Raw genomic sequence first — 57,671 nt, forward strand, 5'->3', positions numbered from 1 at the left:
TATGCAAGTAATAGTGCATCTTTGTGATCGAGTTCTCATAAATGAGACTTGCGCACTAGTGATGTAGTACAGACTAGTTTATCAATATCAGAGAAGTGTTAGACTTTATAACTTATTAATCAATGGTTTGTTTTTTATAATATTCTCAATGAAACGTATAATGTTCATGAGTTTAGCTAATAATTCGCCTCAGATGCCGTAAACTGAGTTTTAACAAATCGATACGTTAATGAATAGAAAACTATACCGAGTACTGCTTTAATTATGGTATAGCATACAGTGAACGCACATAACGATAAGAGAAGAGCTTTAAAATGCCAAAGCGTAGTAAAGAAGATACTGAGATTACGATCCAGAAAATTATGGAAGCGGTCGTTGATCAGATCATCCGACTAGGATACGACAAGATGTCGTACACCACTTTGAGCCAACAGACAGGTATTTCGCGAACCGGTATTAGTCACCATTTTCCAAAGAAAACGGACTTTACGGCAGCGCTTGATGGTCGAATTTTCAAGATGTTCGTGGAACATTTAGAATTTGAAAAAGGAATCAACGGTTTTACAGGCAGTTGGATTGAGTCGTTGAAGAATCCAGAATTCTTGGCGATCTTGAAGCTACTTTTCCATCACATTGTTACTTCTGAAAACTCGCATGAGTTTGCGTCGAAAGGTATAGATAGGCTGTACAAACTAGTAGAGTCTCAATACGGCGAAGGCAGTGATAAAGAACTAGAATGGTTGATTGGTCGTTCATTGATTCAGTTGTCAAAGTAACCAACGCTCGCATAAAAAAACCGCTTGTTCACAAGCGGTTTTTTTATTGCTGATGAAAACCAATAGTTGTCAGTCTAATCAACTTGCTAATACGACCGGAAAGCCAAGTTGCGGATGTCGAGTAATAATGGTTTTGTAGCCATATACTCGCTCAATCATCTCACTATTGATGGCATCTTTTGGAGCACCATCGGCTACCAATTTGCCGTTGTGTAAAATAACGATTCTATCGGAGTACTGAGAGGCGAGATTCAAGTCGTGCAAAACAACTACTACCGCAGTGTTGTGGTTGTCAGCTAGCTCACGAGCGATAGCTAAAGTGTTGTGTTGATGCGCAAGGTCAAGTGCAGATGTTGGTTCATCAAGCATTAGGATCTTCTTGTCGCCAGAAAGGTGCAATTGAGTTAGAACACGAGCTAGGTGAACTCGCTGCTTTTCGCCACCTGACAGCGAAGGGTAGAGGCGATTCGCCAAATGTGCTACGTCGGCCTGTTGCATGTACTGTAAAGCAAGCTTTTTGGTGTCCTTATTAGCCATATCAAGCGGAATGGCTCCAAGTTCGACTACTTCTGAAGCAAGAAAAGGAAAAGATAACGTACTGTGTTGAGGCAATAAACCCAAATGCTTTGATAATGTTTTGGGGTTCCATTGTTTTCTTGACTGGCCAAAGTAAGCGACATCGGCCTCAGATTCTGTTTCACCACAAAGCAGCTTTAACAAGGTGCTTTTTCCGGCACCATTCGGGCCTAGCAAAGTGGTAACTTCTCCCGAGTTCAACTCAATACTTACGTTGTCCAAAATCACCCGCTCACCAAATCTAACACTGACATCATTAGCAGATATGGCAGGGGATTTTTCTTTGGTTAACATTGAAGGCTGTGATATTGCTATCGTATCTACCGTAGTAACACTCATAAGATTTTCCCTTTCTGCTGGAATAGTAAGTAGAGAAAGAAGGGGGCGCCGATAATGGCGGTCACGATCCCTACGGGTAGTTCTGCTGGAGCAACCGCAACCCGAGCAAACATGTCAGCAGCGGTCATCAGTAACGCTCCCAACAAAGCAGACAGTGGTAGTAAAGTGCGATGATCTGGGCCACACAACATGCGTCCTAGATGTGGAATGACTAGCCCGATAAACCCAATCATGCCCGAGACACTCACGGTGACGCCCACCCCAACAGCAGTAAGCAAAATCAATTGACGTTTGAGCTTTTGAACTGGGATACCAAGGTGTTTTGCTTCTGATTCCCCAAGAAGTAGAGCATTTAACGACATTGCTTTTTTATAGAAAAAGTAAAATAACCCGATAAGTGTAACGGCTGATAAAGCAATTTTGCCCCAAGTTGCTCCTGCTAATGAGCCCATTGACCATAAGGAAAGATCGCGCAACATTTGATCGTCGGCAACGAAGTTAAGAAAACCGATACCAGCGCCAGAAAGTGCGCTAATAGCCACCCCAGCAAGCAACATAATAGTTACCGACGTTCCAAATTTGCTAGTGCCAAGTTTGTATACGAGTAGAGTTGTCAGTGCGCCACCAAAAAACGCGAAAACAGGCACGACAGCTAAAGCCATAAACTGAGGAAACTCAACACCGATTATTGAAAAACCTACAATCGCAATCGCTCCACCAAGAGAAGCTCCAGCGGAAACGCCTATAATACCTGGCTCCGCAAGTGGGTTGCGAAACAAACCCTGCATGACCGTCCCACATACCGCTAAAATAGCTCCAACAAACATACAAAGCATGGTTCGAGGTAATCGGATATCGTGAATAATCAAATTGATATGCGGGGCTAGGGTATTGCTTCGACTAGTGAGCGCAATAACGCTGTCCATAATAGTAATATTCATTGGACCAACTGTTATCGAGTAAACAGCAGAAAAGAAGAGTAAAACTGCGAAGCCGCCGAAAACGTAGGTATTAGAGAACCGTCTTAACATAAAAGTTGAATATCTCTTTCAAAGGTCACAGCGTGGCGGCAAACACCACGCTGTTATGGTGATTATGGATAAAGTAGTTCATTAATGCGCTTGGCTTCCGCCAAGCTCTTGAGACCTAATCCACCAACAAGGGCATGGCCATCAATCGTCACGATGTCACCATTTTTCCCAGCTGGAGTTGCGGCTAGCAGAGGGAGCGCTTTTAATACCGCATCACTTCCGCCCATTTTCTCGTAGCTTCTACCGCTTACAAGAATCACATCAGGTTGCATTTCTACCATGGCTTCATTAGATAGCGGTTTGTACGAATCAATTTGGCTAGCCGCTGGATTGATACCTCCTGCAAGCTTAATGATGGCGTCTGGAGTAGTACCATTACCTGCAACGTTAGCCGGGCGTCCTTCGTGAATCAGAAGGAATAGCACTTTTTTCATGTTGGATTGACTAGGCTGGTTACTGTTGAGTGCCTCTACTTGCTGAGCTACTTTTTCTTTTAGTTCACCAACCTTTGCTTCGCTGTTAGTTAGCTTGGCTATCTGGTCGATACGATGATTCAGCCCTTCGATGGTTGAAGACGTATCGACCACCTCAACGTCAACACCTACACGACTTAGCTGGTCGAGGGCTGGTTTTGGTCCCATCTCATCGGAACCAATAACCAGAGTCGGTTCTAGTGCCAATAGTCCTTCCGCAGAAAGGGCACGATGGTAGCCGACCTTAGGAATAGTGGTTCCCTCTGGCGTAACACTTGTTACATCAACCCCCACGAGTTTAGATTGAGCATCTAGCGCGTAAATCAGCTCAGTTACGGATGCGCCAGCGCTGACGATTTTTTCTGCTGCAGTTGCGCTAGAGAAAACCGCAGGAATAGTGGAAAGTGCGCCAACCAACATCAGGTTTTTAAGCGTTTTGTTCATTGAATAGTCCTTGTTAATTGGTGTGATTCTTAACTTGAGTCATTATTAGTCTGTTGGTTCGTCGGTGAGCAGTTGGGTCGCTGGTATACCGTTCTCTTGCATAAAAGCGAGTAGTTGCACGAGATGTTGAACGTCTGCCGTTTTCTCTGCTCCAATAATGATTGGGCTTTTGCTTGAACTGGATTGTTCGAGTAAAGCCAATTTGAAGTTTTCCCAGTCGATATAGTGTTTACCATCTATAGCCCAATAGGGCTCTTGAGCCAGAATGTTGACCGTAATGGACTGCGTATCTACCTCAGAAACGGCAGAGGACTCGGTAGTGGGTAAGTCGACTTGCAGTGACTCTAAACGAACAGATGCCGTCAACATCAGAAACACCATAACGATGAAGATGATGTCGAGAAGTGGGGTCAAATCTGGATAGAGCGAACTCTGCTGGTGGTTTTGGCTGACTTTAATCATGTGCCGCTCTCGCTGGCAGTTTATCGATATTGTCTACAACGAGTGGATCTTTATCAGAGTGCTGCATTTCCACGCCTTCTAACCATAAGTTAACGTAGTTAAGAGTGTGCTCAAGTTTGGCAACAATTCTGTCAGCCCACAGGCTAATGAGTTGTGAACCTGCGATAGCAGGTAGTGCAATGATGAGACCTGCCGCAGTGGTTCTCATGGCCAGCCCAAGACCGTCAGCCAGATCATTCGGGGTGACGTTGCCTGAGGCAGCCGCAATACCTTTGAACATCTCAATCAGACCTAGCACAGTACCAAGAAGGCCAATAAGCGGGCTGATAACACCGATCAATCCTAAAATGCGTAGTCCTGAGTGGAGTTGGTGACGTTTATCTTGCAACCAAATGGAAGCCGCGTCTTCTCGAAGTGATTTGGCAAATGAGTGGTGTGCGAGGAGCATTGCCACCCCTTTGTAAAGAAGCGGGCGTTTCTGAACTAAATCTTTCGCCAGTGCTTCGATCTCTTTTTCGTTTACCGGAGATGCTTGATTGAGCTCTTGTCGAATAGCACTCTTTCCTACACCGCTACTAATTGCGATTTGAAATAGACGCTCGATGATGATCATTGCGGTTAAGGCAGAGCAGATGATAAGTGGCCATGTCATCAAGCCAAGTTGCTCTTCGAGATAATGCAGTTGTTCCATGATTAATCCAATTTAAAACGAACGGGTATTTGAATTCGATGTGCCATCGCCACACCGTTGACAGTATGTGTAGAGAATTGCCATTGTTTGATAGCGTCGAGCGCAGATTTATCTAAGATAGTCGCGCCAGAAGAGGAGATAAGCACCTGTTTTACTTGTCGACCCTTTTCATCTAGCCAAATTTCGTACGTTGCAACACCTTCAATGCCACGTTTACGGGCAATACGCGGGTAGCGCGGTTGCACTGGTTTTGATAAGAACGCTGGTTCAGTCACCAAAATGGGTTCGCTGCTGACACCACTGTTTACGACCGCTTTAGGCGCACTGTCAGAGCTAGATGGTGTTTTATCTACTTTCTTCTCTTCGGTTTTCTCTGGCTTCAGTGGTTTGGTTTCTTCTTGCTTCACCACCTTTTCGACAGGCTTTGTCTTAGGAGCTGGTTTAGGTTGAGGCTTCTTAACCACTTTCTTCGGTTCAGGTTTCTTAACGGGTTGCGGCTTCTTTTTCACCACCTCTTTCTTAACCACTTCGGGAGCTGTTTCCTTCACTAGCGGTTTTTCTTGCGGCGTAGGGTCTGTTTTTTGCTGTTCGGATGGCTTCTCTGTTGGAGATGCTTTTGGAGCGACAAAGTTAAGAGAGACAGATTGAGAAGTGCTTCCAGAAGGCATTGCGAAGACTTGTTGTTCTTTATGAGCCAGCATTAAGCTCATGTGTAAGGCAACAGAAACAACGCCAGCAACAACATAGCGGGTAATATTCACAACAACTCCAGCCTATCCCTCAAATCAATTCACAAGTGAGATTATGTATTACAATGAAAATAAGATCAATTATCAATTGCATTATCATTTAAGTCTATTTATGATCATTTGAGTTTTGGATTAGCCCTTTGTTTAACGGGCTTTGAACTCTTTTGAGACTAGCTATGAAAATTGACTTGAATCAATTAAATGATTCTCATTTTGGTATATCGACGCCGGATCCACTCCGTTTTGCATTCAATAAAAAGTCATCTCCTCATGCAGGAGGAATGTCGATGCCAATTGCTGCTGAGCAGCAATCTCAGATTTTTGAGAACATCACGTCTACTTCTGTGTCTAAAGCAAATAAGCGGTGTCTCTATATCCATATCCCGTTTTGTCGGGTTAGGTGTACATTCTGTAATTTTTTTCAAAACGCAGCGAGTCGCCAGCTTGTTGATGACTATTTCGAGGCTCTATTAAAGGAGATTGAAATAAAGTCCCGTTTGGCGTGGACGCAATCAGGATTATTTCACGCTGTGTATATCGGCGGTGGAACGCCAACGGATTTGTCGCCAGATCAGGTAGAGATACTTGGCAAAACTATTCGTTCTTCATTTCCATTGTCTACTGATTGCGAAATAACGCTTGAAGGTCGAACCAACCGCTTCACCGATGAGATGTTTGATAAAGCACTTGAAGGAGGCTTCAACCGTTTTTCGTTCGGAATTCAGAGCTTTGACACTAAAGTTCGCCGAAGCGCCAAGCGATTGGATGACCGTGAAGTCGTGCTGGAGCGAGTTGCCGCGTTAAGTGCAAGGGACGAGGCTCCGATAATCATTGACTTGCTTTACGGACTTCCATACCAAACGTTGGATGTGTTTGAGCAAGACTTACAAGACTTTTTGGATACGGGAGCTCATGGTGCGGATCTTTATCAGTTGGTGGTTGGTGGTAGTGCACCGATGCTAAACATGGTCGAGAAAGGAAGAATACCCGCGCCGGCAACAACCCCGGACAAAGCCAGTATGTACGAACGTGGTGTTGCCTTTATGGATAAGCATCATATTAAACAACTGAGTGTTAACCATTGGGCTCGCGACAATCGTGAACGTAGTCAATATAACAGCTTGGCGAAAACTTATGCTGAGGTATTACCTATTGGTTGCGGTGCGGGTGGCAACATTGGTGGCTATGGGTTGATGCATCATCGCTCACTTGATGCGTATATGGACGCAATGAAGAGTGGTCGTTCTACGATTGCGATGATGGTGAAGCAAGGGCCGACTGAACCCATTAATGCGGCACTCAAAGCGGGCTTTGATAGTGGTGTTGTACGTCGCAGTGCACTACCAAGTTTCAAAGGGCAGGATACGTTCGAGCTGCTTAAACCATTATTCGCTATTTGGGGTAAAAATGGATTGGTGGAGCTAGAAAAAGATTATCTGGTGCTGACTCTAGCTGGCAGTTTCTGGGCTGTAACGCTCGCACAGGGCGCCATTGAAGCGATTGATACGTTGAGTCCTCGTAAAGGTATGAACACACATCCGCATGGTCACGGCCATGGTCAAAGTGGCAAAGGACATCCATCGAAGATGGCCTCCTAGCTTGTAAATATTGGAAACCTATCACGGAAAATAAAATGTCAAAAAGTTTAAAACAGCAAGTTGCTGAGATACTGGAACAAGAACCGTCACTATTGCCAGCTGCTATTGCTGAGAAGCTACAAGTGACCGAATGTGATGTTGTTTGTGCACTGCCAGACGAGATGGTTGCCATTGCAGACGGCAGCGTTGCACAGGAGTTACTCGAATCATTAACAACTTGGGGTCCTGTGACGACAATAGTTCATTCGTTTGGCTCAATCTTTGAAGTAAAAGCACCGTTCCCTAAAGGTAAAGTTGCTCGAGGTTATTACAACCTGATGGGCAAGGAAGGGGAACTTCATGGACATTTGAAGCTCGACCTAATTACTAAAGTGGCTTTGGTAAGCAAACCTTTTATGGGCAGCGAAAGCCACTATTTTGGTTTCTTCGATGAAACAGGTCATAACGTGTTTAAGATTTACCTAGGGCGTGACAAGAAGCGAGTCCTATTCCCTGAGCAGGTAGAGCAATTTAACGCTCTTAAGCAAAGGTTATCTAGCCAGTAAACGCGCAACCAAAATTCAAATTTAGAATTATAATTATTAGAGAAAGTGAGGAATTCATAATGGATCAACAAGTTAAGCAAGAACGCTTACAAGGTCGACTTGGCCCAGAAATCAAAGAGTTTCGTCAAGAACGTAAAACCATTCAATTGGCAACGGTAGATGAAGAGGGACGACCAAACGTTAGTTATGCGCCTTACGTCCAAAATCAGGATGGATACTTTGTTCTGATCTCTCAGATTGCTCGTCATGCTCGCAACCTTGAGAAAAATCCTAATGTATCTTTAATGATGATTGAAGATGAAAGCGACAGTAAACAGCTTTTTGCACGCAAGCGACTGACGTTTGACGCTGTAGCGTCCATTGTTGAGCGCGATACTGAGCAATGGCAAGCTGTTATTGCTCAAATGCAAGATCGCTTTGGTGAAATCATTGATGGTCTAAGTCAACTACAAGACTTCATTCTATTTAACTTGAAAGCAGAACAAGGTCTTTTCGTTAAAGGCTTTGGGCAAGCATATCAAGTATCTGGCGATGACCTTGTTGATTTTGTACATCTTCAAGAAGGTCATCGTAAAGTCGAAAAATCTGAAGCTTAAGCGACGATACAGTCACTAAGAGTAATATCAGATACACCAAGTGCTCTAAATGAACGTTTGGTGTGAAACAACAGGATGATAGAGGGGCTGAATGACATGCCCCTCGGGATCTTTACAATGAAAGCTCCGCGCGCCATCGCTATGGTCGTGGGGCTCGTCTAATAGCGTGACGCCCCGCGCCTGCATAAATTCGTACCATTCTTGAAGCTCTTCCTTGCTGTTGACGATAAATCCAAAATGGTCGACGCTAGTGGGTGAGCAGACTCGCTGAGCTTTTGCTCTTCCTAATGATAGGTTATCGTTGCCACACGTTAAGTACACCAAGTTTTCATTGGCTCTTCTTAACACTTCCATACCCATGATATCGGTATAAAACGCTTCACACTCTTCAAACTTTTCCACTACTAACGCGATGTGTCTCATACCATTAAATGGAGAAGGTCTTTTCATTCTTTACATCCTTTGTATTCTATTTTTAATCAAATTGTATACAATAAATACATGTGATTTCAAATTCATACCAAGGAGAGGGTAAGATGTATTGCATTATTGTTCGAAATCGGGTGAAACCAGGTAGCGAAGAGCACTACAAATCAGTAATGATGGAAAATGCTAAAGCCTCAGTGACAAACGAGCCTGAGTGTTACCGTTTTGACGTTATTCAAGATAAGGAAGCACCCCAAGATTTCTACCTATACGAAATCTACCAAGACCTGCACGCACTGCAGGTACATAAACAGACATCGCACTATTTAGACAGTCGTAAATTGCTTGCAGATTTGGTGCTCGACACCATGGTGATAAGAGCTGATGTGATTGCGACAAACCCATAAAACAAGGAAATAAAATGAGTTGGAAAGTGTATTTGAGCGGAGAGATTCATACAGATTGGCGTGAGCAAATCATCGCAGGTGCTGCAGAGCTTAAGTTAGATATCGAGTTTTATTCCGCGAATACGGATCATGAATCTAGCGATGCAGCGGGCGATCACCTTAGATCTAACGACGTCCAGTTTTGGCGCGATCATCAATCATCGAAAGTGAATGCGATTCGCACTAAAAACCTAATTAAACAATGCGATATTGGTGTAGTTAGGTTTGGAGACAAGTACCGTCAATGGAATGCTGCGTTTGATGCTGGTATGTTGGCCGCGTTAGATAAACCATTTATCACTTTGCACGACGAAGGGATTATTCATCCTCTTAAAGAGGTAGATGCCGCGGCAATGGCATGGGCTGAGACACCACAACAGATCGTGGAGATTCTGCAGTACGTGACTAACAACTAATGTCAGACAACAAAAAACGCACATTTTTTATTTATATAGTGAAAAAATATGTGCGTTTTTATTGGTCAATCTAGAAGACTGCTGGCTTGTCAGCTGTAATGGCGCGGGCTAGGCTTTTTTAACGAACTTTGCCGTCACCATCATTTCACCAACACCATCCACCTTGCAATCAAGCTGATGGTCTTTACCATCATTGATATTGCGAACAACAGCTTTCGTGCCAATCTTGATGACTAGAGAGCTGCCTTTAACTTTAAGGTCTTTGATCATCGTCACCTTGTCACCAGCTTCCAATACTGCACCATTCGAGTCTTTAACAATGATGGCATCTTCCGGCACTTCATTAGGATTCCATTCGTGAGCACACTCAGGGCAGATGAGTTGGCTTTGGTCCTGATACACATACTCAGATTGACAGTTTGGGCAAGGAGGAAGAGACATAGTTAAATCCTGATTTCAGTATAGTTTGTGAGTATGGTAATAACTCTGCCAGTATGATGCGAGCAGTTTATTAGCCAACGCCAACCACGTTGTCTCTTAGCGTCTTTGAAGGACGCAGTTCGACAATAAGTTGCGCCAGTAACAATAACCCAGTTACCGCTAAACCCACCAATATACCGCCCCAGATACCAGCAAGCTCATAGCGTTCCATTAACCACCATGCGGCTGGTAGACCAAATGCCCAGTATCCTATGGCGGTCATTAGAGTTGGAAGCTTGACGATCTTCATGCCACGAAGCAGGTTAATGGCTAACAACTGCCAAGCATCTACTACGAAGCACAGTGCGACAACCCAAATCAATGAAGATAACATGTCCGTTAATGCATGTTCACCTTCTCCATCCAGTTGGAACAAACTGGCAATCGCGTCCGGCCAAGCAATGAAGACTACCGCTAGTACAGCACTTAGTATCGTCACTAGTGCGAAGCTTCGCTTCGCAACGGCTTTGACTCCAATGAGGTTATCATTGCCGAACTCTTTGCCCACAAGAATGGCCGCAGCCTGAGAAAAACCAAAATTAATATTCCAAGTGAAACTTAAGCATTGCAATAAGATTTGATGCAGGGCAAGAGCAGTTACGCCAATAAACCCTGCCATCAAGGTGCCACCGTATATCAGCCCCATTTCTAGAGCTCCTGCAATAGCAATAGGGATACCCATCGACAATAACGGTAGCATCAAACGCCAGTTGTATTCCTCAAGATGGAGCCAAGGTGCAAACCGATAGTACACTGGACGTTTGAATACCCAAGTCGCATAACCAATTAAGACCAGTGTTGCGGCAAGAGCTGTACCTATACCGAGCCCGGCAATTCCCCAATCCAAAGTAAATGCTAACCAATAGCTGAAAGGGACGTTCAAAATGACGGTAACCAGAGACATAATCATCACAGATTTGGCATCGCCATAGTTACTCGTCAGGCCACGTAAGATAAGCAGCAATAGCGTCGGCAACATGGCCCACTTTAAAGTATCAAGGTAGACCATGGCGACCGTAATCACTTCTTCAGGCTGTTGAGCAACTCTCAGAAAATCTGGGGCGAAAACAAACGCTGTCGTTAGGATGATAGTCAGAAGCACGGCTAACATCAGAGCGCCTTTTACTGCCAATCGGACTTGTTTTAACCCATACTCAGGGCGAGCTACACTTTGTCCATAAGCAATGGCGATGAGGTTAGCGACACATCCTACGGTTGAACCTGCGATGAGGAAAACGAACGTATAGACTGAGGCTCCAAGACCACCACCCGCAAGATCACTCACACTCAATTGTGCCATCATCCAAACATCAGTAAGGACCAGCGCCATTGAAATTAGCTGAGAAACAATAAGTGGTGCAGCAAGGGATAGAATTTTCTTCATGATAGCCTCAGGTTATGATGAGGTCATTTTATATGCATAACTATGGTGTTCAATTAACATTTGTGTCACTCTGGCATGACTTCAGATCATGTGAGCAATTATGAATCTATATTCGAATATTCCCTATTCACACAATGCACTAAAAGTCTTTGAAACCGTAGCAAGGCATATGAGCTTTACCTCTGCAGCGCAAGAGCTTCACGTTACTCAAAGTGCAGTGAGCCGCCAAGTTAAGCAACTTGAAGATGATCTCAATGCATCATTGGTTATTCGTGGTCATCGCTCAATTCAGCTGACGTTGAAAGGGCAAGCACTGTTTGAAGTTTTGGGACGTAATTATCAGGCCCTTCAGTCGTTGCTTGAGTCTTGGAAAGAAGTCCAGAGTAACAAGATAGTGATTCGCGCAGCGTTAAGTTATGCCACTCGAGCGCTATTACCGAAAATACAGAAGCTAAACGAGCGTTTCCCTGATTATGAAATTGCCGTTATTCCGGTAATTGATGAAGAGGAAAGTTTAAGGAAAGGCGATTATGACCTATTCGTTTTTACCACTCGTGAAAGTGAAGCTTATCAAAACGATCCGGAAATATCCTTTATGCGAGAAGAGTACATGGCACCTGTTTGTACTCAGCAGTTACTCGGTGAAAACCGCGATATTGAACACCTTCTGACGCTACCAAGACTGCATCCAACACTTGATCATATTGATTGGCGAGTGTGGTTGGATAAAATCCAATACAAGAGTAATCAACCGGTGCGAAATTCAACATTCTTTACCTTGGATTTAACCTTGAGTGCTTGCTTGTCAGGCCATGGTGTTGCCGTTACCGATTTACTGCTTGCTTTACCGGAACTGGAACGAGAGTATCTTGTGTGCCCCAAAAATGCGCAGATCCATTTTAGTAGTTGGCGCTATTTCTGCCATAAGAGGACGGGCTCACCGATTGTTGAGGAGTTAGCGCAATGGCTAATGACCGAAACGAAAGAAGAGCTCAGAAAGCTCAATCAGCTTTCTGAGCATTATGGTTGGGGGCCAATTAGCTAGCGTTTTCAGCCATGTTCTTTTTGATGACCTGTTCCAGTTTGTCGTAAGGGACATAGCCTGGAATCAGCTCATCGCCAATGAACATAGCGGGTGTCCCACGTAAGCCCAAGGCAACAAATGTTTTGTAGTTTTTCACTAAAGACTCGTTAATTTTCGTATCACCTGTTAGATACTGTGTTGTATCTGTCTTTTTCGCGATGGCTTCGATAGAGTCTTTGGTATGTATACCAGGTTTCGCGACAAGTAGACGATTCACTTCTACAAACTTTTCAGGTGCTTGCTGCCAAACCTTAATGGCAAATGCTGCGGAGTTAGTATCGAGCCCTTCAATGACTTGCTGCTTGAGCGGGACATAGATATTGATGACTTTTAAATCCTTATAGTTAGCAACTAACTTCGTCAGTTCGCCATCCAAGCGCTTGCAATATGGGCAGTTATAGTCGGTAAAATTGACGATGACTGTCGATCCATCTGTATTTCCCAGAACAGTGTGAATTGTCGTATCGTTTAGCCATGATTCACTCTGCTTTTTTGCATTCTCAAGCTGTTTTTGACCTTCGACATACTGTTGAAGACTTAGCTGTAGATCGCCGATGATCTCTGGGTTTTCGGTCAATAGCTGATGAATACTGTCTAACTGTTGTTGTTGCTCAGCGGTTAAAGCAGCATGAGACAGAGTTGGAAGTAGCGCAGCGATACTGATCGCCATTGAAATAAGTGTTTTTTTCATTGTTTTTCCTTATGCCCAGTGAACACTAGGCAAATAAAATCCGTAACCACAGCCCAATCGGCGTGATGATGCCAGTCGAGATACTCTCAATCTGCCCCTTGTTTATGATGACAACGGTCGGTGTGACACTGATGTTCCATTGTCGACTAATTAGTCCGGTTGTATCGTTAATCACCGGAAAATCGTATTCCTTAGCTGTCATATACTGTTGGACGCGTTCATTTGTACCCGACGATAGGGCAATAGATAGCACCTGATGGTCGCTTGCAAACCAATTGATCGTTGGGCTGACAAATTTACAAGCACCACACCACGTCGCCCAAAAATACAGTACAACCGGTTTTTCCTGGCTTTGTTGAATGATATCGACAGGCAAGCCTCGGGTGGTCATCGCTTTTAACGAAGGCGCTTCACCACTGGGCATTGATGTACTGCGATACCAATCCAGAGCCATTGAAACCAATGTCATCAAAATAACAATGCTGATGAGCTCTTTTGACCATTTTTTAAGACGGCTGGACCAAGGTTTTTCTTCGGTCGATTTAGCCTTCATGTGTTTCTCCGCTGGCCATATCGATAGACTGCATAACCACCTCTGACGTCAGAATAACGGGCATTGGGATGCCTTGCGGATATTCTGGACCGTAGACAATATTAAATGGCACTCCAAAGCGTCCATAGCTCTGTAGGTATTGAGTCACGCTGTCGCTTGGCGTTGTCCAGTCTCCACGCATCAGTACGATGTCTGATTGCTGAAGTTTTTCATAAACTGGGTTTTGTAGAATGACGCCAATTTTGTTGGCTTTACAGGTAATGCACCAGTCAGCAGTAACGTCAACAAATACGGTTTTTCCTTGAGCCACGAGCTCTGGTATTTGATCACGATCCAGTTTCTGCCAGTGAAGATCATCAACGATAGGCGTGGACCATTTATCTGCGGTCACACTGCCGATGATCAGTCCACCACCAACGACAAAAATCGATAGCGCAGAGAGAACAGCTACTGCCTTGCGCCCGTATTGTTTGCCAATGAGTATCAGGGTAGCAATGATAATAATGGCTACCAACGCTGCGGTTAAAGCAAAACCAATAAAGGTTGACAGTAGTGTTACTAACCAAAGACTGGTCAATAACATCATTGCACCAAATGCTAGCTTCACTTTGTTCATCCAAGGACCCGGTTTAGGGAAGACATTAACCAAGGATGGGAACAGCGTAAACAACAGCCACGGTAAGCTCATTCCGATGCCGAGTGCCACAAAAATCAACCAAAGCTCGGTATAGCTTGCTCCCAGTGCATACGCAACGGCAGTACCAAGGAAGGGAGCACTACATGGTGTCGCTAGTAACGTTGCAAACATCCCTTGAACGAAATGCCCCCCATAGCTATGGTCACCTTTAGATGCCATCCAGGTGTTGAGGCTGCTTGGGAGTTGTATGTTGAATAAACCAAGCAAATTCGCTGAAAACAATAGGGTAACTATCGCCATAAAGGCAATAAACCAATAATTCTGGAATTGAATACCCCAACCAACCATATGCCCTGCCATCTTCAGAGATGTTAAGGCACCAGCAAGTAATAGGAATGAGCTGATGATACCAGCCGATGAAGCAAGAAATGACAATCGAACTTGCTTTGGCGATTGATTCACGCCCGAGATGATACTGTTAAGCTTCATGCCAAGCACTGGAAGTACACAAGGCATGATATTGAGAATCAGACCGCCTATAAGAGCAAATCCTATCATCCAAATGAGGCTTCCACTCTCAGGATAGGCCATTGGTATTGTGGATACTTGTGTTGACGTTTCCGTTAATATCAGTTCATCTGACACGGTAATTTGAATGTTTTTGTCACTGATATCTGCTTCGCCAAGCCAATTGCTAACATCAAATTTGGCATACAGAGTATTGCCTTCGATGGTTATTTTGGGCTGTGCGAAGAACTCATCACTGACTTCGTCTCCATCGACTAAAATCTGTGGTTTTTTCCAAGCCGTTTTGCTGGTTAGCTTAAGTTGAAGCTCTTGTGCTTGCTGATTCCAGTAGCTTGCTTCTACGGATATTTGGTTGTCCTTTTTGGGCGTCAAGCTCATGCCTTGACCAAACAGATACGCTGCATCGGAATCTAGTGAGAGAACATTGGGATCAATCTCTAAATCAATTGGGTAATCCGCTATCACACAGATATTGGTGCAGCTTGGCAATCGCAAGTTGGCTTTGAGCAAGATTGGTTTGGACGTATCTGTCACGGTGACAATAATCGGGAAGCTGACTTCGTGTTTGTACCCTAAAGTCATCACCCCTAGCTGCTCATAATAAGCAGGTACGGGCCATTGCCAATCTACCGCTTCGACATTCGTCGAAGCACTCCAATCAAATTCTGGTGCGACACCGCCTTCACCGGGACTACGCCAATAGGTTTTCCACTCTCCATCGAGTTCGACATTAAGAACCATCTCCATCTGTTTAGTTTGTGGATCGAGGTGGCCGGTAGATAGCAGCCGAACCTTCACCGGTGGATGCATTGGATCTTGAATCCATCCTGTAGATTGCGCATTTGACATTGCACTGTAAAGTGCAACGAAGACGATCGCGAACGTTAGCACTAGAGTGCTAAATGTTTGTCGACAAAGCGACATTAAAAGACGGCTACGCGTAGTGCGAGTCGTTAACATTGTGTTTGTATAAGACACAGTAATCTCCAATAAGTAATAAATAGACCTAAGTTGGAGGCGTTTTATTCCCGGAAAGTACAGTGAGTTACGTGAAGCCTGAGCTTAGGAGGATAGGTATCGCTTCGGCGAGTATGGGCTGGCTTAACTTTGCGCTCAGAAAGCAGTGCTAACAAAGCGACCAAAAACAGAAGCGGAGTAAAGGTTTCTAAATGAGCAAAAGATTGTCCAAGCAACTTTTGTGTCAATCGACATGGTTCATCAACTGGGGTGATGTTATGGACGATTTTCTCGATGGAATTGGAGTTGAACAGGGCCGCCTCGCTCATATAAGGTGCGGGTATTGGTGCGACTTCTACCAGTTGGCTGTGGTATGCAACGTTCGTTTTTAGCGCACAAAACATCACTACCAAAATGGCAGTGAGTAGGAAGAGTGTGCGAAAAATAGATTGCCTAAATGTATGCAAACCAAAGCCGTCGTGTTCAAAATGAGTGCTTACGTTATCTTGTTAGTCATAAACGTCAAGTGAAATCATGTCCAAAAATGTAAAGTAATCTAGATTAATTTTAACGGGAGTGAAAATTAACGGGTATGAATCACTGATTTTGTTTATCTTCGCTGATAGTCTTGTCAGATTACTCGCTCTCACCCACGTCCAATAAGTGGCTAAGGTAAGAGAGTCAATGAATGGAGCACGTGTAGTAAATGAGAAATTTGGTATTCATGGGTGTCTGTCTGGCGGTGACCGTCTGGATGATTTTTGATTCGGGTAAGTCGGAACAGGTATTCACATTTTGGGAGCACGTGAATCTACCGAACAAAGATGAAATTGGTATGTATGTTAGCCAGTTTTTTTACTACATCGCATTATTAGTCGGTGTGGTTTATCTTGGCCGCAAATTCAAACGTCGCAATGACAAGTAACCGTTGTGATTAAGCACTTGTTGAACTGTATTGCAACAAATCGATAAGTGCTTCTAACTGTTCTTCTATCGCATTGTCCGCTGAAATGGCAGGAAATTCGAGTGTGATACAAGGCAGTCCTTTCTCGTCACACCAACTCCCAAACGAACCAGGCGTGTCATACCCGACATCGTCAATCAAAGGCAGTGAGAAACGCTTTGCAAGCCACTTACCTAATTCAGAATGTTCCGGATCATCGATACAGGCTAATGGTTCATGAAGTGATACGACAAACTGTGGTCTTCGAGCCTCGATCAGGTCAACAAGGGCACTAATCTCTGGTTCAAGAGTAGTCACATTACCAGTTTTTACTTTGACGTCACGTTCACTTGCTGAGGTACTCCAGCGATATACTGTTCCTTTGTCCGTCCATGTCTTCGTCGGGAAAGCTCTATTTAGATCGACTTGATTGGCATTGGCGCGAGTCCCCAGCTGATTGCCATCAGGGTTCATTGATAAGATAACATCGTGTTTCAGGTATTCAGCAGGCAGGGTACGAAGGGCACACGACAACGCGGTAATGGATGCGGTCTCATCTCCGTGGGTACCTGCCAGTATGAGTCCTCGCTCCGGTGAGTTGATTTGGGCCGGAAAGTACAATAATGGTGCGCCTAAAACAGAGTGACCATACGTTTCTGGTTTGTTTTGAAATTCTGCCCTTAGTGCCCTTGGGCGTAATTGCGGCTTTGTTTGATTTGCATTATCCATTTTCTACATCCCAACTTCTTGCCTTTCCTCACGGCATTCTGTGGTTATATATGCCATAAATAGTGATGTAATGCTATTGAAAGCCTTTTTGTTGTAAAGAAACCAATGTGTTATCGATGACCAAAGGGCAAATTTATAATAACGACACCAATCAGGCGGTTTAGGATGAAACACACTACTTCATGGAAAGTATCGATTCTCTCAGCGCTCATTGCAGCGACGTTTTCAGTACAGAGTGCGACGGTGCCCGATGGCACACAACTGGCTGAGACTCAAAAAATCGTACGTGGCAACGATGCGGAAGTAGCAACGCTGGACCCGGCTAATGCTGAGGGGTTACCAGAAATGCATGTTCTAAGGGACTTATTTGAAGGTCTAGTGATTCAAGACAAAGAAGGAAATGTCATTCCCGGTGTTGCCGAGTCTTGGGAAACTAGTGACAACAAAACCTTTGTCTTTCACTTAAGAAAAGATGCGAAGTGGTCAAATGGCGATCCGGTTACCGCGCAAGATTTCGTTTATAGCCTTAAAAGAGCCGCCGATCCTAACTTTGCCTCGGCTAATGGTTGGTATTTAAAGCTGACCAAAATTAAGAATATTCAAGCCATCATTAATGGAGAAGCGCCGCTAGATTCGTTAGGGGTAAAAGCTGTGGATGATTACACCTTAAAGTATGAGCTGGACAGTCAGGTGCCGTATTTTGTCGCTATGACTGCACATTCATCAATGATGCCGGTCCATAAGTCAAACCTAGAGCAATTTGGAGATAAGTGGACTAGGCCAGGGAATATGGTTTCTAACGGCGCGTTTGTGCTAAAGAACTGGGTCATTAACGAACGTATTGAACTGGCGAGAAACAATCAGTACTGGGATAACGATCATACGGTACTCAATCAAGTCACTTATATTCCGTTTGAAAGTCAAACAGCAGCGATGAACCGCTACGCCTCTGGAGAAGTGGACATTACCTCGGATGTACCAACTGCAATGGCACCAAAGCTCAAGAAAGAACAGCCGGATGCCTATACGGTTGTTCCTTTGCTGTGTACCTACTATTACGCTTTCAATACGACCAAAGCGCCATTTAATGATCCAAAAGTGCGTCAAGCGGTTTCCTACACCATTATGCGTGATGTGATTACAGATGGTGTAACACAAGTTGGAAATCTTCCTGCTTATACGTTTGCTCACAAATATGTAGCGGGCTTTGACGCGACGCAACCTGATTACAGCAAGTGGACACAAAAACAACGTGATGAGAAGGCTAAGAAGTTACTCGCTGAAGCAGGGTACAACGATGCCAACCCACTGGACATTAAACTTCTATACAATACAAGCGAAAGCAATAAATCAATTGCTGTAGCGATTGCGTCAATGCTGAATAAAAACTTGGGGGCAAAAGTAGAGTTAGAGAATCAAGAGTGGAAATCATACTTGGTGGCTCGTCGTGAAGGTAACTTTGACGTACTTCGTACTTCTTGGTGCGGAGACTACAATGAAGCATCTACGTTCTTAAGTCTGATGACGTCTGATAATGCGGGCAACCGAGCGTTTTACAAGAGCAAGGCTTACGACAAGATTATTGATGGAGCACTCGCTGCAACTACAGACGAAGAGCGAGCGCGTTTTTACGATCAGGCAGAATCCTTGTTAGCCCAGGATATGCCGATTGCGCCAATCTATTATTACATGCAAGCTCGCTTAGTAAGGCCGACGGTCGGCGGGTTTCCAATGAATAATGTTGAAGGGCGAATCTACTCTAAGGACTTATATGTAAAAGCGAAATAAAAGTCCACTTAAGACCACCACAATGATTGCCAAGCCAGCTAATTTAAGCTGGCTTTTTTGTGTCGAGTTGAAAAAGCCAGATTGAGCTTTTGGAGCTAAATTCTCTTGATAGCTGCGTCGTTGTAGTTCAGGGACAAAATCGAAAATAGTGTTCATCATAAGGCGACCTAATATAGTGTGGTTGAGTTTTTATGGTCGCATATTGATTCGTTTCCTCAATTGGAAACAAAATTAGGTCTTAATGTGATACTTTAGGTGGCACGATAAGAAACTTGGGACATTTGTACAATGGATGCCATCGCTAAACAGATTTGCGAAGAGTTAAAAAGAGCGCTGAAAAACTCAAAAATGTCTTACTTGGATGTTGCTAAAGCACTTCAGGTGTCGGAAGTCAGTGTAAAACGGATGCTCAACTTACATCAGCCGCTTTCCATTAGTCGGATGAATGACATTGCAGCTCTGATCCAAACACCGTTATCGACCATTGTTTTGAATGCAGAAAACGCTGTCAGTGAAGTGCCAACCTACACAGAACAACAAGATAGCGCGTTTTGTCAATCGCCGGAGCTTTATACACTAATAGCTGGCATTATTGATGAGTACCTTAGTGCAGACGACCTCATGCAGCGTTATGACTTAGATAAACAATCTATGTACCTTTATTTACGTGATTTGGAAAATGTTGGGTTGATTGCACTCTCTGAGGGATTGGAGTTTAAGCTATCGGTACCACGGCACATTGCATTTGGAAAGCATAGCCAGTTCTCAAATTTCTTTAAAAACCAAGTGATTGATGCTCTAAAGGCCGAAGTCCAGGAGATAGATCCTGACGATAATAATGTTTACTTGATTAGCGCAAAGCTGACATTAACCGAAGAAGAGTTTCATCAATATAATCTTGAGTTAGAAGAGCTGATGATTAACGCTCATAAACTAAGCCAGAGTCGCTATGACTGCACCGAGCGTTACAACGAATACACCATTGTGGACATGGGAGCGAAAGGTGAATTTCAACCTAAATTGAAATTACCAGGTCCGCATTCATCAATTAAACGCTAATTAAAAAGGGACAGGTCAACTACCCGTCCCAAAGCACCAGCTAAGCCTTACTAATGAGGCGCAGAATCGCTTTATTGATTCCGATTAAGTCATTAACAGTTGATGCGCTATGAATGGCCTCAATTAGTGACTCTTTGCTGCATCGTGGGATGACATCGATATTCTTCACCTTGCCTTCAAGAGTGTTCTTCATTAACTGAAATGTCTTTTGTTCGAACATGTTTATGTGCCTGTGACGTTGTTTTTATTTATTTGGTTTTGAGTCTATCTGACTTTTATGACAGTTAGCCAGACTGCCAAGAGGTAGACTTTAAAATATGTCGTGTGGTATATCAACCGTATTTGAAAAATGATAAAGGCTTCAATAACTCCAATCAAATGCAAAGACTATATAGAACCAAAGAGGTCATTAGGAAGGAATATTGTTGCCTTAGCTCACTAAGATAATAACTTTATTTTCAGTTAGATGCGTGAGGGTGGTTTGCAACTAAATATTAACGACTGCGTAGAATCAGCGATGTAGGTTGACGTTATTGTGATCTGTGCAACAAGTCTTAGATAGAAAAAGCCCTCTATTTCTAGAGGGCTGAAATGTTTTATGACAATTTAGTTTCGGTTATTGTCCAGAAAGCCAAAAAACCGCATCCTTTTCTTTGTCACTTCGAGGCGTTCCTTTTGCGAGGATCTTGTATTGTGTATCCTCACGGAATGGCGTGAACTTGATTATGTCAGTTGTTGAGTTACTTCTATCGAGTAACAGGTAATCGTAGTCAGGGTCCACTCCATCTAAAATGGCCTGTGCACGCTCAACACTGACTTGTGGAACTGCCCAGTCATGGTAGAGGAAGAATATCGACGTCATAGTTTCTGAGAAACGCACGCTTGCAATACGGTCTCTTTTTTCTACTGGCACTTGCTCAACAAAAGCTTTTAAGTCCGGCTTCATGTCTTTTGCAATATCAATCGCTGGGAACAAGTAGTTAAAGGCACTTGAGAAGAATAGGGCAGTGATGATTGCCATCTTGCTCCATTGCGGCCATGGCTTACGTTCTACGAGCACCATCAAAACGATAGCCGCGATAGGTAACAATGCTACCAAGTGCCACGTACTCAACCATTCCATTAGTGCTGGTGGAATTTTTCTCGTTGGCAAAAATCCTGACCATAAAGGCACAACAGCAAATGCAATCAGTACTAATGACATTAGCGCAAGCCAGCCTTTGCGGTACCAGTTAAACCATTTGCCAGAGAAGCTTGTTAACGCATCTGCAATAATAAGAGCAAACAGCGGCATTAGCGGCGCTAAGTACATAGAACGCTTTGTCACTGAGTAAGACAGGACAAAGATAGCGATAGCGAACCAAAAAGCGAAGAAGCCATCCGTCCAAGAGAGCTGTTTTGGTTGGCGTAGCTTATAGATAAAGTTGCCTAGCCACAGTAATAATAGTGGTGTCCATGGCGCACTGTATTCCAGTATACCCTTGACATAATAGAAAGGTTTTCCCGCGTTATTGTGGCCGAGAGTATTTGTTGCAGAGCCTGTCAGTCGGCCTACCTGATTATCCCAAAACCATGCTTTCCAAAGCTCTGGAGAAGCCGTCTTGTAGAAAGGATAAATCCAACTCGCGGCGACTAAACACATCACACTGATACCAATCACATGCATCAGTACAAACTGGCTGGTTGAGGTCGCTTGTTCGGGAAACTGTTTTCTTAGGGTTAAAGCTCGTAATACTAACGGTACCCATGCTAGACCTATACAAAGCACGATGGCGACTGGCCCTTTACTTAAGAAGGCCAGCCCAGTAAATGCACCTGCCACAATTAAATAGCCTAACTTTTGGCGTAGGTAGGCTTCACTAAAGGCCCAAGTTGCAGCGATTGTAGTAAACATTAATGCAGCATCAACTCGCAACCAATGAAAGTTGAGGATAAAACCTTCAAGTGTCCCAAGTACAGCCAGTGCCATCCATGCGAAATTCTCTCCTTTAAATAGGTAAGCGATTCGATATGTAGCGGCAAGTGATCCCAGACACAACAAGGAAAGAGCAAGTCGCCCAGCCATGATGGCGTCCAGTCCCGTTGCGTGCATTAATACGGTTGAGATGATAAAGAACACAGGCGGCTTTTCTACAAATGAAATGCCAGCAAACTGAGGGATGATGAAGTCACCTGTGATGTACATGCTATGAATAATGGCAGCCACACGAGGTTCGTCGGGCGTCCAGACGTCGTGGTCGAATAACCCACTAAATACCACTGCGATGATGGCAAGCAACAAAACGAACTTCCAACTGTTGTTTTGCTCACTTGAATACGATGTTGACACTACTTTTCTCCGTTGACACTGCGAAGGGATATCGCATTACGATCATTCTGTTAATAAAGGTGGTTAATTAAAGCTCAAAATTCTAGAGAGACTGCTTTGAGACAGCAATGCCTAACAGGCTAAATAAACGGTGTTTTTCAAGATAATTAACGCCAAAATGACACGACTATACCTTGATATTAGAGCCGATTATGTATCGACTTTGTAATAGTTGATATCATTATGCTTATTGCGTTATGAATATAAAACTAAATATTTTTATGAATAATGGTTCTAGACAGAGGTCTTGCACAAAAATGTGATTTAGATCTAAAATTGCAACCAAGGTGATGGGGTTCCACCTACTTAACCGCCAAATCGGCTGATGACTCCTACAGTTTCTGAAAACAGGTGTATCTGTTGGGACGATCCTATTTTGGGATCGACGAACTGTAGTTAGATCATTAGTTCCGTTCTACACCTGTTTTCCTTTATCGAGGAAAACGACATGCAATACGCTCACGAAATTCAATCTATGTGCCCAATTCAAAGGGGCGACCTTCATGCATCCGCGCCAATTCCTGTCGAAGGCCGCTGGATCAATCCCAAAGACGTTATCGCAATCTCTGGCCTGAGTCATGGCGTTGGTGCTTGTGCTCCTCAACAAGGTGCGGCGAAGTTAACGCTTAACGTTAAAGATGGCATCGTAGAAGAAGTGCTTATTGAAACAATTGGTTGCTCAGGCATGACTCATTCCGCGGCGATGGCATCCGAAATTCTTACCGGAAAAACCATTCTAGAAGCGATGAATACTGACTTGGTTTGCGATGCAATTAACGTCGCAATGCGCGAGATTTTTCTTCAATTCGCTTATGGTCGAACTCAATCCGCTTTTTCCGAAGGTGGTCTTGAAGTTGGCGCTGCATTAGAAGACCTAGGGAAAACTCAACGCAGTCAAGTAGGAACGAGTTACTCAACCCGAATCAAGGGTCCTCGCTATATGGAAGTAGCTGAAGGCTATGTTACCCAATTAGCGCTTGATGAAGACGGTGAAATCATCGGTTATGAATACCTTAACCTTGGCAAAATGATGGCTCAAATCAATAGTGGTGTGGCCGCTGACGAAGCACTAGCTAGCGCGAAAGGCACTTATGGCCGCTTTGATGAAGCTGTTAAAACTGTTAATCCACGTCAAGACTAAGTTGAGGAATTTATTATGACTATTACTAAACAAGCACTACTTAATGAAATGAACTTCCTCTCAATTGAAGAGGCTTACAACTACTGTCTTGAAATGGGTATTGACCCAAAACAATTGGTTTTAGACACGCAACCAATCGCCTTTGATAATGCATGTGATGCTTATACTTTAGGTACTGCTTTAGCTCTTCATCGTAAAGCAGCGACAGCGGCGGAAGCGGCTTCAACTATTGGTGAGGGTTTGCAAGCATTCTGTAAACCAGGCAGTGTAGCAGCGCAGCGAGAAGTAGGTTTAGGGCATGGTGCGTTAGCAGCTCGATTGCTTAATGAAGAAACACAATGCTTTGCATTCCTTGCTGGTCATGAGTCATTTGCAGCAGCAGAAGGGGCGATTAAAATTGCTCTGAACGCAAACAAATCTAGAAAATCTCCATTAAGAGTTATCCTTAACGGCCTAGGCAAAGATGCCGCTTATCTCATCTCACGCATCAACGGTTTTACTTACGTCCGTACTCAGTATGATTACGCAACTGGCGAACTCAATGAAGTTAGCCGTAAACGCTTTAGTAAAGGCGAGCGCGGAGAAATCTTGTGCTTTGGTGCGGATGATGTCCGTGAAGGTGTGGCCATCATGCATGCCGCTCAAGTTGATGTAAGTATCACAGGTAACTCGACAAACCCAACGCGTTTCCAACATCCGGTAGCGGGTATTTACAAATCAGAAAGACTTAACCAAGGTAAAGCGTACTTCTCTGTGGCTTCTGGTGGTGGTACTGGTCGTACTCTACATCCAGACAATGTTGCGGCGGGCCCTGCGAGCTATGGTATGACAGACACAATGGGCCGAATGCATGCTGATGCCCAATTTGCAGGCAGTTCTTCAGTGCCAGCTCACGTGGCTATGATGGGTTTCATCGGGATGGGTAACAACCCTATGGTGGGAGCGTCAGTGGCGTTAGCGGTAGAAGTGGACCTAAGACTGAATAAATAGCCTTAATCTCAAGAAAACGATATTGGCATTGCAAGATTTTGAAGAGAGTTTGTTTCCTCATAACTATAACAAAACATGTCGTTGAGTATTGCCGCTCCATTGGAGCGGCTTTTTTAGATTTTGAATTCAACCACGTTAGACTCGCTGGCATTGATGAGCCTTTTCACAAAGTCATCCACAGGCATTGGCTTATCGTAGTAATACCCTTGTCCAATCTGGCAGCCGTACTGCGACAGTTTTTCGGCCTGTTCGATTTTCTCAATTCCTTCGGCAACAACAAGTAAGTCGAGGTTTTTGGCCATAGCGACCATGGCCTGTACCAATTGTTGATCCTTAGGGTCAGTGATAATGTCTCTAACAAAGGAACGGTCAATCTTAATTCCGTCTACGGTAAACTTACGCAGGTAACTTAAAGACGAGTAGCCAGTACCAAAGTCATCTAACCATACTTCAATGCCACTCTCACGGATCGCTTTTAGCGTACGTTCTGCCTCATCTTCGTCCTGAAGTAATAAGCTCTCTGTAATTTCGATTCGAATTGCTTTGGCTGGAACTTGATACTTCTCCATATAAAACGCAAACATTTCCACCAAATTCTGTCTGTAAAGTTGCTTCGACGAGATATTGATAGACGCATGGAAATCAGGTGCGAAGTAAGGCGCCCATTGTTGTAGCTGAATACAAAGTCTTTCAATTAACCATTGCCCTAATGGCAATATCATCGCTGTTTCTTCTGCAATAGAGATGAAGTCAACAGGAGGAACGATACCTAAGGTTGGATGTCTCCAACGAACTAGAGACTCAGCACCAAGTATCCGTCCAGTCTTTATGCAAACCAATGGCTGGAACCAAAGTTCGAATTGTTGCAAATCAGACAGTGAACGTCGTAATTCTCGTTCAATATTGGCACGATGTACGACAGACTTGAACATCTTAGGGGTAAAGACCTTATGAGTGTTCTTGCCATCAGCTTTGGCTCGATACATGGCAATGTCTGCGTTTTTGATTAAATCTTCAGAGGTTTTACCGTTATACGGATATCTGGCGACACCTATACTGCCTCCAACAACGAGCTCTTCATTTTCCATCAAAATAGGGGAGCGCACCGCGACAAAGATCTTTTTGATTACGGCGTCTACATCCTCTGTTGTTTTTAAGTGCGGAATAAGCATTAAAAACTCATCACCACCGATACGAGAAATCATGGTCAGTGGATGGTCATTGGTAATGTCACGGGCACATAAACTGAGTTTTTCAGCCAGCCTTATCAGTAAAAAGTCACCACTATCATGACCGTAATTGTCATTGACTACCTTGAATTCATCTAAATCGAGAAACAGCACCGAAAATGAAGTCGCTGGATAAGACTTAATTGTGCTCTGCAGATGCTGTATAAAGCGTGTGCGGTTAGGCAGTTCTGTTAACGCATCGTGATAGGCTAGGTGAGTGATCTTTTGCGTGCGCTGCTCGAGTTTGGTTGCCATTGAACGTACGGCAATACTCAAATCCCCAATCTCATCCTGTCTATCAACCGCAGTGATGTTCTCCGCGCGAGTAAAATCCCCTCGACCTATGGCGTCAGTTTGCTCGGTAAGCTTAATGAGAGGTTTACTCCAACGGCGAGAAATAATGGTTGCGATGATAGCCGAGATAGTCAGTAGTAATACGGCGGCTAGTGCCACGCCGATGTACAGTTCTTCTTTAGAGCGTCGATCGATGGCCTTTATTAGAGTTGTTACTGAATCAATGTCCTTTTGAACCTTATCGAGTGATAGCTCGATAAAAACACCGCCAATTACTTGGTCCGCTGCTGCGATTGGACGGAAAACAGTTAGGCTATCAGGTCCGAAGGACTGAATTGAGCTGCCATAACGTAGTACGCTGCTAATCTGGTTGGGGTAAGGGAAAGGCTTACCGATATTTTCCAGTGATTCATCCCCATCATGAAATATTCGCCCCTGTTTATCGAAGATGACCAGACGTTTAACTTCACCTAGTTGGGTGATTGGCTTAATGAGGTAGCTGGCCTCTTCCTGGTTATACATATAAAGAGGATCAAACATCGCATCTGACAGATAGCTTGACATTTGATCAGCGCGTTTACTCAACTCGGCTCGAAAGGTCTTGCTATTTTGAACGGTTAACTCGTTTAGCAGTCGGCTCGATTGCGCGGAGGAAAGCCATATATGAATACCTGCGCTGGTCAACGTCATGACAACGGCTAGTGCAAATGTCACTAGCATGTATTGTCCTTGTAGTCGTAGTCTCAACTTCATTCAATTACCCTAAATCAGTTGAACCATGCTTCTTCGACTTGAAGACGAGCGGCGTTGTATTGTGGAAATAATGTGAGCTGGGATGCAGGTATCTCATCAAACTTTGCCGTTTTCTGAAACTGTGCAAGTGCAGCAGCGCCCATCGGATCCGAGTCTGCGTTGAGCAATGTATCTTTAACGGTCTGTTTTACCTCTGTTGGTAGGTCGTTTCTGATAACCATGACACTACGAGGAACACTTTCTGTACGATAGAAAATTTTCATGGTCGACTTTATATGTTGAGGCATATCTCCCAAATCGTCCCAATTAGCATTAGAGAAAGCGGCCGCATCTACTTGAGAACGATAGACCCAGGTTGATAACGAGATTTCATCTGCTTTACGAAGAACGTCCCCTGTCAGTACGACACCAACTTTATCTTTTAGAACTGGAGTAAAGGAGCTCGCGAAACGTGTAGGGGCTAGGTGATGTTCACTTAGTGTTTTCATCGGTAAGTAAAACCCGGAGGTCGAGCTTTGGTCCTCTAAAGCAATAGTTTTCCCGGTTAGATCGGACAATGAATTGATATCGCTGTCTTTGCGGGCAAAAAACACGGTGTGGTATTCAAATTCACCTTTTTTCCAACGTCGAAGAATAATTTCACCATTATGTTCGCTTTGTAAAGCGAGTGCAGCAAACAGAGTTTCAGATACTAGATCTATTTCTCCAGAATCCAACCATTGTCCGAGCTCTAATGCCGATTTGGTTACCTTTACTTCGGCTTTCGTATACCCATATTGACGGAGGTTGTCAGCCAGGTACCTGGCAAGTGGCGCAGAGAAACCAATATGCTTTCGGGCTTTGCTACTGAGTACCCCTATAGTGAATGTTTTACCATCCTCTATACTGTTCCCTGCGTTAGTATTGGCACTGACGATAGTAATGCCAAATACAAACTGAGAAATCAGTAGTCCTAATAACAACTTTAAGCGCATTAATAACTAACCCTTACACAATAGTGCTAAACCTATACTAGTCGATTTGATCTTGAAATCGAGTTTAATCACTGACTTAGGTATACCCTAATCGACCAGCTTAGTTGCTCTACATTACATTAAGTAATGGGGAGCGCAAACCAGCGCTCGGTGCTCTATTGATTGAAATATAGTCGTTCTGTTGCAGTAAATACAGACGAAGTAAACATTGCAGAAATACTAGCACATTCATTAACTTAATGAATGTATTTATATGTATTGCTGGATGATTTAAAGCGCGAATTTAGCGAAGTGTGATTATCTGCTAGAATCCTGAGTTAATTATTCGCCCTTGTTGCCGATAACGAATAACAAGCATTAGATAAAATGGGTCAGTTGTGAAAAAGGTAGTGGTTATTGTATTAGCGGTCGTAACGCTAGTATTAGCTGGTCTTGGTATTGCTTATTATCTGGGCTATCTCAATCAAGATGAGACAGAAGCGATTGTGCCTCGAACACATCCTGATATACAGAATACAAGCGATGATTCGCCTTCTGACATTGTTGTTGAACAACCCAGTCCGCCTCCTTTACCAGAATATTATTTTGTGGCGAGATCATTCGAGAACGTCCTTACTCAACCCGATCTCGCCTCTGCACCTGATGGTGTGGCGTACTATGGTGAAAAGTTGAAAGTTCTTGAGAGAGAGGGTGAGTGGATACGCATCGCGCCTATTTATCAACTCGAAGAAGGGGCAGAAGAAATATCTCAGTGGGTAAATACAAAGCACCTAGTGACTAAAGAGGTTAACCTGAGTGGCGAGCGTTGGTTAAATGTCTTAACGGACTACATCGAAGGCAGTGACGACTTTATGCTCTATCAAGAAAAATTCTTTGATGCTTCCACTAAACTGGTGAAGCAAAAGCGATGTCGATTGTCTGATTTTGAAGAACTAAGTGGTTGGGTAAAATCGATCAATCATCAAGACAGTGTTTATTTTACCTACTGTGGTGGGATTGAATCGGAGAATAAAGTTTATTTGAATGTCGCGACAGGAGAGTTATTTTAATCTGCTGCGATAAGAATATTACCACCAATAGTTTAATAGTCGTCCTGTTCCCGTTCTGCATTACGGGCCATCTCTTTAGCATATTGTTTGAGGCGCTTAAGAGCGGTGAGGTCGCCTCTCTCGATATGCTCTATGGGCGCGTAACCGTTTAAGTTTTTGGCATTGTTTCTGACATTAATGAAGTTGTTGATGAAATGAGAGCTTTCGAACGCGTTACGCAGTAGGCCATCAATTTCAACCACTAAGTGAACTCGCTCAAGTGTTGAAGGACCAATAGGGACAGTGGCAGGCGTAACTTTTAAGCGAGCATGCTGCTCAGGCGAAATTTCTAAAATGGCTTCTGTCTGTAAATTAGATGCACCCCATCCATCGAGTACGTTTAATGCGTACTTTACTAAGGTCAATTTTTCATTTTGTGACAGTTCCATTGTCATTCCTTTCTATCGTTACTCTTTGACTATAGTTTGCGACATTTATTACCTCAACATGAAGTAAACGGATTCTAATATTCGATTTAGTATTTTTTATTTGTCTTTGAGGCAACATAGGCAGATAATGCAGATCTTGGTGTCATGAGGCTAGTTTTTTGTCTAAGTTCTATTTGCAGTTTATCGTTTCTCTGGTTGTTGCGTTTTTCGCTCCGCTAGGTGTTGCTGCGTCTGAATCGGCAAATCCACAGAACTCATCTTCTGGTATTTCTCTATGGGAAGATCAAGCTTCACTTGGTGTTTCAACCAGACTTGGCCAGACAACCAGACAAACCCCAACTCCTCAAAAGCCGAAATCAAAGTCATTTGGCGACCACGATGCTAAGGCGATACTCACCGTCTGGCGTTGGACTGGTAACAACAATGAGAACCATGAATTAGAAACGCCTACTTATAGTGTGGTGTTCGATTATAGTTGTACTGGCCAACAAGAGTTGCGCAGTGCTGCCGTTAATGAAGCGCTGATAACCCCTTTCTTCCTTAATTATGTCCAAAACAGCCACCGTATCAGTGGTTGGAAAGATGGCAACACGCTCTACGTTTTCCTGAATACCCAATACGCATAGTTCGTTTTCAACCGTAAATCTATCCACCTCTACTCCAATGTAATACATGGAGAATAGTAGGTGTGCTTATCTTTATCTGTATTAAAAGTTCAGCATAACGCTGAGGGAAAACTATGCGTAAAAAGCCTCAACCGAGAGCAGTATTAAACAAATACTCTACTTGGAAATATATCGTTCTTGTTGTGACCTGTGTGGTCTTGACTCTAAGTGCTTTACCGTCTTGGTACGGCGAGAAGCCTGCTATTGAGCTGAAAGTGAGCGAGCACAACGAGCATTTAAACTCGGTATTCAAAATCAATTCCTTACTTCATGATGACGGTATCAAACCAGAGTCGGTCAGCATGGAAAGCAATGTCGCTCAACTTGTATTTGACAATGAAGCGGAGCAAACCAAGGCTCGAAATGCCCTTGGGGAGTGGGTGGGTAAGGATGACAGCATGTCCTACTCTTACACATCAGTCGCACCCGAATGGCTCCAAACGATGGGCTTTACCCCAATTAAACTTGGTTTGGACTTACGAGGTGGCGTTCAATTCTTATTGAACGTTGACGTAGACCAGGCGGTTTCTGAGCAGCGTGATGCAGTGGTCGATGAGATTAAGCAAGACTTGCGTAAAGAACGTATCTTCGGTGTACAAGTACGCCCTGACACTGATACGGGTATTCGTGTTACTTCAAAAGACAGCGAAGGTGAGATTGCTGTTCGTAAATTTGTGAATGCTAACTACCCAGAATGGCAAGCGAAGGGAGAAGGGGATGAGCTATCTATTAAGATGAAAGCTCAGAACTATGCAGATTTCCAAAATCTAACCATGCAGCAAAACCTAAAAATCATGCGCCAGCGTATTGAAGAATTAGGTATCACGGAAGCAATGGTTCAGCGTCAAGGCGAATCAGGTATTCGTATCGAACTTCCAGGTGTTCAAGACCCATCATTGGCAAAACGCGTGATTGGTGCTACTGCGAGTTTGGCTTTCCATGAAGTCAGCACGTCATCAAACCCGGTGTCTACGCTTAAAGTGAAAGACGAACAAGGCAAACCGGTTACTTTGGTGAAGAAGCCAGTATTGACGGGTGAGCACATTGTTAATGCTCGCGTAGGTTTTGACCAAATGCATCGCCCTGAGGTTGATATCTCCCTCGACCATGCTGGTGGCAAAATGATGAGCGATTTCTCTGCAACGCACATCGGTAAGCCAATGGCGACGGTCTATCGCGAGTACGGTGTGGATGCACGAGGTGAAACTCAGCGCAATGAAAAAGTCATCAGTGTGGCAACCATTCAATCCCAATTGGGTAGTCAGTTCCGTATTACAGGTTCGGGTAACTTGGAAGAAGCTCAGCAACTAGCTCTGCTACTTCGTGCCGGCTCTCTGACAGCGCCTGTGACCATTGTTGAAGAGCGTACTATTGGCGCATCTCTCGGTGCGGAAAATATCCAAAATGGCTTTGCAGCTTTAGCATTAGGCATGGGACTAACTCTGACCTTTATGGCGCTTTGGTATCGTCGATTAGGTTGGGTAGCTAATGTGGCGTTGGTGCTAAATATGAGCTGTTTGTTAGGTCTAATAGCACTGGTGCCGGGTGCCATCTTAACGCTTCCGGGTATTGCTGGTTTAGTACTTACAGTCGGTATGGCGGTAGATACCAATGTACTTATTTTTGAACGTATCAGAGATAAATTGGCGGAAGGGCGTAGCTTTGCTCAAGCAATAGACCAGGGTTTCAACTCTGCAGTGGCAACCATTATGGATGCAAATATCACCACCATGATTACTGCGGTTATTCTATATGCCATTGGTAATGGTCCGATTCAAGGGTTCGCATTAACGCTAGGCCTTGGTCTGCTAACAAGCATGTTCACGGGCATTTTCGCATCGCGTGCAATTATTAATTTGAAGTGGGGACGAGACACTCGTCGTGAGGTGAGGGTTTAATCATGAAAAACTTCTTTAAAACTAATATTCGTTCCATTCGATATTTTACTAACGTGCTTTCCATTGCCTTGGTCGTGATTTCGATTATCGCCGTTGGAATGAAAGGATTGAACTTCGGTTTGGATTTCACCGGTGGTGTTGTATCAGAGGTGCAACTGGCATCAAATACCAGCCAAAATGAACTGAAACAGACACTAGAACCCGTTTTAGGCGATGGCATTACAGTTACCCAATCAGGAGAAGAAGGGCGCTGGACTATTCGTTATGCTGCAGACCAAGGTGCAGCGAAACACAATGAGTTCAAAGAAACGCTGCTAAAGGCATATCCAGGTTCTACCATTGTCAGTGACAGTATTGTTGGTGCTCAGGTTGGTCAAGACCTTTATGACCAAGGCGGTTTGGCGCTGTTAGTTTGTTTGCTTTGTATCTTAGGCTACTTGAGCTTCCGATTCGAATGGCGTTTGGCTAGTGGCGCATTAGCGGCACTTCTGCATGATGTCATTTTAGTGTTGGGCTTTTTTGCGTTGACTCAGATGGAGTTTAACCTCACGGTTTTCGCTGCGATCTTAGCCATCTTGGGCTACTCGCTCAATGACTCGATTATTATTGCCGACCGTATTCGTGAAATCCTGAAGTTGCGTCCAAATGAGCAAACTGCTGATGTAAGTGACCAAGCAGTTATAGCGACGTTTGCGAGAACAATGGTGACTTCTGGTACTACTCTGATTACCGTTGCTGCACTTTGGTTATTGGGCGGTGATGCATTGCAAGGCTTCGCTACGGCAATGTTTATTGGTATTTTCTCCGGCACTTGGTCATCAATCTCAATGGGTACCGTTATCCCAGAATGGTTGCACTTAGAATCGAAACATTACCAACCGATAGAAATAGATACAGCACCTTAGAAAGTTTTTGCAATTGCATACGAAAAACCGCCAGTATTTGGCGGTTTTTTCTTTGGTTCTCAGTTAAGTTTCTTAACTGAGATACTTACTTTCATCCACCTCATCAATCTGCGTAGGGGCCAGGAATCGCTTCGAGTACGTCATGTATACGCGACTCTTAATGAATAATTGGAATACTTCCATGTCAACGTGCTCTTCCAGAGCCATCTTATGTAAAATATCCAAAGACTCACTGATGGTTTTAGCTTTCTTGTAAGGTCTATCTGCAGCTGTAAGTGCCTCAAAAATATCCGCAACGGCTAAGATACGCTCTGGGATTGACAACTTGTCTCCGGTTAAACGTCTAGGGTAGCCATCTCCTCTCATTGTTTCATGGTGAGTAGTAGCGATTCGTTCCACGTTTTTGAGATCTTCAGGAAAAGGGATACTGCTCAGCATCTTGATACCAGCAATCATATGTTCGTTAATTTTAAAGCGCTCTTCTTGCGTCAATGTTCCTCTTGAAATGGAGAGATTATAAATCTCGCCAAGATTATATAGGTGTTCAGGAACGTTCATATTAATGCCTAGCTTTTCATCTAGCTCGTAGTCTGCAGAGCGAGTGATGATATGCTCTGGTCTATCGCTAAGTAGTGGCTCGCAAGCAGGCGATCTCGTTTCTGCAGATAGACGTTGTTCTTCTAACGGTGACAAACCAAGGTAACGGTCAAAGTGGCTGGTCCAGATTTGTTTGCCTATTTCGACAATGCGAACTTTGTCTTGCTCATTAATAAACTCGTTTCCAACATTTAATTGTGCAATGAAGCTAAACTGCTCTAGGAGTTCTTCTTGACGTTGTTTTAGGTTTTGTTTCGCATCAGTGGCCAAGTTTGGCTGCTCTAACTGAATGTTTAGCGCTGTAATTTCAGCATCGCGCCATAACACTTCAAATCGAGTTCGAATTTCATGAATTCGGTTATAGTTAGTTTCCAATTTGGTTCCTTTATCGACCACATACTCTGGTGTGGTGATTTTTCCGCAATCGTGCAACCAAGCAGCAATGCGAAATTCTCTGCGTTTGGCTTCGTTTTCAAACTCAAATGATTCAAAGATGCCGTCGTTCGATTGCTCTGCAGCGTCGCTAAGGAGGAACGCAAGCTCAGGGACGCGTAAACAGTGTGCGCCTGTGTAAGGCGATTTCTCATCGACGGCACGCGCGATAAGCTGAATGATTGCCTCAATAAATGCATCCTGCGAGCGCTGAAATGCATCTAAAGACTGCGACATATCATAGATAGCATGAGATAACTCATTTACCTCCCGCACAGAACTGTTGAACGCCTTCACTTTATTATATTGGCGGTGTTTAATTCGCTTGGTTTGCAGGAGTAATTTCTTAATCGGACTGGACATCGGAGTGCTGATACGCCACACAAGAGGAATCATGATAACGAGTGCAGCTAAGGTCCAGAGAGAGCTATTGATAATGTACTGGTAGGCACTACCTAGAAGTTTCTTTTCCGGTATGGTGAGTACGAAATATTCTTGGGGTGTGTCGTTAACTTCAGTGATATAAACAAAGTGCTTTTGTCCCTTCATATCGACAAAGGAGATCTTTTCATGGAAGCTTGGATCTTCCAGCATAGATAGCAGCCGATTTGAAGGAATATGGCTAGTGTGGTGTTGGTCGCTATTCAGCCATTTGTCTGCTAACACGGTACGCACTTTCTCCTGATCAAGATAGGTTAGCGCTTGATTAATCAGTTCTATGTACGGCTTAAGTTGCTCATTAGCAATAAAAACGAAGTCAGTTGGAAACGCTGGATGTTTTTTTAATGATTGAGTCTTCAAGTCATAGTTAATTAGTTTTTCGACTTTACTTTTGATTACAGGTGCGACATCAACAATACCTACAATTTTCTGGGTCTGTACATCTTCGAACGCTTCATCATAAGTATCGTAGGCATAAACGGTAATACTTGGGTAATCTTTTCTCAACTGCTCGACAATAGACCAACCACCAAGGAAGCCGACTGTTCTGCCTTTGAGGTCATCCCACGATGCTATATGTGGTGCGCTTTTATGCGTAGCAATGGCGTACTCAAGAGAATATAGGATGTCACTTTCGATACTGTGGTCAGAGACATTACTATCACTAGCAATAGATTGCAGAATATCAATTTTGCCCAGACGAAAGTCGTTAACGAGTTCCTGCCAACTTCGACCATTGATGTACTCAAACTGTAGTCCGGTGGCATCAGAGATTAGCGTGAATAAGTCGATGGCAAGTCCGTCCGGATTGCCAACCACAGTAAAATCGATAGGCTCCCAATCTAATTGATTTGATACTTTGAGCACCGGTGAGTTGATAACAAGATCAAGCTGTGTATTTGTTAGTGGCATTTTATCGATGAAGGGCAGGCTATTTGCCGTGTCTAATATAGTATTGGTGCCAATAATCCGACCCTCACCATCCGTTATGTAAGCATCTGCTCCCTCCAGCGCGACATTATCAGACAAGCTATCTTCAAAGTGTTCATTTAGTGAAGCGAGAGCAATATCGACGCCAATGACAGCGTTGAGGCTCGGTATCTTACGAGAAAATGTCTGGCCAGTGACTCGTAGGTTGTGAAAGAGATAAGGTGTGGTTTTATAGACCTCTTCTTCAGAGGCACGTGTGTACCATCCCCTTTGTGTTGGGTAAAAAATACTGACTTCTTCTTGCTCTCTACTGAGTTCAAAATTATCGAAGTAGAATCGTGTGCGCTTGACCCGCTTTCCGTCGATATCATTGGAATGTTCGATAACCATCCAAGATTCTCCTTCAAGTAGGTTCAATTTATCGGAGATGTATTTAGGTTTCAGGTTGATGAGTTGAAGAAAGTCATCATTATCAAATCCGATATAAATGCTATGGATAAATGGGTTACCGAGAAATGTGGCTCCAAACAGCTCAATTAGTTCCGAAGGACTCTTTTCGCTTAACTGGGTACTCAATAGGTATCCCAGTTGAACCGCAGACTGCTCTCCGACTTGATCGATCTGTTCCAATCGCTGTGAGACCAATGACGAAATCAACTGATAGTTCGCTAAGGCATGGTTGACTTCGCGTTCTTTAGTCAGTGAATAAATGACGGTAGCCGAAATTAAGGCTGTAGCTGTGATAGCGAGAGTAAACAGTAACGCTACAACACGGCGTATGGAGAGTTTGCTAGATGTTTTGTTTTTCTTGGACATGACCACTGACACTTTCTACAACAGAGGGATAGCGTGAGCTTTAATAAGCTGATTCTACTCTATTTGTTTCATTTTATTGGAGTAAATTAACTATAGTAGAAATCATGTGGTTAAGAGGGGAAAAATAAAAAGCCCCGCATGAGCGGGGCTAAAAGCTTTATTGCTGTTTGTCTTTACCGAGAGACAGCAACCATATCGAAACGGCTGCGACTCCAACGAATCCCGACAAAATGATGACTGGCATTGCAGCATAACCTAGTACGTGCCAAATCACCGATTCTAATGTACTCATTCAGTGCTCCTTATTGCCAGCCTTCCACACCTTTCATATCAGGCAGTTTGTGTGCGATACCTTTGTGGCAATCAACACAAGTTTTATCGCCAGACGCTAATGCAGTAGAGTGCTGCTGCACGCTTCGTGGGCCTTGCTCGGAAAAGTCCATGTAATCAAATTCATGACAGTTACGACACTCAAGGGAGTCATTGGCTTTGAGTCGAGCCCATTCTCGTTCAGCTAGGTGTCCACGTCGTGCTTGGAACTTCTCAGGAGTATCGATGGTTTTCAACACATAATGTGCAAACAACTCTTTCGAAGCTTGAACCTTACGAACAATTTTGTCTGTCCAGTTGTGAGGAACGTGACAGTCAGAGCAGATTGCACGAACACCAGAGCGGTTCGAATAGTGAATTGTCTCTTGGATTTCAGCAACAATTGGTGCGTGACATCCAGAACAGAATTCTTCAGTATTCGTTGCTTCCATACCCGTGTTGAAAGCACCCCAAAATAGCAGACCGCCGGCGAAACCAAGGAATAGCACAACACCAGCTGCTGCTTTACTTGGTGACTTTAAACGAGTCCAAAACGCTTTAAGAAATTTCATATATAGCCTCTCTTAATACTTCGTGGCTATTCAGTACGCAATGAATCTACGCGCTCAAACTCGTTACCTACTAGCGGTTGTGCATCAACCTGAGGAACGTGGCACTGCAAGCAGAAATAACGACGAGGGGAAACGTCCGCTAAAACAGCATCTTCACGGTTCATATAGTGAGTTACGCTGATTTTAGTCGCACCTGCTTCTTTCGCGTTTTTCCAGCTATGGCAAGCCAAGCATTTGTTTGCGTTAAGCGATACTTCATAGTTGCGAATTTGATGAGGGATCAGTGGAGGCTGATACACGTAATCACTCTCAATCACTTGGTCTTTAGGAATATGTTTGAAGTCATCCGCTGGGCGTGTGTCTTCAAGGTTACTACTACCACGAAGTGAATCTAGACCACCAGTTCCACCCGGGTTATTCAATTCTGCTTGTGCAACACCTGCAATCAGTGCACCAACAGAGAGAATAGCGACAATCAGTTTTTTCATTTTGTTATCTCCGCCTTAAGGCTAATTCTTCGGTGGCCACTTCTATTGAAGCAGCCACGTTTCAATATTGTCTCTGTTAAGCCACTTTCGTGATTTTCACAGGGCACTTCTTGAAGTCTGTCTGTTTAGACAGAGGGTCAGTCGCATCAAGAATCAACTTGTTGATTAGGATACGAGCATCGAAGAATGGTACGAATACCAAACCTTTTGGCGGACGGTTACGGCCACGAGTCTCAACACGTACACGTACTTCACCACGTTTATTAGCCATAAGTACTTCGTCACCACGGCGAAGGCCACGAGACTTAGCATCTTCAGGGTGGATATAACACACTGCATCTGGCACGGCTTTGTACAGTTCAGGAACACGGCGAGTCATAGTACCTGTATGCCAGTGCTCAAGAACACGGCCAGTACATAGCCATAGGTCGAATTCTTCATCTGGCACTTCTGGTGGCGCTTCATACGGTGCTGAAATAATCAGAGCTTTACCGTCTGGTTTACCATAGAAGTCCCAACCAGAACCTGCTTTCGCATATGGATCTGAGCCTTCTTTGTAACGCCATAATGTTTCTTTGCCATCAACAACAGGCCAACGTAGACCACGAACTTGATGGTAAACATCGTATGGAGCCAAATCGTGACCATGACCACGACCAAATGCCGCGTACTCTTCGAACAGGCCTTTTTGAACGTAGTAACCGAAGTGGTGAGCATCATCGTTAAGCTCACGAGCTTCTTCGATAGGGTACTTATCAACTTGGCCGTTCTTGAACAGCATGTCGTACATGGTTTTACCGCGGTACTCAGGTGCTTTTGCAAGCAGTTCTTCTGGCCACACTTCTTCCATCTTAAAGCGTTTAGAGAACTCCATTAACTGCCACAAGTCTGACTTGGCTTCACCAACGGTCTCTACTTGTTGATACCAGGCTTGCGTACGACGTTCTGCGTTACCGTAAGCGCCTTCTTTTTCAATCCACATAGCTGTAGGAAGAATGAGGTCAGCTGCTTGTGCAGTCGCAGTTGGGTATGGGTCAGAACATACGATGAAGTTTTCAGGGTTACGGTAACCTGGAAGACGTTCAGTATTGATGTTTGGGCCAGCTTGAAGGTTGTTGTTACATTGAATCCAATAGCAGTTCAATACTCCATCATGAAGCATTCGGTCTTGCAACACCGCATGGAAGCCTGGTTTTGGTGGAATAGTCCCTTCTGGAAGCTTCCACTCTTTCTCAGCAATCGCACGGTGCTTAGGATTTGCTACAACCATGTCTGCTGGTAGACGGTGCGCAAAGGTACCAACCTCACGGGCTGTACCACATGCTGATGGCTGACCTGTTAGTGAGAATGGGCTGTTACCCGGAGTTGCGATCTTACCGGTTAGTAGGTGGATGTTATAAACTAGACCATTCATCCATACACCACGAGTATGTTGGTTCATACCCATAGTCCAAAGAGACATAACCTTAACGTTTGGATCAGCATATTGCTTAGCAAGCTCAATCAACTTCTCTGGTTCAACACCAGATATTTCAGAAGCTTTTTCTACAGTGTAAGGTGCGACAGAGGCTTTGTATTGTTCAAACGTAATGTCTGACATTTTGCCTGAGTTCGGGTGAGCCGCTGCTTTTTGCAGTGGATCATCGTCACGCAGGCCGTAACCGATATCAGTTTCAGCTTGCTTGAAGTTGGTGTGCTTGTTAACAAAGTCCCAGTTCACTGCATCGTTTTGAATGATGTAGTTCGCGATAAAGTTTGCAATAGCAAGGTCAGACTGAGGGTTGAAAATGTAACCGTGGTCAGCAAGCTCAAACGAACGATGGTAGTACGTAGAAAGTACGTTTACACGAACATGTGGGTGGCTTAAGCGACGGTCAGTGATACGAGTCCAAAGAACTGGGTGCATCTCTGCCATGTTAGAACCCCAAAGTACGAACGCGTCCGCATTTTCGAAGTCGTCGTAACAACCCATTGGTTCATCGATACCAAAAGCACGCATGAAACCAACTACCGCTGACGCCATACAGTGACGTGCGTTAGGGTCAATGTTGTTTGAACGGAAGCCCGCTTTCATCATCTTAGCTGCAGCATAACCTTCCATAACGGTCCATTGGCCTGAGCCAAACATACCGATACTTGTTGGGCCTTTCGCTTTTAGTGAAGCTTTCCACTTCTCAGCCATAATATCGAACGCTTGGTCCCAAGAAATTGGAGTGAAGTCGCCGTCTTTATCAAATTTGCCATCTTTCATACGAAGTAGTGGCTGAGTTAGACGGTCATTTCCGTACATAATCTTAGAGAGGAAGTAACCCTTGATACAGTTTAGACCCTTGTTTACTGGCGCCTCTGGGTCACCTTGGGTTGCAACAACTTTACCGTTTTGCGTCCCTACCAGTACAGAACAGCCTGTACCACAGAAACGACAAGGAGCTTTATCCCAGGTAATTTTTGTTTGGTCGGAGCTAGCAATCAGGTTGGTAGCCGATGCAGGAAGGGTAATACCCGCTACCGCTGCCGCTGATGCCGCTGCGTTTGCTTTCACAAACGCACGTCTTGTCATTTTCATACTTCACCCTCTAATTGGGAATGGTTACTTCCAGTGTTATTTTCATCGTCATCTAACCCGTGCTCGATTTGGTGATAAACCAAGGCCGCGTTAAGGACATTCGGTAGGTTGTTGATAGCGTCAATTGTGTCGGTGACGAAACCCTGATTCTCGGTTTCCAGAACAACAATAATCTTGCCGTCCTCGCTGTCTCCGTAGATCTCCGCGTTATCGAATTGTTCGATTTGCGCTTTGATTTCTGCAAGGTGCTCAGCCTTGCAATGTACTACCAAACTAGAAATGTGCACTTCGTTTAGTGACATAAATCTTTTTCTCTTGTTTTATTTTAATTTTGCTTCGAACTAGACATTACTCACCGAGATAGAAGAACTCGGACATACAGAAACACATGCTCCACATCCGTTACAGTCCCCTAACTCTAATTGGGGTAAAGCGACACCGCCCACTCTTAACTTGAAAGTGATAGCCATAGTTTCACAACTATCACCACAACTACGGCACTCGATGTTGTTTTGCGCTAAACATTGAGTGTCGATCTCTGCTTTTGCGTTCCAAGGTGTGGCGTCCCTATCATTAAATATAGGCTCTGGACAGATTTCTGCACACTTGTAACAAAACGTACATTCATCAATTGAGAAGTTGACCGCAGGATAGCCACCATCACCGCTCTTGATAATTTGCGTTTCACACACGTTAATGCATTTACCACAACGAGTGCATTGGTCGGTGAACGTTGCTAAATCCTTTACCCAAGGGAGCCTAGCTTGCTTAGTATTGATCTGCTTTCTTGTGAAAAAGCGACGCTTGGAAATATCAACCATTCATCTCACCAATAAAAACTGTCTACAGAAAGTCTAGTTCAAAAAATCTGTTAACAATCTTTAATTTACATTCATATAAATTGTAAGTTTGGACATAATTGGATAAATACCTCTTAGGGGTTAAATAGGGGCCATCCTTGTTTTGGATCAATAAATTACCGACAATAGATAGCGATAGTGTGAGTCCGGTTTTCGGTACTTATGAATAGATTGAAACAAGTGAAGTGAGATTATTGAGTCATGAAGAAGCCGAATAAATCTGTAACCGGCACAATAGCGAAAGCAATGATACTCATCTTGTTGCTTTCCTTAGCAACAACGAACTTTGCTATTTTGACGTTAGCATCTAGTTTAAACGATGCTGAGGCCGTCAACGTTTCCGGTTCGATGCGAATGCAGAGTTATCGATTAGCCTATGATATGCAATCAGATTCGCCACTCTATTATTTACATGTCGAGCAGTTTGAGCGTTCCCTTTATTCTCCTTCAATGAAAGCCCTGCAGTCATGGGATGTACCTGAGAAAATCACGCAGGATTACTACAATCTCATTATCCGTTGGCATGAACTCAAATCTGTACTGTCCAGTGATGATAGAGAACAGTATCTATTGCTAGTCGCTGATTTTGTGGACCGTATAGACTTGTTTGTATTGGAGCTTCAAGAGCATTCCGAAAACAAGTTAATCCGTTTGGCATGGGCTGGCGGAGTTGGTTTAGGCGGAATTCTACTGGTGGCCGTGTATGTTGTACTGTTTGTAAGAAAGCAAATTGTTCGACCTTTGGGGCAGCTAATTTCTGCCAGTGAACAGATTCAGAACCGTTCGTTTGATGTCGAGGTTGATGTTCGTTCTGACAATGAACTCGGGATCTTAGGTAACGCATTTAGAAATATGGCCAAAGATCTTGGCAAGTTATATCGTGGATTAGAACAAGCGGTAAATGAAAAAACCCATAAGCTTCAACATGCACACCAATCACTGCAAGTGCTTTATCAATCGTCACAAGAACTAACAGCAACGAGAATTTCCCATGAGAACTTCCGAGCCATATTAACTTATATCTACAGTGTTGAAGGAATTTCAGCGGTAGAAATCAAAGTTTCTGAGGTGGAAGGTAATCCTTGGATTGCTACGGAAGGTACTTTCAATGGGAAAGCGGAACGGGTAAGGCCATTGCACTTGGATGGTGAAGAACTGGGCCAACTCAGATATCAAGTAGGCTTGCCTTGCCCAGATGAAAAATTAATAGATAACTTCGTTCAAATTTTATCGCGAGCGATTTACTACAACAAAGCTCAACGTCAAACCGAACAGATTATATTAATGGAAGAGCGGGCGACGATTGCCAGAGAGCTTCACGATTCACTCGCTCAGTCACTGTCTTACTTAAAAATTCAGGTTACACTACTAAACCGTTCTATTTCTAAGGAATTAACTGACTCGTCATCAAGTCGCTCTCAACTAGTGTTGAATGACATACGTGAGGGATTGGATAACGCCTACGTTCAGTTGCGAGAATTGCTGACGACTTTCCGACTATCGATTAAAGAAGGGACGTTTGGTGAAGCAATTACTGAGATGCTTCATCAATTGGATGAACAAACTGAGGCTGAGATAGAACTCGATAATCAAATGTCGTCTTTGGAGTTAGGAGCAAACGAACAAGTCCATATCTTACAACTTATTCGTGAGGCCGTACTTAACGCGATGAAGCACGCACAGGCCTCATTTATAAAAGTAACTTGTTTCGAAGATGAAAATGCCCTTGTTACTGTTAAAATAAAAGACGATGGTGTAGGGTTCGACCAAAATATACAGAAATTAGACCATTATGGTATGAGCATTATGAAAGAGCGTGCAGCTCGACTTAATGCAGAACTTGCTATAAATTCCGCCGAAAACGATGGTTGTGAGGTGGTATTAACGTTTCAAAGAAGTAAGGAGCCACTAAGTGAGCGAATGTAAAGTCATGTTAGTCGACGACCACCCTTTAATGAGGCGTGGTATTGGACAGTTACTCAGCTTTGAAGACGATTTTGGGATTGTTGCGGAAGCCAGCAATGGCTCGGATGCAATTGCGTTGGCAAAAGAACATGAACCTGACTTGATCTTACTCGATCTAAATATGAAGGGTATGTCAGGTTTGGATACGCTCAAAGCACTAAGAGAAGATGACTTTCAGGGACACATTGTCATTCTTACCGTCTCTGATATTCCAGCGGATATCGATGCCTTAGTAAAAGCGGGAGCTGATGGGTATCTACTTAAAGATACCGAGCCAGATGAAATCATTGAACTGCTTCGTGGGCTGACATCAGGCAATAAAGCTTTCAGTTCTGCCATCGAGAAGTACCTTGAAGAAAGAGCCAATACCAGTGATGTTTTCGCGACACTGACTGAGCGTGAAATGCAGATTCTTCAAGAGGTAGCGAAAGGGTTTAGAAACAAGCAAATTGCCGACCGACTGTTTATTTCGGAGTCAACGGTTAAAGTGCACATGAAGAGTTTGCTGAGAAAGTTGCAAGTCCCTTCAAGAACTGCAGCCACCATTCTTTACTTAGAGCGCTTTGGTGAAATTAAGTAGTCATGGCGTAGCTAAATTCTTGGTTGTAATGATAAAAAGGTCTAGCTCAAGCTAGACCTTTTTCGTGAAAACTAAAGAGTTTCACCGTTAGATTCAATGACTTTTTGATACCAGTAGAAGCTGTCTTTTTTGTAGCGTTTCAGTTCTTTTTCGCTTTCTTCATCACGGTCAACATACACGAACCCATAACGCTTCGCATAGCCGTTTAACCAACTGAACAAGTCCTGATAAGACCAAGTACAGTAGCCAATAACTTCACAACCATCGTCAATCGCATCTCCAATTGCTTCTACGTGCGCTTTTAGAAAGTCAATGCGGTAGTCATCATGAACTTTGCCATCTTCCGTTAGTGTGTCATAAGCACCAAGACCGTTTTCGCTAATAAGAATTGGAAGGTTATAGCGTGATGTAATGCGGCGAAGGGCGACGCGCAGTCCCTCAGGATCAATGGCCCAGTTCCAATCAGTCATTTTTAGATGTTCGTTATCAGCGCGTACGTAGTATTTGTCTGTTGGGATAGCCGCAACATCGGAAACCACAGAGACTTGAGCAGCATTACCTGTTTGAGCGGTCTCAGCCTTATTTTCTGGAGCAACAAACGTAGCGGACTGATAGTAGTTTAGTCCCATGAAGTCGCAGATACCGGCTTTTAGCAGCTCTTTGTCACCATCTTGAAAGTCGATATGAATACCAAGTCGTTCTAGAAGCTTCAGGCCAATCTTTGGATATGCGCCTTTTGCGTAGACATCCATCCAAAGCAAATCTTGGATTTCTTGTGCGTTTTCAGCCGCGATGACATCTTCTGGAGAAGCAGTTTTAGAGTAGGTTGGACTATAAGCGAAGCTCGCTCCGATCTGACCCGGCAGGCCCATTTCCTTGAATCGTTTTACCGCATTAGCATTTGCAAGACTTGCAATGTGGTTAGCATTAATAAAACGCTGATAATCGGAAACCTTTGGTGGATGGATTTTTTGAACATAACCAAGACTAGTAAAGATGTTTTGCTCGTTCATACAAACCCAGTACGGTACTTTTTCACCGTACTCGGTAAACAGGACTTCACAGTACTTGGTAAAGTCAGCCAGAATCTTACGGCTTTCCCAACCTTGATATTCATCTTGTAGGGCTTGAGGAAGATCCCAATGGTAGATTGTTAGGATCGGTGTGATACCACATTCGATAAGTTTATTAATAACGTTGTGATAGAACTCGATGCCTTTAGGATTAATAGTACGGCCATCAGGCATGATGCGAGTCCAAGCGACTGAAAAGCGATAAGCTTTTAAACCCATTTCGCGCATCAATTCAATATCTTCTTCGTACTTATGGTAGAAGTCGATCGCTACTTCCCCCGTGGTGTCTTTGAATGTGTTGCCAGGTACACGAGAGTAGACGTCCCAAATGGAGTCACCTTTACCGTCTAAGTTAGCTGCGCCTTCAATCTGATACGCCGCAGACGCACTGCCCCATAGGAAATTCTCTTGAAATGCCATTATTACTCCAGTTTTAAATACTAATCTCTTTAACGTGATATTATTAAAACCATATGGTTTTACAAATATGTCTGCTCAATATAGTGATTTTGATCACTTTTATTGGCGATTTATGATGGAGTTTAGACTAAATTAAATATGGTTTTGTGTCGTTGCTTGTTTCTTGATACAGAAGGAAGTACCCTTGGGGCAAAGAGTAAAGGCAGGTTATTTGCCGATGTATATTGGATAGCATAGGCATTGATAAATGATTAAATATCAGGGCATTTATAGTGAAATGAAGACACGTATTCTTTCTGGAGAGTACTCGTCGGAGGAAAAACTCCCAGATGGCAGATCGTTGGCCGCGGAGTTTGAATGCAGTGAAATAACCATCAAAAAAGCCATGGACTTCTTAGTGAAAGAGGGGCTGGTAGTACGTAAGCGCGGAGCTGGCTCATTCGTCAAACAAAAACCTGATGCTGTATCTGACTCTCATTTACTTGGAACCAAAAAACGAGCCCAAGATAAGGGTAAAACTGTTCACACTCGCGTTGTTAAATTCAGTTCGGTGCCCGCAAACGCGTTGATAGCGGAAAAACTAAAATGCAACGTTGGCGATCCAGTTTATGACATAACGCGAATCAGAGTATTAGATGGCGTGCCATCAATCGTTGAGTATATCTATCTGTCAGCAAAAATTGTCCCTAGCTTAGCTATCGAACATGTCAAAGACTCGATATATGGCTACATATCTGACAAACTGAAGCTTACTATTCATAGCGCTAATTTACGCATCACGATTGTCAACGCTAACGTTGAAGAGGCGGACTACCTCAGTGTTCCTATAGGGGAACATCTAGTGAATGTGGCCCAAAATGCCTATCTAGATAACGGACAAATCTTCGAATATTCAGTGGCTAGGCACATTTGCGATAGTTATGAGTTCTCTACGACATATGTAAAGAGTGATACTCAGCTCTAACGTTTCCAACGTGATGCTCTGTCGATTCTTTGGACGTATCTTATCGTTGGTTTTTTGACCTATGCTTATCGTTACCCCTTCATAGAAAGTGTGGATAACAAGGATAAGCATTATGAGCAAACCAATAATTGCCGATAACAAGCCGATAAAGGTTGAGCTAGAAGGTGGACAAGAGCATTACTTTTGCACTTGTGGACGTTCAAAAAACCAACCTTACTGCGACGGTTCACATGCAGGAACGGAGTTCAAACCACAAAGCTTCAGTGCTGATAAATCGGGCGATGCGTATTTGTGTCGTTGCAAGCACTCAGCAAACCTTCCATATTGCGATGGCTCCCACAAACAGTTTAGTGATGAGCAAGTTGGTCAAGAAGGGCCTGGTGTGAGTCAAAAGGCGAGTGATGGGCCCGTTGCGGTTAAAACGAAAGAAGAACCAACAGTCGAACTCATACATCAACTTGCCCGTGAAGGGCTGTCTAAGCTTGGACATCATGGCCCAATGACGTCAATGGGCGTGCCTAGGCATTTGTTACCCCACTGGGATGACATACAAGTTATGGTTGCTCAAATGGCTACGAAACCTCTACTTGAAGACGTTGCCGTTGGGACTGAATTGGTCATTGGACCTAAGGCTAAGAAGCCGCTGAAGCTTAACATTCCTTTATTTGTTTCGGACATGAGTTTTGGTGCTCTGTCAGAAGAAGCAAAGGTATCATTAGCAACGGGGGCGGAGTTAGCCGGTACAGGTATTTGTTCGGGTGAAGGGGGGATGCTGCCAGAGGAGCAAGCGGCAAACTCGCGTTATTTCTATGAGTTGGCGAGCGCAGGATTTGGCTACGATGAAAGTAAACTCAAATCGGTGCAAGCGTTTCATTTCAAAGGCGGACAAGGGGCGAAAACTGGCACCGGAGGCCATCTTCCCGGTAACAAGAATATCGGAAAAATTTCTCAAGTTAGAGGTATTCCTGAAGGAGAACCCGCTATCTCTCCTCCGACATTTAAAGATCTGAATACGGCTGAAGACTTCAGACGATTCGCTGACAGAGTGAGAGAAGTTACGGGAGGTATTCCTATTGGGTTTAAATTGAGTGCAAACCATATTGAAGAGGACATTCAGTTTGCGCTTGATGCCAGTGCGGATTACATCATTCTCGACGGTCGAGGTGGGGGGACGGGTGCGGCTCCGGAAATGTTCCGGGATCATATCAGTGTGCCAACTATTCCAGCCCTAGCCAGAGCGCGGCGTTATCTGGATCAGCAAGGTGCGAGTGGCAGGGTTACGCTGATTATCACTGGTGGTCTTCGTGTACCGATGGATTTCGTTAAAGCACTCGCATTAGGTGCTGATGGGGTCGCGATATCAAATAGTGCAATGCAATCTATTGGTTGTGTCGCTGCGAGAATGTGTAACACCAATAATTGCCCTGCGGGCATCGCAACGCAAAAAGCCGATTTGAGGCAACGACTCAATGTTGAAAAAGCATCCCATCAATTAAAAAACTTCTTTGAGGCGTCGGTGGAACTCATGCAAGTGATGGCGAGAGCCTGTGGTCATGATGATTTGAGTAAGTTCAACAAACACGACCTTGCTACTTGGAATCATAATATGGCACGGCTTTCCGGCATTGCCTATGCTGGATATGAAGAGGGTTCAACCTAGTATCTAACGCCTTATTATTCAACTGGACGAACTCACCATTTGTCCAGTTGAGTACCACACAGATCGCATACTTACACTTTTACTGTATATAAAAACAGTATTCATGCTAATCTTATACTGTCCAAGATAGTTAGATGAGCACACCATGGCACAACCCATCACTCTTAATCACCAACAACAGCTCGCCGTCGATTTTGGTATGCCAAAATCAGGCAATACGAGTAATCACTCCCCGCTACTTATTATTGCTGGCGCGGGAACGGGCAAGACCAATACCTTAGCTCACAAAACGGCTCAGCTATTAGTTCAAGGTGTACCGCCAGAGAAAATCTTGTTGGTGACGTTTGCTCGCAGGGCGTCTGCTGAGCTGGCTTCTCGCGCGAATCGAATTGCAGAGCAGCAGCTTAATGAGCAGCGTAAACAATATCACCCAGTCAAGCTTGATTGGATGGGGACTTTTCATTCTATCGCCGCAAGATTGTTGCGTGAACATGTTGCCCTTATCGGCCTCGAAAGTGATTTCACCATTATGGATAGAAATGACGCAGTGGATATGTTGGATGTGCTGCGGTTTGAGCTTGGCTTTACCAATACCGATAGACGTTTTCCAAAAAAGAAAACCTGTTTAGAAATATATTCTCGTTGCGTGAATAGCCAAACTGCTGTCGAAGAGGTTGTCGCGCAGTATTTCCCACATTGTGCAGAGTGGAGCTCTGAACTCAAGACATTGTTTGCTCAGTATGCAGAGCAGAAAGCGGAACAATTCTGTTTAGATTACGATGATTTGTTACTTTACTGCTTCCATATGGCTCAAGTGCCAGAGATAGCAAATAAAGTGCGAGCTCAATTCGATTACATATTGGTCGATGAATACCAAGATACCAACTTACTTCAGGCAGGCATGCTCAAAGCCTTCTTTCCTGATGGAAGAGGGTTAACCGTAGTCGGTGATGATGCGCAATCCATCTACGGCTTCCGAGCGGCGAGTGTCGACAACATTCTGGAATTTCCACAACAGTTTTCTCCGCCTGCAAAAGTCATTATGCTCACAACCAACTATCGCTCACATCAAGGTATTTTGGATTTATCCAATCAACTACTTAATGAAGGACAAGAAGGTTATAAAGTTGAGCTACATTCGGAGCGAAAACAAGGGCCTAAACCTCAACTTGTCACGGTGGAAGATGACGCTAAGCAAGCGGAATATATCGTTGAATCTATTCTAAGAGCGAGGGAAGAGGGCATTGAGCTGAAACGACAAGCTGTGCTATTTCGCTCTAGCTATCATAGCGACAGATTGGAACTTGAGTTAACGCGCCGTGATCTTCCTTATGTTAAACATGGTGGCCTGAAGTTTCTTGAAGCCGCTCATGTTAAAGATCTTCTTTCTATTCTTCGCTGGGCTGATAATCCAAAACACACCATATCTGCTTTTCGAGTGTTGAAATTGCTTGCTGGTATTGGACCTAAAACCGCTAACAATATCATCGAGCATTTAAAGGCGCATCAATATCAGTTCAGTGCGCTGTCTGATTGTAAAGTCCCGATGTCGGCAAGAGTGGAGTTTAAAACGTTAGTCGAATCTCTACTCACGATAAACAGTAACGCTGTACCGTGGGCAGAACAATTGAGCCTTCTTGCAACTCTCTATAGCCCATTATTAGAACTGAATTACGATGACCATTTTGTTCGTTGGGGTGATGTCGAGCAGCTTGTAATGATTTCCGGTCAATACAGTACGCGTGAACGGTTCTTGACTGAGTTGACTCTTGACCCACCGCAGTCGACTGGTGATTTAGCAAGCAACCCTAAAATCGATGATGACTTTTTAATTCTCTCCACGGTACACAGTGCGAAAGGGCAAGAGTGGCAAAATGTTTATGTTCTCAATGTCGCTGATGGCAACTTCCCTAATGAATATGCAGTGGGCGACAAACGAGCGTTAGAAGAAGAAAGACGCTTACTGTATGTAGCCATGACGCGTGCTAAGCAAGAACTGCATCTCATGCAGCCGATGAAATATTGGGTACCGGAGCAACAGAGTTGGGGTGATAAGCATGTGTATGGAGGCAAGAGCCGTTTTATGACGGACTCGTTGTGTGAACACTTAAACCGAGTGCACTATCCGAAAATAGCACCGGATGCTCAGGATAAAAAAATCGCTGCGAAAGCGATTACCGATATCCGTAAAACCGTACTTGGAATGTGGAAGGACTAGGCGATGAAGACTGACTACCACAAACGACTACGACCGGTAATTCGTTATCTAGAAAGTCACTATGACAATCCTACAAATTTGGTACAGGTAGCAGAGAAAGCACATTTGTCACCGTACCATTTCCATCGAATATTCAAAGCAGTGGTAGGAGAGACGCTGAACGACTTTATTCGTCGATTGAGACTAGAACAAGCCGCTAACGAGCTGTTCTATAACAAACCAGACATCACCACGGTGGCATTAGATAGTGGCTTCGCGAGCTCTCAAAGCTTGGCAAAAGCCTTTAAAAAGTACTTTGGAATCACGCCAACGGACATTCGCAATTGCCGTGATATGGAGGAGTACGGCTGCTTGATGCGAAACAGCAAGATTGGACACAAGCTTCGCAATAATGGACACGAGAATGGCGAAGCCGACCTCTATACTGAAGCCGAATCAAAAACATGGAGCACAATGATGGATATTAAAACTTTTGAATCTGGTCAATTAGCTTACGTGCGAGTGACTGGCCCATACGGAGAAAACTATGAACCTGCAATCGATACACTTTACACATGGGCAGGCCCAAAAGGTCTAGCTGGGAACACCAGTATCTTCGTTTATCATGATAACCCAGAGATCACCCCAGCAGATAAATGCCGAACCGATATTTGTTTGTTGGTTGAGTCAACTGTAGACGTATCTAACGGTGTCGAGTTGATGTCATTTGATGGCGGTAAATACGCTTGTATTCGCAAAACGATTACTGAAAAGTCGCAATATGGACCTGCGTGGGAAGAGCTGATGGGGCAAGTTGTTGAACAGCAGCTTGATAGTGACGATAGGCCCTGTTTCGAACTTTACCATTCCTATAATCTGGAAACGAATACAGCAGATGTGAGTTTCTGTACTGCAATCAAAGCATAACGTCATTTGTAAAAAGGCACGGACAGCAGTATGAACAGTTCGTGTCTCCCGTCTTTTTTCTTCACTTTCCTCATTGACCTGTCTATAACTTTATAGTTTAAAGTGGTTAATCATCTAGACAGATAGAGGCATTGGATTTGTATCGAATCTCAGAGTTAGCAGTAATGGTCGGCTTGTCACGAACGGCTTTACTTTACTATGAAAAGCAAAAGCTGATTTCAGGTAGACGACTAGAAAACGGCTATCGTGTTTACAGCGATAAAGATGTACAGCGAGTCCGTTTGATTCAGAAGTTGCAGGCAGGTGGATTGACACTTAAAGAGTGTAAGGCCTGCTTAGAAGCTAAGGTGGATCGAGAGCTACTCAAGAACCGACTGCAAGTCCTACAACAAGAAATTGAGCAAAAACAGCAGTCGTTGCAATTACTCGCGGCGTTACTTGGGGAAGGTGACCTTAAAGCTTGGCATGGTGATTTGGACAAACTGGCTCCTGATGCTCACTTGGATTGGTTAATTAAGCAAGGGTTTAGCGAAAAAGACGCCTTGCACTTGAAATGGTTATCAAAAGATATGAACGAACACGACGAATACATGTCCGATTTTATGAAGGTTTTCCAGACATTAGAACGCTGGGGGCCAGGTAGTGAAGAGGACACAGCAAAGGCACTGAGTTTACTACCGACGACGCCACGAAATATCCTTGAAATTGGTTGTGGTAAAGGTCTAGCCACAAAAGTACTGGCAGAGCAAAGTAATGCAGTTATCACTGCTGTTGATAATGAGTCGACAGCGCTCGAACGTCTTTCTGAACGTTTTGCTGAGCAAGGATGGCAAGACAGGCTCAAGACAGTTACTGCGAGCATGACCGAGCTACCATTCGACAAACAGAGCTTTGAATTGATCTGGGCAGAAGGAAGCGCTTACATCATGGGAATCGAAAAGGCTCTAATGGATTGGAAACCTTTGTTGAAACAAGAAGGCTATCTGATGGTGAGCGACATGGTATGGAAAACGACATCACCGAGTGACGAATCGAAACAGTTTTGGAGCCATGAATACCCAGACATTCAACTTGTTGAGACACGGTTAGCGCAAATGAAAAAGGCAGGTTATGAAGTGATCGATAACTTCGCGCTGAGTCAATCTGGGTGGATGAACTATTATGGTCCATTGGGTGAACGAGTTGTTGAAATGACGTCCGAAATGTCCAATAGACCCGCATGGAAAGATATTCAACACGAAGTCCATATTTGTACTCAATATTCTGATGAGTTTGGCTACCATTTATTCCTTCTAAAAAAGAGTAATTAATCTTTATTAGCAATAAGCTAATAGCGTATTTTAGTTATCTTCACCACTCTCCCAATAATCTTGCATGTTTTGCTTTAAAACGTGCAAGATTCTTATCTGCCTTTTTATATTTCATTTTTAAAAAATCTACTTATATTGAATCTAACTTTAGTAGTTAACGCATCGATAGGTTTTCCCTATCCTAGAAATAGGATAAGCCCAATGGTGTAAACGGCTGGAGCGCACTATAGTTTGCTTAGTAACGGCAAAGGAGGTGTTTCATGAAAGCGAACCCTTATAGTGATATGGTTTTTAGCTCATTTGGAGTTAAGAGTGTTGTTCGGTCGGAGAACTACAACCAAGGCACGTTCGAGCATAACAATCGAAAAAGCGTTGGACGTTTAACTGACGACAACAACGAACGGAAGAGATTTGAAACGGAAGTCTATGGTCACTGGGATTATGATAGTGACTATATTATAGCGGTGTAACTCAAACCTCTACTAATAAATGGATGGTCACATTGTTTATATTTAGGTAGTTAATATTTGATTGAATTCGGTGTAATGAAATATTAATTACTAATAAATCCACAGTTGAAGCTGGGTAAATTCTTGGCTTCGCTTATTTAAAAATAGTGTGCTTGTCGTAATCGTTAAAAGTTATAAATAAAATCGGTGAAATATTATGAAGCAAGAAAATACAACTACTGGTAAATGTCCAGTTATGCATGGAGCAGTTACCTCTTCAGAAGGTTCTAATGTTGCATGGTGGCCCAACGCGCTTAACTTAGATATTTTGCATCAGCACGATGCTAAAACGAATCCTCTAGGACAAGCGTTTGATTATCGTGAAGCGGTAAAAACGCTGGATTTTGACGCATTGAAGCAAGACGTAACAGCATTAATGACCGATAGCCAAGAATGGTGGCCGGCTGACTGGGGCCATTACGGCGGTTTAATGATTCGCATGGCATGGCATTCAGCCGGTTCTTATCGAATTGGCGATGGCCGAGGTGGTGCGAGTACGGGTAACCAAAGATTTGCCCCCCTAAACTCTTGGCCAGATAACGCAAACTTAGATAAAGCACGTCGCCTTCTTTGGCCAATTAAGCAAAAGTATGGCAACAAAATTAGCTGGGCTGATCTTATCGTTTATGCGGGTAATATTGCTTACGAATCGATGGGCTTAAAAACCTACGGTTTCGCATTTGGTCGTGAAGATATCTGGTCGCCAGAGAAAGATATTTACTGGGGCGCTGAAAAAGAATGGCTTCAAGACAGTAAAGGTGAAAACAGTCGATATTCTGGTGATAGAGATTTAGAAAACCCATTAGCAGCGGTCATGATGGGTCTTATCTACGTGAACCCTGAAGGTGTTGATGGTCAACCAGATCCACTCAAAACCGCTCAGGATATGCGAGTTACTTTTGCTCGAATGGGAATGAATGACGAAGAAACCGTGGCGTTGACGGCTGGTGGTCACACAGTTGGTAAAGCACATGGTAACGGTAACGCTGCCGAGCTTGGTGAATCTCCAGAAGGAGCGGATATCTCCGAACAAGGTTTAGGTTGGAACAACCATCAGTCGCGTGGTATCGGCCGCAACACAGTCACCAGTGGTATTGAAGGCGCTTGGACTACACATCCAACTCAGTGGGATAACGGTTTCTTCGAGATGTTGTTATCACATGAGTGGCAATTGACTAAGAGCCCAGCAGGCGCATGGCAATGGGAACCTGTTGCGATTGATGAGGTAAACAAGCCGGTAGACGTAGAAGATGCAAGCATCCGATACAACCCTATGATGACTGATGCCGATATGGCACTAAAAGTGGACCCAGAATATCGTAAGATCTCTGAACGCTTTTACAATAATCCAGAGCAGTTCTCAGAGGTGTTCGCTCGCGCTTGGTTTAAGTTACTCCACCGTGATATGGGACCATCATCAGTTTACATTGGTCCAGAAGCGCCAACTGAAGCACTAATTTGGCAAGATCCTGTTCCTGCAGGTTCAACGGATTATGATATTGAAGACGTAAAAGAAAAAATCTTAGCGTCAGATTTAAGTGCAACGGAAATGATTACAACGGCTTGGGATAGTGCACGTACATATCGCCAGTCAGATAAACGTGGCGGGGCTAATGGGGCTCGAATCCGTCTAGAGCCACAGCGTACCTGGTTAGGAAATGAACCAGAGAAACTGAATAAGGTTTTGCCTGTTCTTGAGCGTATCGCTGTCGATACTGGCGCAAGTGTTGCTGATGTGATTGTGTTAGCGGGTAATGTGGGTGTAGAGCAAGCAGCAAAACTTGCTGGGTTCAATGTGAACGTACCCTTCGCTCCAGGTCGAGGTGACGCAACCATAGAGCAAACTGACGTCGAATCTTTTGAAGTTCTAGAACCTCTTGCAGATGGTTTCCGAAACTGGCAAAAACAGCATTATGCTGCAACACCGGAAGAGATGTTGTTAGACCGCGCTCAATTGATGGGGCTAACCGCACCAGAGATGACAGTTCTCATCGGTGGGATGCGTGTGTTAGGGACTAACTATAACGGCAGTGCCCACGGTGTCTTCACTGAGCGTGTTGGAGTGTTGAGCAACGACTTCTTCGTTAATCTTACAGACATGAACTATCAGTGGAAGCCAACAGGCCGAAACTCCTATGATATCGTGCATCGTTCTAATGGTGTCGTGAAATGGACTGCGACGCGTGCTGACCTTGTATTCGGTTCTAACTCGATACTAAGAGCGTATGCTGAGGTCTATGCGCAAGATGATAACAAAGAAAAGTTTGTTACCGACTTTGTTGCTGCGTGGACTAAGGTAATGAATGCTGACCGTTTTGATTTGAAATAACTAAGATAATGTGGCCTTGCTAATGTGCAAGGCCACTTTCTTTTCTCACTTTTTCTATCTCCTTAATCATTCCAAAAAATTATCAAAATTATAATATTAGATAATTTCACCTACTTTCCCATTTGCCTTACTCTAGCGTCAGTTGGAAATAACCATTTAACGTTGTTGGCTTGTTTTACTGCGCTGACAAGAGTTCTGCCGAGGGGTTACATGAAAGTTTTACACACCATGATTCGAGTCGTGGACTTAGAAAAGTCCATCAAGTTTTATTCTGAAGTGCTTGGCATGAAAATGTTGGATCGTTTCGAAAATGAAGAGTATCGCTATACGTTAGTCTTCGTAGGCTACGAAGGTCAAGATGCAGGTTCGACTATTGAGTTAACTTACAACTGGGATACAGACAACTATGACCAAGGCAACGCCTGGGGACATATTGCGATTGGTTGTGAGGACATTTATGCAGCGTGTGAGCGTATTGAGCAACTTGGTGGCAACATTACTCGCGCTCCTGGTCCTATGAAAGGTGGCGAAACGCACATCGCTTTTGTTAAAGATCCAGACGGCTATTCAATTGAGCTTATTCAAACGAGCAAATAGGGGTATCGCAATGACAGATTCAATGTTTCAACCAATTCAGCTTGGTTCATTAACACTAAAAAACCGCATCGTAATGCCACCTATGACTCGCTCTCGTGCGACTCAACCTGGTAACTCTGCTAACGATATGATGGCCGAATACTACGCACAGCGCGCGTCTGCTGGTTTAATCGTTGCCGAAGGCACACAAATTTCACCAATGGGACAAGGTTATGCTTGGACTCCTGGTATTTATTCAGACGAGCAAATCGCGGGTTGGAAAAAAGTCACTGATGCCGTACACGCAAAAGACGGAGCTATCTTTGCTCAGCTTTGGCACGTTGGTCGCGTCACACATCCAGACAATATTGGTGGCAAGCAGCCTATCTCATCTTCGGCTCTAAAAGCTGAAAACGTAAAAGTATTTGTGGATAATGGCTCGAACGAACCTGGCTTTGTTGATGTGGTCGAGCCTCGTGCGATGACAAAAGAAGATATTCAAGAAGTCGTTGGTCAATACCGTCAAGCAGCACTAAATGCGATCGAGGCTGGTTTTGATGGTATCGAATTGCATGGTGCAAACGGCTATTTAATCAACCAATTTATTGACTCTGAAGCAAACAACCGTGATGACGAATACGGTGGTCCAATCGAAAATCGTCTTCGCTTTTTAGATGAAGTCGTCGCAGCTGTCGTAGATGCGATTGGTGCCGACAAAGTAGGTGTTCGTCTTGCGCCATTTACTTCACTTAACGGCACAGTCGATAAAACGCCAATTGATACTTACACTGCTGCGGCTCGCGTATTGGAAAAACACCACGTAGTCTATATGCACATTGCAGAAGTCGATTGGGATGATGCCCCAGACACACCAGCGGAATTTAAAACCGCAGTAAGAGAAGCGTACCAAGGTACGATCATTTACGCTGGTCGCTACAACCAAGAGAAAGCCGAAAAAGCACTGTCTGACGGTATTACTGATATGGTAGGTTTTGGTCGTCCGTTTATCGCCAACCCTGACTTACCGAGTCGCCTAGAACACGGTTATCCGCTAGCAGAGCATAATCCAAATACTTTGTTTGGTGGTAACGAAGTGGGCCTATTAGATTACCCAGAGTACCACGCGTAATTGTTATTTGTTGTATTTAAGCCCAAAGCGCCGAGATGTGCTTTGGGCTTTTTTACTTTTGTGACAACCAAACGCAGCTTTAGTACAATCCTTTGCCTGTTCATTTGTATTAATTTTTGTAGACCTAGGACCGATGAGTTTCACTGACATTCAAAGCAAGCTTACCGAATTTACCTCTATCGAGCAGGTGTTCGAGTACTTTGAGGTTGAGTTTGACAGTAAATTTGTCGAAGAGTATCGCTTACCTTTATTAAAACGGTTCAATGGCTACTTGATTATGCAAAAGCCAGAAGACTGGTTTGCCGCAAGACGAGTCCTTCGCAATGCCTACTGCAAAGTTCAAAGGGGACGACTCGATCCACATACTCGTTCAGCTTGTCGTGGATGTACTTCCTGCATCAGACGATAATAATCATTTGTAATCCTTCCGAATGTTACAAAGCTAAAGCGCTGATAGTAAAGTGTTTTAGTTGATTTTAATATTGATTAAACCAGACTAAATCCACTATTAAACTCTCCTCCATCGATCATATATCGGCTAATCCTTAAGATTCTCATCAACAGTTAATCACTACGAGAATTTATCCGATGAAATCAAAAAACCTTCTTTCCACCCTTGTTATGACAACGCTAATGTCTGGCTTTGTTTCAAACGCGGTCGCTGCTAACGCAAGCGATGGTGTACAAGACATGTCTGACCCTTTAGCAGTGTACACACAAGCGGGAGCAGGGCTGACGGATAAAGGCTTAAACGTAAAAATCGGTCGAGCTTATGACACCGGGAATGACGACACGATGGCTATGAACGTATTGGAGATTAAAGGCTTTGCCGGTAGCTCATTAGGTTGGTCTGGTACTTCAGAACGCGATGATTCTGTCGACTCAGTTCGTTTCCGTAATTTCACCATTAACACGACAAACGGTCT

The 57,671-nt window shown here is 43.9% G+C and carries 57 protein-coding genes and 1 riboswitch (1 of these 58 running past the window's edge); of the genes, 29 read left to right on the forward strand and 28 right to left on the reverse strand.

Annotated features, from left to right (window positions below):
• The first annotated feature begins 314 nt into the window (after positions 1-314).
• Entirely contained in the window at positions 315-776 is a 462-nt protein-coding gene (locus tag OH456_RS03175) for a TetR/AcrR family transcriptional regulator (protein ID WP_006074644.1), read from the forward strand.
• Positions 777-854: 78 nt separating this feature from the next.
• Here the strand turns inward: OH456_RS03175 and OH456_RS03180 are convergent, their stop codons facing one another.
• The 6 genes from OH456_RS03180 to OH456_RS03205 all read right to left on the reverse strand — a co-directional run bounded on the left by OH456_RS03180 (position 855) and on the right by OH456_RS03205 (position 5,553).
• Positions 855-1,646 (reverse strand): heme ABC transporter ATP-binding protein, encoded by a 792-nt coding sequence (locus OH456_RS03180; RefSeq protein ID WP_252040022.1) that lies wholly within the window; start codon positions 1,644-1,646, stop codon positions 855-857.
• Positions 1,647-1,687: 41 nt separating this feature from the next.
• Positions 1,688-2,722, reverse strand: a complete 1,035-nt coding sequence (locus OH456_RS03185; RefSeq protein WP_062458292.1) for a FecCD family ABC transporter permease — start codon at positions 2,720-2,722, stop codon at positions 1,688-1,690.
• 62 nt (positions 2,723-2,784) lie between these two features.
• A complete protein-coding gene (locus OH456_RS03190) occupies positions 2,785-3,639 on the reverse strand; it encodes a heme/hemin ABC transporter substrate-binding protein (RefSeq protein ID WP_038227151.1) in 855 nt (284 codons plus the stop codon).
• 45 nt (positions 3,640-3,684) lie between these two features.
• A complete protein-coding gene (locus tag OH456_RS03195; RefSeq protein ID WP_006075200.1) occupies positions 3,685-4,101 on the reverse strand; it encodes an ExbD/TolR family protein in 417 nt (138 codons plus the stop codon).
• Positions 4,094-4,792, reverse strand: coding sequence for a MotA/TolQ/ExbB proton channel family protein (locus OH456_RS03200; RefSeq protein WP_270032786.1), 699 nt, complete (start codon positions 4,790-4,792; stop codon positions 4,094-4,096). The genes OH456_RS03195 and OH456_RS03200 overlap by 8 nt, the downstream gene beginning before the upstream one ends.
• Positions 4,793-4,794: 2 nt before the next feature.
• Positions 4,795-5,553: an energy transducer TonB gene (locus OH456_RS03205; RefSeq protein WP_270032787.1), complete on the reverse strand. Its 759-nt coding sequence runs from the start codon at positions 5,551-5,553 to the stop codon at positions 4,795-4,797.
• A gap of 164 nt (positions 5,554-5,717) precedes the next feature.
• Here OH456_RS03205 and hutW point away from each other — a divergent pair, with 164 nt between their 5' ends.
• From hutW to hutZ, 3 genes are read left to right on the forward strand one after another with little or no spacing between them, the layout of a single operon-like run.
• Positions 5,718-7,139: a heme anaerobic degradation radical SAM methyltransferase ChuW/HutW gene (hutW, locus tag OH456_RS03210; RefSeq protein ID WP_270032788.1), complete on the forward strand. Its 1,422-nt coding sequence runs from the start codon at positions 5,718-5,720 to the stop codon at positions 7,137-7,139.
• A gap of 35 nt (positions 7,140-7,174) precedes the next feature.
• Positions 7,175-7,684: a heme utilization cystosolic carrier protein HutX gene (gene hutX / locus OH456_RS03215; RefSeq protein ID WP_031495893.1), complete on the forward strand. Its 510-nt coding sequence runs from the start codon at positions 7,175-7,177 to the stop codon at positions 7,682-7,684.
• Positions 7,685-7,743: 59 nt separating this feature from the next.
• Positions 7,744-8,280: a heme utilization protein HutZ gene (hutZ, locus tag OH456_RS03220; protein WP_006075206.1), complete on the forward strand. Its 537-nt coding sequence runs from the start codon at positions 7,744-7,746 to the stop codon at positions 8,278-8,280.
• 45 nt (positions 8,281-8,325) lie between these two features.
• On the opposite strand, the gene OH456_RS03225 is transcribed toward hutZ, so the two are convergent.
• Positions 8,326-8,730: a VOC family protein gene (locus OH456_RS03225; protein ID WP_006075207.1), complete on the reverse strand. Its 405-nt coding sequence runs from the start codon at positions 8,728-8,730 to the stop codon at positions 8,326-8,328.
• A gap of 86 nt (positions 8,731-8,816) precedes the next feature.
• Here OH456_RS03225 and OH456_RS03230 point away from each other — a divergent pair, with 86 nt between their 5' ends.
• Positions 8,817-9,113, forward strand: a complete 297-nt coding sequence (locus OH456_RS03230) for a putative quinol monooxygenase (RefSeq protein WP_031495897.1) — start codon at positions 8,817-8,819, stop codon at positions 9,111-9,113.
• 14 nt (positions 9,114-9,127) lie between these two features.
• The gene (locus OH456_RS03235; RefSeq protein ID WP_065311702.1) at positions 9,128-9,568 is read left to right on the forward strand and encodes a YtoQ family protein; all 441 of its coding nucleotides are present in this window, start codon (positions 9,128-9,130) and stop codon (positions 9,566-9,568) included.
• 108 nt (positions 9,569-9,676) lie between these two features.
• Here OH456_RS03235 and OH456_RS03240 read toward each other — a convergent pair whose 3' ends face one another.
• Both OH456_RS03240 and OH456_RS03245 read right to left on the reverse strand, forming a co-directional pair.
• Positions 9,677-10,009: a zinc ribbon domain-containing protein YjdM gene (locus OH456_RS03240; RefSeq protein ID WP_006075210.1), complete on the reverse strand. Its 333-nt coding sequence runs from the start codon at positions 10,007-10,009 to the stop codon at positions 9,677-9,679.
• Between the two features lie 70 nt (positions 10,010-10,079).
• Positions 10,080-11,432 (reverse strand): MATE family efflux transporter, encoded by a 1,353-nt coding sequence (locus OH456_RS03245; RefSeq protein ID WP_038227144.1) that lies wholly within the window; start codon positions 11,430-11,432, stop codon positions 10,080-10,082.
• A gap of 100 nt (positions 11,433-11,532) precedes the next feature.
• Here OH456_RS03245 and OH456_RS03250 point away from each other — a divergent pair, with 100 nt between their 5' ends.
• A complete protein-coding gene (locus tag OH456_RS03250) occupies positions 11,533-12,477 on the forward strand; it encodes a LysR family transcriptional regulator (RefSeq protein ID WP_062462021.1) in 945 nt (314 codons plus the stop codon).
• Here OH456_RS03250 and OH456_RS03255 read toward each other — a convergent pair.
• The 4 genes from OH456_RS03255 to OH456_RS03270 all read right to left on the reverse strand — a co-directional run bounded on the left by OH456_RS03255 (position 12,470) and on the right by OH456_RS03270 (position 16,349).
• Entirely contained in the window at positions 12,470-13,207 is a 738-nt protein-coding gene (locus tag OH456_RS03255; RefSeq protein ID WP_038227142.1) for a DsbA family protein, read from the reverse strand. The two genes, OH456_RS03250 and OH456_RS03255, sit on opposite strands and share 8 nt — an antisense overlap.
• A gap of 25 nt (positions 13,208-13,232) precedes the next feature.
• Positions 13,233-13,760, reverse strand: coding sequence for a protein disulfide oxidoreductase (locus OH456_RS03260; RefSeq protein WP_270032789.1), 528 nt, complete (start codon positions 13,758-13,760; stop codon positions 13,233-13,235).
• A complete protein-coding gene (locus OH456_RS03265; protein ID WP_270033067.1) occupies positions 13,750-15,849 on the reverse strand; it encodes a protein-disulfide reductase DsbD family protein in 2,100 nt (699 codons plus the stop codon). The genes OH456_RS03260 and OH456_RS03265 overlap by 11 nt, the downstream gene beginning before the upstream one ends.
• Positions 15,850-15,947: 98 nt before the next feature.
• Complete coding sequence (locus OH456_RS03270; protein WP_198559102.1) at positions 15,948-16,349, reverse strand: hypothetical protein; 402 nt, start codon at positions 16,347-16,349, stop codon at positions 15,948-15,950.
• Positions 16,350-16,588: 239 nt separating this feature from the next.
• Here OH456_RS03270 and OH456_RS03275 point away from each other — a divergent pair, with 239 nt between their 5' ends.
• Positions 16,589-16,807, forward strand: coding sequence for a hypothetical protein (locus OH456_RS03275; protein ID WP_124941326.1), 219 nt, complete (start codon positions 16,589-16,591; stop codon positions 16,805-16,807).
• 9 nt (positions 16,808-16,816) lie between these two features.
• Here the strand turns inward: OH456_RS03275 and mpaA are convergent, their stop codons facing one another.
• Positions 16,817-17,554 carry a murein tripeptide amidase MpaA gene (gene mpaA / locus OH456_RS03280; protein WP_198559101.1) on the reverse strand — a complete coding sequence of 246 codons (738 nt, stop codon included), beginning with the start codon at positions 17,552-17,554 and terminating at the stop codon, positions 16,817-16,819.
• A 165-nt stretch (positions 17,555-17,719) separates the two neighbouring features.
• Between mpaA and OH456_RS03285 the strand changes: the two genes are divergently transcribed.
• Positions 17,720-19,342, forward strand: coding sequence for an ABC transporter substrate-binding protein (locus tag OH456_RS03285; RefSeq protein WP_124941324.1), 1,623 nt, complete (start codon positions 17,720-17,722; stop codon positions 19,340-19,342).
• Here OH456_RS03285 and OH456_RS03290 read toward each other — a convergent pair.
• Positions 19,322-19,501 carry a hypothetical protein gene (locus OH456_RS03290; RefSeq protein ID WP_031493968.1) on the reverse strand — a complete coding sequence of 60 codons (180 nt, stop codon included), beginning with the start codon at positions 19,499-19,501 and terminating at the stop codon, positions 19,322-19,324. The two genes, OH456_RS03285 and OH456_RS03290, sit on opposite strands and share 21 nt — an antisense overlap.
• A 129-nt stretch (positions 19,502-19,630) precedes the next feature.
• Here OH456_RS03290 and OH456_RS03295 point away from each other — a divergent pair, with 129 nt between their 5' ends.
• Positions 19,631-20,401, forward strand: coding sequence for a helix-turn-helix domain-containing protein (locus OH456_RS03295; protein ID WP_031493969.1), 771 nt, complete (start codon positions 19,631-19,633; stop codon positions 20,399-20,401).
• Between the two features lie 40 nt (positions 20,402-20,441).
• Here the strand turns inward: OH456_RS03295 and OH456_RS03300 are convergent, their stop codons facing one another.
• Positions 20,442-20,621, reverse strand: coding sequence for a hypothetical protein (locus tag OH456_RS03300; RefSeq protein WP_006069383.1), 180 nt, complete (start codon positions 20,619-20,621; stop codon positions 20,442-20,444).
• A gap of 396 nt (positions 20,622-21,017) precedes the next feature.
• Positions 21,018-22,730 carry an ArnT family glycosyltransferase gene (locus OH456_RS03305; RefSeq protein WP_124941323.1) on the reverse strand — a complete coding sequence of 571 codons (1,713 nt, stop codon included), beginning with the start codon at positions 22,728-22,730 and terminating at the stop codon, positions 21,018-21,020.
• Positions 22,731-23,046: 316 nt separating this feature from the next.
• A riboswitch (Fluoride riboswitch) is annotated at positions 23,047-23,111 on the forward strand.
• Between the two features lie 106 nt (positions 23,112-23,217).
• Between OH456_RS03305 and OH456_RS03310 the strand changes: the two genes are divergently transcribed.
• Entirely contained in the window at positions 23,218-23,910 is a 693-nt protein-coding gene (locus tag OH456_RS03310) for an iron-sulfur cluster assembly scaffold protein (protein ID WP_006069385.1), read from the forward strand.
• Between the two features lie 15 nt (positions 23,911-23,925).
• Positions 23,926-24,900 (forward strand): GGGtGRT protein, encoded by a 975-nt coding sequence (locus tag OH456_RS03315; protein WP_006069386.1) that lies wholly within the window; start codon positions 23,926-23,928, stop codon positions 24,898-24,900.
• Between the two features lie 113 nt (positions 24,901-25,013).
• Here the strand turns inward: OH456_RS03315 and OH456_RS03320 are convergent, their stop codons facing one another.
• Positions 25,014-27,176 (reverse strand): EAL domain-containing protein, encoded by a 2,163-nt coding sequence (locus tag OH456_RS03320; RefSeq protein WP_081411515.1) that lies wholly within the window; start codon positions 27,174-27,176, stop codon positions 25,014-25,016.
• 14 nt (positions 27,177-27,190) lie between these two features.
• The gene (locus tag OH456_RS03325; protein WP_270032790.1) at positions 27,191-28,150 is read right to left on the reverse strand and encodes a phosphate/phosphite/phosphonate ABC transporter substrate-binding protein; all 960 of its coding nucleotides are present in this window, start codon (positions 28,148-28,150) and stop codon (positions 27,191-27,193) included.
• 377 nt (positions 28,151-28,527) lie between these two features.
• Between OH456_RS03325 and OH456_RS03330 the strand changes: the two genes are divergently transcribed.
• Entirely contained in the window at positions 28,528-29,199 is a 672-nt protein-coding gene (locus OH456_RS03330; protein ID WP_270032791.1) for an SH3 domain-containing protein, read from the forward strand.
• 32 nt (positions 29,200-29,231) lie between these two features.
• Here the strand turns inward: OH456_RS03330 and OH456_RS03335 are convergent, their stop codons facing one another.
• Positions 29,232-29,627, reverse strand: a complete 396-nt coding sequence (locus OH456_RS03335; RefSeq protein WP_006069390.1) for a hypothetical protein — start codon at positions 29,625-29,627, stop codon at positions 29,232-29,234.
• A 158-nt stretch (positions 29,628-29,785) separates the two neighbouring features.
• Between OH456_RS03335 and OH456_RS03340 the strand changes: the two genes are divergently transcribed.
• The 3 genes from OH456_RS03340 (at position 29,786) to secF (ending at position 33,095) form a co-directional block, all read left to right on the forward strand.
• Positions 29,786-30,253: a hypothetical protein gene (locus OH456_RS03340; protein WP_270032792.1), complete on the forward strand. Its 468-nt coding sequence runs from the start codon at positions 29,786-29,788 to the stop codon at positions 30,251-30,253.
• 113 nt (positions 30,254-30,366) lie between these two features.
• Entirely contained in the window at positions 30,367-32,190 is a 1,824-nt protein-coding gene (gene secD / locus OH456_RS03345; protein WP_088878764.1) for a protein translocase subunit SecD, read from the forward strand.
• Between the two features lie 2 nt (positions 32,191-32,192).
• The gene (secF, locus tag OH456_RS03350; RefSeq protein WP_270032793.1) at positions 32,193-33,095 is read left to right on the forward strand and encodes a protein translocase subunit SecF; all 903 of its coding nucleotides are present in this window, start codon (positions 32,193-32,195) and stop codon (positions 33,093-33,095) included.
• Positions 33,096-33,167: 72 nt separating this feature from the next.
• Here secF and OH456_RS03355 read toward each other — a convergent pair whose 3' ends face one another.
• The 7 genes from OH456_RS03355 to napF form a co-directional block, all read right to left on the reverse strand.
• Positions 33,168-36,311: an HD domain-containing phosphohydrolase gene (locus OH456_RS03355; protein WP_270032794.1), complete on the reverse strand. Its 3,144-nt coding sequence runs from the start codon at positions 36,309-36,311 to the stop codon at positions 33,168-33,170.
• A 157-nt stretch (positions 36,312-36,468) separates the two neighbouring features.
• The gene (locus tag OH456_RS03360) at positions 36,469-36,603 is read right to left on the reverse strand and encodes a TIGR02808 family protein (RefSeq protein ID WP_006069395.1); all 135 of its coding nucleotides are present in this window, start codon (positions 36,601-36,603) and stop codon (positions 36,469-36,471) included.
• Between the two features lie 10 nt (positions 36,604-36,613).
• A complete protein-coding gene (locus OH456_RS03365) occupies positions 36,614-37,192 on the reverse strand; it encodes a NapC/NirT family cytochrome c (RefSeq protein ID WP_006069396.1) in 579 nt (192 codons plus the stop codon).
• A 26-nt stretch (positions 37,193-37,218) separates the two neighbouring features.
• Positions 37,219-37,680, reverse strand: coding sequence for a nitrate reductase cytochrome c-type subunit (locus OH456_RS03370; protein WP_006069397.1), 462 nt, complete (start codon positions 37,678-37,680; stop codon positions 37,219-37,221).
• 76 nt (positions 37,681-37,756) lie between these two features.
• Positions 37,757-40,246 (reverse strand): periplasmic nitrate reductase subunit alpha, encoded by a 2,490-nt coding sequence (gene napA, locus OH456_RS03375; RefSeq protein ID WP_088878761.1) that lies wholly within the window; start codon positions 40,244-40,246, stop codon positions 37,757-37,759.
• Positions 40,243-40,548, reverse strand: coding sequence for a chaperone NapD (locus OH456_RS03380; RefSeq protein ID WP_006069399.1), 306 nt, complete (start codon positions 40,546-40,548; stop codon positions 40,243-40,245). Before OH456_RS03380 ends, napA begins: the two co-directional genes overlap by 4 nt.
• 39 nt (positions 40,549-40,587) lie before the next feature.
• Positions 40,588-41,067: a ferredoxin-type protein NapF gene (gene napF, locus OH456_RS03385; RefSeq protein ID WP_124941315.1), complete on the reverse strand. Its 480-nt coding sequence runs from the start codon at positions 41,065-41,067 to the stop codon at positions 40,588-40,590.
• Between the two features lie 240 nt (positions 41,068-41,307).
• Between napF and narQ the strand changes: the two genes are divergently transcribed.
• Positions 41,308-43,032 (forward strand): nitrate/nitrite two-component system sensor histidine kinase NarQ, encoded by a 1,725-nt coding sequence (gene narQ, locus OH456_RS03390; RefSeq protein WP_006069401.1) that lies wholly within the window; start codon positions 41,308-41,310, stop codon positions 43,030-43,032.
• On the forward strand, positions 43,019-43,651 hold the full coding sequence (locus tag OH456_RS03395) for a response regulator (protein WP_006069402.1): 633 nt from the start codon (positions 43,019-43,021) through the stop codon (positions 43,649-43,651). Before narQ ends, OH456_RS03395 begins: the two co-directional genes overlap by 14 nt.
• Positions 43,652-43,722: 71 nt before the next feature.
• Here the strand turns inward: OH456_RS03395 and OH456_RS03400 are convergent, their stop codons facing one another.
• Positions 43,723-45,144, reverse strand: a complete 1,422-nt coding sequence (locus tag OH456_RS03400; protein ID WP_038227121.1) for a glycoside hydrolase family 1 protein — start codon at positions 45,142-45,144, stop codon at positions 43,723-43,725.
• A gap of 247 nt (positions 45,145-45,391) precedes the next feature.
• On the opposite strand from OH456_RS03400, the gene OH456_RS03405 reads away from it, so the two are divergent.
• The 11 genes from OH456_RS03405 to OH456_RS03455 form a co-directional block, all read left to right on the forward strand.
• Positions 45,392-46,108, forward strand: a complete 717-nt coding sequence (locus OH456_RS03405) for a GntR family transcriptional regulator (RefSeq protein WP_006069404.1) — start codon at positions 45,392-45,394, stop codon at positions 46,106-46,108.
• A 112-nt stretch (positions 46,109-46,220) separates the two neighbouring features.
• Positions 46,221-47,768: a glutamate synthase-related protein gene (locus OH456_RS03410; RefSeq protein WP_031493132.1), complete on the forward strand. Its 1,548-nt coding sequence runs from the start codon at positions 46,221-46,223 to the stop codon at positions 47,766-47,768.
• Between the two features lie 145 nt (positions 47,769-47,913).
• Positions 47,914-49,986 (forward strand): ATP-dependent helicase, encoded by a 2,073-nt coding sequence (locus OH456_RS03415; protein ID WP_270032795.1) that lies wholly within the window; start codon positions 47,914-47,916, stop codon positions 49,984-49,986.
• A gap of 3 nt (positions 49,987-49,989) precedes the next feature.
• On the forward strand, positions 49,990-50,892 hold the full coding sequence (locus tag OH456_RS03420; protein WP_198559094.1) for an AraC family transcriptional regulator: 903 nt from the start codon (positions 49,990-49,992) through the stop codon (positions 50,890-50,892).
• Positions 50,893-51,029: 137 nt separating this feature from the next.
• Complete coding sequence (locus tag OH456_RS03425) at positions 51,030-52,202, forward strand: MerR family transcriptional regulator (protein WP_270032796.1); 1,173 nt, start codon at positions 51,030-51,032, stop codon at positions 52,200-52,202.
• A 260-nt stretch (positions 52,203-52,462) separates the two neighbouring features.
• Entirely contained in the window at positions 52,463-52,672 is a 210-nt protein-coding gene (locus OH456_RS03430; RefSeq protein ID WP_198559092.1) for a hypothetical protein, read from the forward strand.
• Positions 52,673-52,868: 196 nt separating this feature from the next.
• A complete protein-coding gene (gene katG / locus OH456_RS03435) occupies positions 52,869-55,040 on the forward strand; it encodes a catalase/peroxidase HPI (protein WP_270032797.1) in 2,172 nt (723 codons plus the stop codon).
• Between the two features lie 210 nt (positions 55,041-55,250).
• Entirely contained in the window at positions 55,251-55,637 is a 387-nt protein-coding gene (gloA, locus tag OH456_RS03440; RefSeq protein WP_006069411.1) for a lactoylglutathione lyase, read from the forward strand.
• A gap of 10 nt (positions 55,638-55,647) precedes the next feature.
• Positions 55,648-56,745, forward strand: a complete 1,098-nt coding sequence (locus OH456_RS03445) for an alkene reductase (RefSeq protein WP_006069412.1) — start codon at positions 55,648-55,650, stop codon at positions 56,743-56,745.
• A gap of 133 nt (positions 56,746-56,878) precedes the next feature.
• Positions 56,879-57,154: a nitrogenase-stabilizing/protective protein NifW gene (locus tag OH456_RS03450; RefSeq protein ID WP_031493892.1), complete on the forward strand. Its 276-nt coding sequence runs from the start codon at positions 56,879-56,881 to the stop codon at positions 57,152-57,154.
• A gap of 179 nt (positions 57,155-57,333) precedes the next feature.
• Positions 57,334-57,671 carry the 5' portion of a hypothetical protein gene (locus OH456_RS03455; RefSeq protein ID WP_270032798.1) on the forward strand. The gene runs 475 nt beyond the window's last position, so only the first 338 of its 813 coding nucleotides appear in the window; its start codon is at positions 57,334-57,336; its stop codon lies beyond the right edge, outside the window.

The organism is Vibrio sp. La 4.2.2 (assembly GCF_027586995.1).
Classification (GTDB): domain Bacteria; phylum Pseudomonadota; class Gammaproteobacteria; order Enterobacterales; family Vibrionaceae; genus Vibrio; species Vibrio mediterranei.

What these genes read in the sequence shown, in the direction of transcription:
- OH456_RS03405 (WP_006069404.1), top strand. Translation starts at nt 45,392, where the DNA reads ATGATTAAATATCAGGGCATTTATAGTGAAATGAAGACACGTATTCTT.
- OH456_RS03300 (WP_006069383.1), bottom strand. Translation starts at nt 20,621, where the DNA reads ATGTTCGAACAAAAGACATTTCAGTTAATGAAGAACACTCTTGAAGGC.
- OH456_RS03245 (WP_038227144.1), bottom strand. Translation starts at nt 11,432, where the DNA reads ATGAAGAAAATTCTATCCCTTGCTGCACCACTTATTGTTTCTCAGCTA.
- OH456_RS03315 (WP_006069386.1), top strand. Translation starts at nt 23,926, where the DNA reads ATGACTATTACTAAACAAGCACTACTTAATGAAATGAACTTCCTCTCA.
- OH456_RS03275 (WP_124941326.1), top strand. Translation starts at nt 16,589, where the DNA reads ATGAGAAATTTGGTATTCATGGGTGTCTGTCTGGCGGTGACCGTCTGG.
- OH456_RS03195 (WP_006075200.1), bottom strand. Translation starts at nt 4,101, where the DNA reads ATGATTAAAGTCAGCCAAAACCACCAGCAGAGTTCGCTCTATCCAGAT.
- OH456_RS03320 (WP_081411515.1), bottom strand. Translation starts at nt 27,176, where the DNA reads ATGAAGTTGAGACTACGACTACAAGGACAATACATGCTAGTGACATTT.
- OH456_RS03175 (WP_006074644.1), top strand. Translation starts at nt 315, where the DNA reads ATGCCAAAGCGTAGTAAAGAAGATACTGAGATTACGATCCAGAAAATT.
- OH456_RS03255 (WP_038227142.1), bottom strand. Translation starts at nt 13,207, where the DNA reads ATGAAAAAAACACTTATTTCAATGGCGATCAGTATCGCTGCGCTACTT.
- napF (WP_124941315.1), bottom strand. Translation starts at nt 41,067, where the DNA reads ATGGTTGATATTTCCAAGCGTCGCTTTTTCACAAGAAAGCAGATCAAT.
- OH456_RS03370 (WP_006069397.1), bottom strand. Translation starts at nt 37,680, where the DNA reads ATGAAAAAACTGATTGTCGCTATTCTCTCTGTTGGTGCACTGATTGCA.
- OH456_RS03190 (WP_038227151.1), bottom strand. Translation starts at nt 3,639, where the DNA reads ATGAACAAAACGCTTAAAAACCTGATGTTGGTTGGCGCACTTTCCACT.
- hutZ (WP_006075206.1), top strand. Translation starts at nt 7,744, where the DNA reads ATGGATCAACAAGTTAAGCAAGAACGCTTACAAGGTCGACTTGGCCCA.
- OH456_RS03430 (WP_198559092.1), top strand. Translation starts at nt 52,463, where the DNA reads ATGAAAGCGAACCCTTATAGTGATATGGTTTTTAGCTCATTTGGAGTT.
- OH456_RS03185 (WP_062458292.1), bottom strand. Translation starts at nt 2,722, where the DNA reads ATGTTAAGACGGTTCTCTAATACCTACGTTTTCGGCGGCTTCGCAGTT.
- secD (WP_088878764.1), top strand. Translation starts at nt 30,367, where the DNA reads ATGCGTAAAAAGCCTCAACCGAGAGCAGTATTAAACAAATACTCTACT.
- katG (WP_270032797.1), top strand. Translation starts at nt 52,869, where the DNA reads ATGAAGCAAGAAAATACAACTACTGGTAAATGTCCAGTTATGCATGGA.
- OH456_RS03235 (WP_065311702.1), top strand. Translation starts at nt 9,128, where the DNA reads ATGAGTTGGAAAGTGTATTTGAGCGGAGAGATTCATACAGATTGGCGT.
- OH456_RS03200 (WP_270032786.1), bottom strand. Translation starts at nt 4,792, where the DNA reads ATGGAACAACTGCATTATCTCGAAGAGCAACTTGGCTTGATGACATGG.
- OH456_RS03335 (WP_006069390.1), bottom strand. Translation starts at nt 29,627, where the DNA reads ATGGAACTGTCACAAAATGAAAAATTGACCTTAGTAAAGTACGCATTA.
- OH456_RS03240 (WP_006075210.1), bottom strand. Translation starts at nt 10,009, where the DNA reads ATGTCTCTTCCTCCTTGCCCAAACTGTCAATCTGAGTATGTGTATCAG.
- secF (WP_270032793.1), top strand. Translation starts at nt 32,193, where the DNA reads ATGAAAAACTTCTTTAAAACTAATATTCGTTCCATTCGATATTTTACT.
- OH456_RS03260 (WP_270032789.1), bottom strand. Translation starts at nt 13,760, where the DNA reads ATGAAGGCTAAATCGACCGAAGAAAAACCTTGGTCCAGCCGTCTTAAA.
- napA (WP_088878761.1), bottom strand. Translation starts at nt 40,246, where the DNA reads ATGAAAATGACAAGACGTGCGTTTGTGAAAGCAAACGCAGCGGCATCA.
- OH456_RS03295 (WP_031493969.1), top strand. Translation starts at nt 19,631, where the DNA reads ATGGATGCCATCGCTAAACAGATTTGCGAAGAGTTAAAAAGAGCGCTG.
- OH456_RS03380 (WP_006069399.1), bottom strand. Translation starts at nt 40,548, where the DNA reads ATGTCACTAAACGAAGTGCACATTTCTAGTTTGGTAGTACATTGCAAG.
- OH456_RS03400 (WP_038227121.1), bottom strand. Translation starts at nt 45,144, where the DNA reads ATGGCATTTCAAGAGAATTTCCTATGGGGCAGTGCGTCTGCGGCGTAT.
- OH456_RS03225 (WP_006075207.1), bottom strand. Translation starts at nt 8,730, where the DNA reads ATGAAAAGACCTTCTCCATTTAATGGTATGAGACACATCGCGTTAGTA.
- mpaA (WP_198559101.1), bottom strand. Translation starts at nt 17,554, where the DNA reads ATGGATAATGCAAATCAAACAAAGCCGCAATTACGCCCAAGGGCACTA.
- hutW (WP_270032788.1), top strand. Translation starts at nt 5,718, where the DNA reads ATGAAAATTGACTTGAATCAATTAAATGATTCTCATTTTGGTATATCG.
- OH456_RS03310 (WP_006069385.1), top strand. Translation starts at nt 23,218, where the DNA reads ATGCAATACGCTCACGAAATTCAATCTATGTGCCCAATTCAAAGGGGC.
- OH456_RS03290 (WP_031493968.1), bottom strand. Translation starts at nt 19,501, where the DNA reads ATGATGAACACTATTTTCGATTTTGTCCCTGAACTACAACGACGCAGC.
- OH456_RS03410 (WP_031493132.1), top strand. Translation starts at nt 46,221, where the DNA reads ATGAGCAAACCAATAATTGCCGATAACAAGCCGATAAAGGTTGAGCTA.
- OH456_RS03365 (WP_006069396.1), bottom strand. Translation starts at nt 37,192, where the DNA reads ATGAAATTTCTTAAAGCGTTTTGGACTCGTTTAAAGTCACCAAGTAAA.
- OH456_RS03265 (WP_270033067.1), bottom strand. Translation starts at nt 15,849, where the DNA reads ATGTCGCTTTGTCGACAAACATTTAGCACTCTAGTGCTAACGTTCGCG.
- gloA (WP_006069411.1), top strand. Translation starts at nt 55,251, where the DNA reads ATGAAAGTTTTACACACCATGATTCGAGTCGTGGACTTAGAAAAGTCC.
- OH456_RS03420 (WP_198559094.1), top strand. Translation starts at nt 49,990, where the DNA reads ATGAAGACTGACTACCACAAACGACTACGACCGGTAATTCGTTATCTA.
- OH456_RS03230 (WP_031495897.1), top strand. Translation starts at nt 8,817, where the DNA reads ATGTATTGCATTATTGTTCGAAATCGGGTGAAACCAGGTAGCGAAGAG.
- narQ (WP_006069401.1), top strand. Translation starts at nt 41,308, where the DNA reads ATGAAGAAGCCGAATAAATCTGTAACCGGCACAATAGCGAAAGCAATG.
- OH456_RS03360 (WP_006069395.1), bottom strand. Translation starts at nt 36,603, where the DNA reads ATGAGTACATTAGAATCGGTGATTTGGCACGTACTAGGTTATGCTGCA.
- OH456_RS03450 (WP_031493892.1), top strand. Translation starts at nt 56,879, where the DNA reads ATGAGTTTCACTGACATTCAAAGCAAGCTTACCGAATTTACCTCTATC.
- hutX (WP_031495893.1), top strand. Translation starts at nt 7,175, where the DNA reads ATGTCAAAAAGTTTAAAACAGCAAGTTGCTGAGATACTGGAACAAGAA.
- OH456_RS03285 (WP_124941324.1), top strand. Translation starts at nt 17,720, where the DNA reads ATGAAACACACTACTTCATGGAAAGTATCGATTCTCTCAGCGCTCATT.
- OH456_RS03325 (WP_270032790.1), bottom strand. Translation starts at nt 28,150, where the DNA reads ATGCGCTTAAAGTTGTTATTAGGACTACTGATTTCTCAGTTTGTATTT.
- OH456_RS03355 (WP_270032794.1), bottom strand. Translation starts at nt 36,311, where the DNA reads ATGTCCAAGAAAAACAAAACATCTAGCAAACTCTCCATACGCCGTGTT.
- OH456_RS03250 (WP_062462021.1), top strand. Translation starts at nt 11,533, where the DNA reads ATGAATCTATATTCGAATATTCCCTATTCACACAATGCACTAAAAGTC.
- OH456_RS03415 (WP_270032795.1), top strand. Translation starts at nt 47,914, where the DNA reads ATGGCACAACCCATCACTCTTAATCACCAACAACAGCTCGCCGTCGAT.
- OH456_RS03180 (WP_252040022.1), bottom strand. Translation starts at nt 1,646, where the DNA reads ATGTTAACCAAAGAAAAATCCCCTGCCATATCTGCTAATGATGTCAGT.
- OH456_RS03445 (WP_006069412.1), top strand. Translation starts at nt 55,648, where the DNA reads ATGACAGATTCAATGTTTCAACCAATTCAGCTTGGTTCATTAACACTA.